Origin of the sequence: Pectobacterium versatile, from assembly GCF_003932035.1 — a bacterium.
GTDB classification, from domain to species: Bacteria; Pseudomonadota; Gammaproteobacteria; order Enterobacterales; family Enterobacteriaceae; genus Pectobacterium; species Pectobacterium versatile.
Window position 1 is genome coordinate 1 of record NZ_CP034276.1, and the last position, 57,671, is coordinate 57,671.

Genomic DNA, 57,671 nt, shown 5'->3' on the forward strand with positions numbered 1-57,671 from the left:
TTATCCACATTCAACTGCCGAATATTTCATCTTATTTGAGTAAATTAACCCACGATCCTAGCCATTCTTCTGCTGGATCTTCTGGAATTTGATGTTGGGTGATGTCGATCTCGAGGATTTCACCGATCCGTTTGGCCCCTAATTGAGCCAGTACACGATCCGCTGTTTGGATCGCGCCACAGAATGTGTCGTACTCTTTACTACCGATCCCCACTGCACCGAAACTCACCTGAGAAAGATCGGGCTTTTGCTGTTCCAGCTGTTCAAACAGTGCTTTCAGGTTGTCAGGGAATTCCCCTGCACCGTGTGTAGACGTCACCACCAGCCATACACCGCTTTCAGGCAGTGCATCAAGCGTGGGGCCATGGAGAGTTTCAGTGGAAAAATCATCCTTCTCCAGCAGTTCGGCCAAATGTTCTGCAACATATTCGGCACTGCCAAGGGTACTGCCACTGATTAAGGTAATGTCTGCCATAGCGATCCCATCCGATAAAAGACGGGACATTGTACGCTGTGATCTGGCTGGGATCTACCTGTGGATAATATGGGTATAGGAAAAAAGCATTACGGCGTGATCGTCCGCATGATGGGGTTTTGCAGGGAGATCAGCGTTTCAGTGGACTGAATTTCATCAATTGTTTGGATCTTGTTGATAAGCACATGTTGTAGTGCCTCGATCGAGCGGCACATGACCTTAATAAAGATGCTGTAATGCCCAGTGGTGTAGTAGGCCTCGACTACTTCTTCCAGATTGTTCAGCTTCTCCAGCGCGGAGGGATAATCTTTGGCGCTTTTCAGAATGATGCCGATAAAACAGCATACGTCGTAGCCCAGCTGTTTTGGATTCACATCCAGACGTGTACCGACAATGATGCCTGCCTGCTTCATTTTTTCCACCCGAACGTGGATCGTACCTGGACTGACGGAAAATTGTTTTGCCAGTTCGGCATAAGGCGTGCGTGCATTTTCCATTAAGGCGGAAAGAATGCCTCGATCGAGATTATCGATCTGATAAATTTCTGCCACTTTGAGCCCCCTATTTTATCGAATAATGATTTTATACCGCTATAAAATGACGGATTAAAAGCACAAGTGCAATTTATCCATAAGATTATTGAATGACTGGCAGTTTTTATTGCTTAATGAATAACTAAATACGATGAATAAGAGACGCGGCAATGAAAAAGCAGTACATCGAAAAACAACAGCAAATCAGCTTCGTTAAGTCTTTCTTCTCCAGCCAACTGGAGCAGCTTCTGGGATTGATTGAAGTCCAGGCACCGATTCTCAGCCGTATCGGTGATGGTACGCAGGATAACTTGTCCGGTACGGAAAAAGCGGTGCAGGTTAAGGTTAAAGCCCTACCGGATGCCACATTTGAAGTGGTTCACTCACTGGCGAAATGGAAACGTAAAACGCTGGGCGCGTATGACTTTAGCTTCGGCGAAGGTATCTATACCCACATGAAAGCACTGCGCCCGGATGAAGATCGTCTGAGCCCGATTCACTCTGTCTATGTCGATCAGTGGGACTGGGAGCGCGTGATGGGGGATGGAGAGCGCAATGCCGAGTATCTGAAATCGACAGTGACGCGTATTTATCAGGGCATTAAAGCAACGGAAGCGGCGGTACATCAGGCGTTTGGCATTCAGCCTTTCCTGCCAGAACAGATTCATTTTGTGCATACCGAAATGCTGCTGCAGCGTTATCCCGATCTGGATGCCAAAGGGCGTGAACGCGCTATCGCTAAAGAACTGGGTGCGGTATTCCTGATTGGGATTGGCGGTAAGCTGTCCAGCGGACACTCTCACGATGTGCGTGCGCCGGATTATGATGACTGGACAACGCCAGGCGAGCAGGAATTGGCGGGCTTGAACGGCGATATCGTCGTGTGGAACCCGGTCCTGAACGATGCGTTTGAGATTTCATCAATGGGCATCCGCGTTGATGCTGAAGCCTTAACACGCCAGTTAGCGCTGACGCAGGATGAAGAACGTCTGAAGCTGGAATGGCATCAGGCGCTGCTGCGCGGTGAAATGCCGCAAACGATCGGTGGGGGAATCGGTCAGTCTCGTTTGGTCATGCTGTTGCTGCAATTGCCACACATTGGTCTGGTTCAGTGCGGCGTATGGCCACAGCCGCTGCGTGAGTCAGTTTCCGGCCTGCTTTAATCAGCTTTGCCGTGTTGCCAACGGCGCATTAAGCGGCTTTTTAACCCGGTATCAAAGCGCCAGATATGGTCAAAGATGTGCATGATGCCGGGTTTGCCATGATCGGACATCGCTACAGCATGGAAACGATGCTGTAGCTGCTTCTGGCGGCTTTTCACCTTATTTACCACCTCATCCGGCAACCGCTGGGCGATAAAATCCGAAATTACCACCGCGTCGGCATCATGCCAGAGTGCATCGTCCATCTTATCCAATAATGCTGACAGGCAGGCGCTCATATCCGTGCCGCCGCGGAAGGACTGGCTGAGAAAGCGTATCGCCTGCTCTAAGCCGTCCGCAGACGTGAGTTCATATTTCACCACGCCGGTAGAAAACAGCATGATGTAGCAACGGCGGTTGTCGGCGAGCGCGATGCGCATCAGTGCCAGACAAAAGGCTTTCGCGCAGCGTTCATTAAATCCGCCCATGGATCCTGACGTATCAACGCAGACGATAAACGGGCCACGCGGCTGCTGTTCGTTTTGCTGATGGACAACGGGGCGCTCGGTGATTTTCTCGCGCCAGCTCTCCCCTTGTAAGCGATAGGTCAGCAGCCGATGCTCTAGCAGGCGACGATAGAATTCATATTCCAGTTCGCTAATGCCCAACGTGGCCAGCTCCGTCGGCATCAAACGCAAAATGTCATCGCTCTGATGAACGCCGCTGACCTGTTCGGGCACGGTGGCCGGTTCTCGAACTCTTACCCGGAAGGCTTCTTGTGGCGCCTCTTGCGTGAGGATGGATTTGGTTTCCCGGCTGCGGCCTAAGCGTTCCGCCAGTTTTTGTAATGCGGGCTGGCGTTGCAGGAAAGCACCGAAATCCAGTAACGGGCGGGGATCGGTATGAATACGCTGCGCTGCGCTGAGATCCCAGAGCCGCCCGGCCGCGTTTTCGTTTTCGGCCAGAATAGGTTCGAGTTTGCCGCTGAGGGTCAGGCGTTGTTGCAGTTCATCCAGCAGGATTTCCCGTTCCTGATCCATCAACTGCTGATGCAGTGAAACGGTTTGCAGTGTGAGGCTTAGCCGCCAGCGCTGCAGAAAGAGCGCGTGGAGCCCACTGGTGATCTTCTGCCCTAAGGTTCTCTCTGGAGAGGTAATGAGCTGTGAGGCCTGTGCCAGAAAAGGGGATTCTACGTTGTTCAGCATATCCATAATCGCAGGCAGGCGTGTCTGAAAAGCCTGGTTGTCGATCGATTGTGAACGTTGGTAGCAGCTAAATTCTTTTTCCAGCTCTGGCGGTACCTGCGTGGTGCGCAGGCGCTGCTTTAAGGTTTCTTTCCAGTGAGGAAGATCGTTGAGTAACGCGGACTTCAGGCTGGGATACTTTTCAAAGAAGAAAGCGAGCTGCGGCGTTGCCAACAGCGTGACGACAAGATCGTCCAGCAGTTCGTTTTCATCGATAGACAGCAGCATTTCCAGTGATTCCAGCGTGATCATCGGCGTTAGTCCTGTTGCTCTGATTGCTGGATTTGCTCGGCAACCTGCTGCAGGCTGGCTTCTATTTTGGCTAGCCACTCAGCGGGGACGAACAGACAAGGCTGATGCTGGCTGAATAAGCGGCGCTGTTCGCGCAACTGCATGTTCAGCTTTTCATATTCATCGGTAATGTCGGCAGGCAGCGCACAGTCGCGCTTTTCTGGCAGAGAAAGAATGGAGGATTGCAGGCTGATATCGCGAACCGTCAGATGCTGGCGATCGTCCACCAGCAGATCGAGACGTTGAGTAAAGCCGATGCCGTTGAGTTTGCCCCGGATTTCTCCCCCTTTTTGCAGCCAGCCTTGCAAAGCATTCTTTTCAATGATCAGGTGATTGACTTCAATATCGTGCAGGATCAGCGGGCGTTGCAGCACCAGATCCAGCGTTTCAGCAACGATCGTGTCAGGCAACGTGTAATGGAATTTCCGGCCAAGGAAGTGCCCCTGTTTCTCTACCGAAAATGCCTGTAATTCGCTTTGTTCACGCTGATATTGCTGACGTTTGGTATTCGCCTGTTGCAGCCGGAACAGCAGACTTTTCTGCTGGTAAGCGTGCTCGGTAATCAGTAGCTCAAGCTGGTGTTCGATGAGCGTCAACGTGCTTTGGTCATGCCAGAGACAGTCTTTCAGCAGAATGATATCAACCGGCGTAATGGTGTCCCGTCCGCAGAAAAATGCGCTGGCCTGAAGCAGGCGCAGGGCTTTTTTCCAGCGTCGATCGGAAATGTAAGGTGCCTTTTCCAGCGCATCGAGCTGCTGACGCAGTGTGTAAATCAGCTCGAAACCGAACTCCGGCAATGCGATATGTTCAATATCCTTCTGCCACTGTTGGTACTCTTCATCGCTGACGCTAAGGGCGGATGGAACGGGGTTATCGCGTTCGCTGCTGTTATTCACAAGCAGCGCACGGAAATTCTGTTTTTCCTGCACGCGATCGAGCCACAGACGGATGAGCATTCGGTCGTAGAGCGCTTCCAGACCGCCATCCGCTTCCGGCAGTTCATTCGAGGCCGCGACCAGCAGGCGCATGGGGATCGTATCTTCGCTGTTGCCATTACGGAAACGTCGTTCGTTAATGGCCGTCAGCAGGGTGTTCAAAATAGCGGGGCCCGCTTTCCAGATTTCATCCAAAAATACGATTTCGGCTTCTGGCAGATAACCGGCGGTCAGACGTTGGTAGCGCCCTTCATCTTTTAATGCCTGAATGGAAAGGGGGCCGAATACCTCTTCCGGGGTGGAAAAGCGGGTCATCAGGTACTCAAACGCATTCGCATGACGAAAAGCGAATTTAAGGCGCCGGGCAATCATACTCTTGGCTATACCTGGCGGCCCGAGGAGAAAAACACTTTCCCCGCTTAGCGCAGCCAGCAGACAGAGACGAATGGCGTGCTGTCTTTCGTAGAGCCCATGTTCTAGCGCATGGCTGAGGCGAGAAATTCTTTCAGCCAATGCCGCGGTTTGACGCATAATTAATCCGTTAGTCCCATGATGTGATGTACTGAAATCGTTTATTTTTGAATTTGGTTGCTCTACTGAAAGCGGTGTCTCAGAAAAAACCTACTTTCAGAAAGACAATAGTAATAATAAACGGCAGATCACAGATTTTTATTAGAATACTTTTACGGATTATTCACCCTAACGGGGTAAGTAAGCAATAAACCACCCTTTACAGGATGTTTCGTATACACCTGTCATACTTCAAGCTGCAGGTGTGTTGGCTGCGCTTACTCACCCGAATCACTTACTTGAGTAAGCTCATCGGGCTTCCCTCGCTTGCCGCCTTCCTGCAACCCGAATTATTTAAGGTGTAAGAAGATGGCCCGCACAATAAAAATGGGTTTTTACCCTGATTTGTGCATACTGTGCGCTTTTGGACGAGTTGCTGTGAATGACGCGCTTCGCGGACTGATTAACAACAGAAGATAGGTTTATGAGCTCAGAACATAAACGTTCGCTTCCGGCTGTCACGCTGGCGGCCATCGGGGTGGTTTATGGAGATATAGGAACCAGCCCTCTTTATACGTTAAGGGAATGTTTATCAGGGCAGTTTGGTTTTGGGGTCGAACCTGACTCGGTCTTTGGTTTTCTTTCACTGATCTTTTGGCTGTTGGTTCTTGTTGTTTCGCTGAAATATCTGACCTATGTGATGCGTGCCGATAACGCAGGCGAAGGTGGGATTCTGACATTAATGTCGCTAGCCGGGCGCAATACCTCCGATCGCATGACGTCCGTGCTGGTCATCATGGGGTTGATTGGTGGCAGCTTCTTTTATGGGGAAGTCGTCATCACGCCTGCTATCTCAGTGATGTCGGCGATGGAAGGGCTGGAAATCGCCGCGCCGTCGATGGACAGCTATATCGTTCCGCTCTCGATTGTCGTCCTGACATTACTGTTTATCATTCAAAAACACGGTACGGGTAGCGTCGGCAAGCTGTTTGCTCCCGTGATGCTGATTTGGTTTTTAACGCTTGGTATCCTGGGCGCGCGCAGCATTATCGCTAATCCCGAAGTCTTGCAGGCGTTGAACCCGATGTACGCTGTGCGCTTCTTTGTCGAGTATAAAGCGGTGTCGTTCTTCGCGTTGGGGGCGGTGGTGCTGGCGATTACTGGGGTCGAAGCGCTGTATGCCGATATGGGCCACTTTGGTAAATTCCCGATTCGTCTTGCTTGGTTTACGGTGGTGCTGCCGTCGCTGGTGTTAAATTACTTCGGCCAGGGCGCGTTGCTGTTAAAAGACCCGGAAGCCATCAAAAACCCGTTCTTCCTGCTGGCGCCAGATTGGGCGCTGATTCCACTGATGATATTGGCCACGCTGGCGACAATTATTGCCTCGCAGGCGGTGATTTCCGGCGTGTTCTCCCTGACGCGCCAAGCGGTGCGGCTGGGCTATTTACCACCGATGCGTATCGTACACACGTCAGATATGGAATCCGGTCAGATTTATATTCCTGCCATTAACTGGATGCTCTATATCGCCGTCGTCATCGTGATTGTCAGCTTTGAGCATTCGAGTAATCTGGCGGCGGCTTACGGGATTGCGGTAACGGGCACGATGGTGATTACCAGCATTCTGTTCTGTACGGTGGCAGTGAAGAACTGGCTCTGGAATCGCTATCTGGCGTGGGTTTTGCTGGCGGGCCTGCTGATTATTGACGTGCCGATGTTTTTGGCAAACGTAGTCAAGATCCTCTCTGGCGGCTGGCTGCCGCTGGCGCTGGGTATGGTGATGTTTATCATCATGACCACATGGAAAAGCGAGCGTTTCAGGCTGCTGCGCCGGTTGCATGAGCATGGTAACTCGCTGGATGCCATGATTGCGTCACTGGAGAAAACGCCGCCGACGCGTGTGCCAGGAACCGCCGTGTATTTCTCGCGTGCGACTCGCGTGATTCCGTTCGCACTGCTGCATAACCTTAAGCACAATAAAATCCTGCATGAGCGCGTGGTGCTGTTGACCATGCGAACGGAGGATGCGCCCTATGTATTGAACGCTCGCCGAGTGACGGTTGAACAGCTTTCGCCGACGTTCTGGCGCGTGATTGCCAACTATGGCTGGCGTGAGACGCCGGATGTGGAAGAGGTCTTTCAGCGCTGCTGGCAGGATGGGTTAACCTGCCAAATGATGGAAACGTCTTTCTTTATGTCCAATGAATCGCTGATTATCGGTGAGCGCCCGTGGTATCTGCGCTTGCGCGGTAAGCTATTCATGATGCTCAGCCGTAATGCGCTGCGGGCGGCGGATCAGTTTGAAATACCGCCGAACAGGCTGATTGAGCTGGGGATACAGGTTGAGATTTAAGCGTTCCCACGATTAGGGCGCTATGTTGGGATAAGATCGAGATATACGGTTGACCACGTGGCGAGGCGTCCCTGCGGGAACCTCATCCCCGTGTTTCCCTAATAACAAGCAGCGAGTTGCTGCCAGTTGGGGAAACCATATTGCTCAGTGCGTTAACGTATAGATAGAGAGAATAATCGTTACCAATTCACTGACACAATCAGCCCGCCTTCGGGCTGATTGGTGAACGTGACCCGCATGCGGTGCAGCGTGGCGATGTTATTTACGATGGAAATCCCCAGACCGCTGCCGGATTTCTCTTGCCCCGGCGGGCGATAAAAACGTTCGCCAATTCTTGCCAGCGCCTCCTCGCTAATGCCCGGTCCGTTATCGGTAACCTGAAAGCCGTGCTCTGTCAGCGTCAGGCTTACCGTTCCCCCTTCATTGCAATAGCGAATGGCATTATCCAGCAGATTGCGTACCAGCAGAGCCAGCAGCAGCGGGTGGCCCTGCCGGATGACCGGCGTATCTGGTAAATCCAGCGTCAGTTCGATACCTGCGGTTTGCGCTGTGTGGTAGTGCGCGATCACTGCCTGTTGCAGTAGTTCATTGAACTGGACGGGCTGCATCCCTTCGGGGGACGATTCGGCATCCAGCCGCGACAGCGTCAGGAGTTGATCCACCAGCCGTGTGGCCCGATCGATACCTTTGTCCAGATTGACCAGTGCATGGTGCCGCATGGCTTCATCATCATGCGCGAGCTGTGCGACTTCGGTTTGGACTTTCAACGCTGCTAACGGGCTACGCAATTCATGAGCCGCATCGGAGGTAAAACGACGTTCACGAACCAGCATGTCGCTGATGCGGGAAAACAGGTGGTTCAATGCATTGACCAACGGGCGGACTTCCTGCGGGACGTGCTGCGTTGCCAGCGGCGTACTTTCGTCCGGTGAACGCTGTTGAAGCTCGGCGGTAATGCGTTTTAGTGGTGAGAGTTCTCGCGTTACCAGCCAGAACAGCAGCGCTAGCATGATCGGCAGCGCAAACAGCCAGGGCATCAGGTTGGTTTTTACAATATCCAGCGTCATGTCCTGACGGTATTCCCATTCCTGTCCGACAGCGATCACGTAACGATCATCTGCCGTCGTTAACCAGACGATGCGCCATGCGTCGTTGTCATTGCGCAATTTGCCGTCGGTGAAGCCGTTTCGCTGGTAATCAAAAATGAAATCTTTGCCGTTCTCACCATCATTCAACACCATCTTCCCGTCGCGAGTAAAAATGGCGAAGGCTAGGGCATCGTCGTCCTGCTTGCCTCGATCCTTATGTACCAGACTTTTGGTTTTGGGCAGAGAAGTCGACTGAATTCGCAATTCATCGGGGTTCATCGTGGCAAGACGTTTAGCAAACAGCATTTGCTGGGTATCAAATAACTCATTGATGTTATGACGCGTTTGATACCACGAAAGCAAACTGGCTACGCCCCAGCAAGTCAGCGTCAGCAGCGTGAAACCCGCAATCAGGCGTAAACGCAGGCTGAGTCGGTTCATGGTGCATCTCCCAGAATGTAGCCAACGCCATGCACGGTACGGATAAACCCGCCACCCAGCTTTTTGCGCAGGTGGTGGATATGCACTTCTACCGCATTGCTGGAGACATCATCGTCCCACCCATAGAGTTTTTCTTCCAACTGCGCGCGCGTGAGTACGCGGCTCGGATTGAGCAAAAACAGTTCCAGTAACGCCAGTTCGCGAGATTTTAGTATCAGCGGTTCATTGTTAAGTGTGACGCTCCGCGATCCCGGCTCAAGGGAAACTGCGCCGTGCGTTAATGTCGGTTGTAGTTGGCCGTGACGACGGCGAATCAGTGCCTGCAGGCGAGCGGCCACTTCTGTCAGCGCAAAGGGCTTACATAAATAATCATCGGCACCCTGCTGTAGCCCTTCTACGCGCTGTTCCAACGCATCGCGGGCGGTCAGAATCAGCACCGGTTCGTCATGTCCCGCCTGACGCCACTGACGCAGAATATCCATCCCGTCCATGCCCGGCAGGCTGAGATCGAGCACCACCGCATCATAGGGGGCAGCCTTCAATGCAGCGGCACCCGCTTTACCTTCCATAAACCAGTCAATATTAAAGCCCAGTTTGTTTAACCCAGCTTTCAGGCCGTCACCAATCAAGCGATCGTCTTCGATTAACAATATTCTCATGGGGGCCTCGCAGGGAATGTACTGCTGTTGCGCTTATGTCTTTTCCGGTTTTATACGAAATAGAGAGGCGGTGTGTACAGGACAAATCGCTGAAATCGGGCGATTTCGGCAATATAAAAAAATAAGAAAGTAAACGCTGACTCCTTAAGATTCTGTTAAGAACGGTTTGCTTTAATCCTTCCCGAAGACCGATTACTCCCGCAGGCTGACTGCGAAACCGTTGACTGTGAAACAACAGAAAAAATAAGGAAGGTAAACATGAAAAAAGCAGCTGCGTTACTTGCCATTACCGCTCTGGTTTCTGCACCCGTATTTGCCGCACAAAGCGGCGGTGGTTTCGTCAACCCAGAAACGCCTGCGGTTGGCACACATAAAGGGGGATTCATTGATCAACAGAGTTCCCTCACCACGGTAGATAAAGCTAAAGATTTGCGTGATGACAGTTGGGTGACGCTGAGCGGTAATATTGAAAAACGGATCGGTGATGAAAACTACCTGTTCCGCGACGCGACAGGCACGATGGAAGTCGAAATCGATCACAAACGCTGGAATGGTCAGATGGTTTCGCCCACCGACAAAGTGGAAATTCAGGGTGAACTGGATAAAGACTTCAACTCCGTCGAGCTGGATGTGAAGCAGATTCGCAAACTCTAAATAGTTATCCTCAATTCCCTCGTGGCGGGCCGTTACCCGCCATTTCTCTATTTATCAACCTTCTATAACAGCCTCTTGTTCTCTTTATTTTTTTGTTAGCGAAACGTTTCGATAGCGATCACATTTTTTTTATCTCTTCATTGCCTTTCTTGCTTCTTTTTCTAGAATGTTATTAGCGAAACGTTTCGCTGGTGGGGTGAGAAGATGAAAAAAGCAGCATTACTGAATTCAGATATTTCTTCCGTGATTTCTCGACTGGGGCATACCGATAGCCTTGTTATTGGTGATGCCGGTTTACCGATTCCTGAAACGACGACCCGTATCGACCTGGCGTTGACGCATAACGTGCCGACGTTCTTGCAGGTTGTTAGCGTTGTTACCAGCGAAATGCAGGTCGAGGCCGCTATTCTGGCGGAAGAGATTATTGAAAAGAACCCCGCAGTCCATGACGCATTACTCGATCAATTGAAGCAACTCGAACAACACCAGGGAAACTCAATTGCATTGCACTATGTTAGCCATGAAGAATTTAAAACCCAAAGCGGAAAAAGCCGGGCGATCATTCGCAGCGGAGAGTGTTCTCCGTATGCCAATGTCATCCTTTGTGCTGGCGTAACGTTCTGAGGCATCAATGCAACCTTTACTGCAACTGCAAGGCATCACGAAATCTTTTCCCGGCGTTAAAGCGCTTTCCGGTGCGGCACTCAATGTCTATCCGGGAAAAGTGATGGCGCTGGTGGGCGAAAACGGTGCGGGCAAGTCCACCATGATGAAAGTCCTGACCGGGATCTATCGTAAAGATGCCGGCAGCATCCATTTTCTGGGACAAGAGGTGGATTTCAGCGGGCCGAAAGCGTCTCAGGAAGCAGGTATCGGTATTATCCATCAGGAACTTAACCTGATTCCCCAGCTCACGATTGCCGAGAATATCTTCCTTGGCCGTGAGTTTACCAACCGCTTCGGTCGTATCGACTGGAACAAGATGTATGCGGAAGCCGATAAGCTGCTGAAACGCCTTAATCTGCGCTACGACAGTCGTCGTATGGTCGGGGATTTATCGATTGGCGATCAGCAAATGGTAGAAATTGCCAAAGTGCTGAGCTTTGAATCGAAAGTCATCATCATGGATGAACCTACCGATGCTCTGACGGATACCGAAACCGCTTCGCTATTCAGCGTGATCAAAGAGCTGCAATCTCAGGGATGCGGCATTGTCTATATTTCCCACCGTCTGAAAGAAATCTTTGAAATCTGCGATGACATTACTGTTTTCCGCGATGGTCAGTTTATCGGCGAGCGTCCGGTCAGTGACTTAGAGGAAGATACGCTGATTGAAATGATGGTGGGTCGTAAGCTGGAAGATCAGTACCCGCGTTCAAGTAAAGTGCCGGGAGAGGTTCGCCTTAAGGTGCAGAACCTGTCAGGGCCGGGCGTAGAGCGCGTCAGCTTTACGGTGCGAAAAGGCGAAATTCTGGGCGTCGCGGGGCTGATGGGCGCGGGTCGTACCGAGCTGATGAAGATTCTCTACGGCGCACTGCCGCGTACGGGCGGCAATGTGACGCTGGATGGCCGCGACGTGGTGACCCGTAAACCGCAGGATGGCCTGGCGAACGGCATCGTTTATATATCGGAAGATCGCAAACGCGATGGTCTGGTGCTGGGCATGTCGGTAAAAGAAAACATGTCCTTAACCGCACTGCGCTATTTCAGCCATGCGGGCGGTCGCCTGAAACACGCCGAAGAGCAACTGACGGTTGCCGATTTTATTCGGCTGTTCAACGTGAAAACGCCTTCGATGGAGCAGCCTATCGGCCTGCTTTCCGGCGGTAATCAGCAGAAAGTGGCGATTGCCCGTGGCCTGATGACGCGCCCGAATGTCCTGATCCTCGATGAACCGACGCGTGGCGTCGATGTCGGGGCGAAGAAAGAGATTTATCAGTTAATCAATCAATTCAAAGAAGAAGGGCTGAGCATCATATTGGTGTCATCCGAAATGCCCGAAGTCTTGGGAATGAGCGATCGCATCATTGTGATGCATGAAGGGCGCTTGAGCGGTGATTTCCCTATTGAGCAAGCAACCCAGGAAGCACTGATGGCCGCGGCCGTTGGTAAGCAATACGGCGCAAAGCAGGAGTAAGTCAGACATGAGTTCTCAATCTATCGCGGCAAAACGCTGGTTCAGCAAAGAGTGGTTATTGGAGCAGAAATCGCTGATCGCGCTCCTGATCCTGATTGCGGTTGTGTCCGCCATGAGCCCTAACTTTTTTACCCTGAACAACCTGTTCAATATTCTCCAGCAGACGTCGGTGAACGCCATCATGGCCGTTGGCATGACGCTGGTGATACTGACCTCGGGAATCGATTTGTCGGTGGGTTCACTGCTGGCATTGACCGGTGCCGTAGCGGCTTCCATCGTCGGGCTTGAAGTCAATGCACTGGTGGCGGTGTTTGGCGCACTGGCGCTGGGTGCGCTGATTGGTGCGGGTACGGGGGTCATTGTATCCAAAGGCAAAGTGCAGGCGTTTATTGCCACGTTGGTCATGATGCTGTTACTTCGCGGTGTGACGATGGTTTATACCAACGGCAGCCCGGTGAATACCGGCTTTTCCGATGTGGCAGATGCATTTGGCTGGTTTGGTATCGGTCGTCCGCTGGGGATTCCGACGCCAATCTGGATCATGGCTATCGTGTTCGCGGCGGCCTGGTACATGCTGCACCATACGCGGTTGGGGCGTTATATCTATGCGCTGGGCGGCAATGAATCTGCAACCCGTTTGTCTGGTATCAGCGTTGATAAAATCAAGATTATTGTCTATTCCCTGTGTGGGCTGCTGTCTGCCCTGGCGGGAATTATCGAAGTCGCACGTTTGTCCTCTGCACAGCCTACGGCGGGTACAGGGTATGAACTGGATGCCATCGCGGCTGTAGTATTGGGCGGCACCAGTCTGGCTGGAGGTAAAGGGCGTATCGTTGGCACGTTGATCGGCGCACTTATCCTTGGCTTCCTCAACAACGGACTGAATTTATTAGGTGTTTCTTCTTACTACCAAATGATCGTTAAAGCAGTCGTCATTTTGCTGGCGGTCCTGGTAGATAACAAAAGCAGTAAATAACCTTCATTCACACAGGAATTGAGTTATGAATATGAAAAAGCTGGCTACTCTGGTTTCCGCTGTTGCGCTGAGCGCGACTGTCAGTGCTAATGCCTTGGCCAAAGATACGGTTGCTCTGGTGGTTTCTACGCTGAATAACCCGTTCTTTGTTTCAATGAAAGAGGGTGCACAGAAAGAAGCTGACAAACTGGGTTACGAGCTGATTGTGCTGGATTCCCAGAATAACCCAGCAAAAGAACTGGCTAACGTTCAGGATTTGACGGTGCGCGGAACCAAAGTTCTGCTGATCAACCCGACCGATTCTGATGCGGTAGGTAATGCGATTAAAATGGCCAATCAGGCCAAGATCCCTGTTATTACGCTGGACCGCGTTGCCAGCAGTGGTGAAGTTGTGAGCCACGTTGCTTCTGATAATGCCTTCGGTGGTAAAGTTGCCGGTGACTTCATTGCCAAGAAATTGGGTGAAGGTGCCAAGGTGATTCAGTTGGAAGGGATTGCCGGAACGTCTGCCGCGCGTGAGCGTGGGGCTGGCTTCATGAAATCTGCTGAGAAAAATAAATTCGCGATGCTGGCCAGCCAACCGGCTGACTTCGACCGTACTAAAGGGCTGAACGTGATGCAGAACCTGCTGACCGCGCACCCTGACGTTCAGGCCGTATTTGCCCAGAACGATGAAATGGCGTTGGGCGCACTGCGTGCATTGCAAACCGCAGGTAAAACAGATGTGCTGGTCGTTGGTTTTGACGGCACTCAGGATGGCGTGAAGGCCGTTGAGTCAGGCAAGCTGGCTGCAACCGTTGCTCAGCGTCCTGATCAGATCGGTGTAATCGGTATCGAAACGGCTGCGAAAGTGCTGAAAGGTGAAAAAACGCAGGCCATCATTCCGGTTGACCTGAAGCTGGTAGCAAAATAATTAAAGAATAAGCAGGGCTCGCGCCACCCGTTTGTGGTGGCGCATTATTAACGTAGCGGGATTCGACATAATGAAAACGGGTAAGCTGGTGGTGCTGGGCAGTATTAATGCTGACCATATTCTCAATCTTGAGCAATTTCCCCGCCCAGGCGAAACGGTGATCGGTGAGCAATATAGCGTTGCTTTCGGTGGGAAAGGTGCCAATCAGGCCGTTGCTGCTGGCCGAAGCGGTGCAGACATCGCCTTTATTGCCTGCGTTGGAGAAGATGATATCGGCACCCGTATTTGCCAGCAGCTATCCAAGGACAATATTGATGTTTCCGCCGTTGAGGCTATCTCCGGGGAAACAACCGGTGTTGCGCTGATTTTTGTTAACGCCGACGCTGAGAACATGATTGCGATTAATGCAGGCGCAAATGCTGCGGTGTCGCCTGATTACCTTCATCGTCATCAGCAACACATTATTGATTCTTCAGCGTTGCTTATGCAGCTTGAGTCGCCGTTGGAAACGGTTATTGCGGCCGCTAAACTCGCGCATGAACACCAAACAAAAGTGATTCTGAACCCCGCTCCTGCCCGCGAGCTACCCGATGAACTGTTATCGCTGGTCAATATGATCACGCCGAATGAAACCGAAGCACAGTTCCTGACGGGAATTACCGTTGAGACGGAAGACGATGCGGCTCGCGCAGCACAGGTTCTTCATGATAAAGGTATCGAAACGGTGCTCATCACATTGGGTAGCCGTGGCGTATGGTTAAGTGAAAACGGTCAGGGGCTGCGAATTCCGGGATATCGTGTAAAAGCCGTGGATACTATCGCCGCCGGAGACACGTTTAATGGCGCATTAGTGACTGCATTGCTGGAAAATAAACCCATGTCCTCCGCAGTGAAATTTGCCCATGCGGCAGCTGCGATAGCTGTTACTCGCCGAGGTGCTCAGCCCTCTGTCCCGTGGCGTGAAGAGATCGACGCATTTTTGCAAACCCAGGGGTGATCTTTGGCCACCATGAAAGATGTCGCCCGTCTTGCGGGCGTTTCTACTTCTACCGTATCTCACGTCATTAATAACAATCGCTTTGTCAGCGATACCATTCGCGAAAAAGTGATGAAGGCCGTTGAGGATCTCAACTACGCGCCGTCTGCGTTGGCCAGAAGTCTGAAAATAAACCAGACCCGCACCATCGGCATGTTGCTCACTGCCAGTAATAACCCGTTTTATGCCGAAGTGGTGCGTGGCGTAGAGCGCTGCTGTTATGAACGAGGCTATAGCCTGATTCTGTGCAACACCGAAGGCGATCGCGACAGAATGAGCCATAGTCTCGAAACGCTGCTGCAAAAGCGGGTCGACGGCGTACTGCTGATGTGCACCGAAAACCATCGCCCTTTGCCTGAAATGATGAGTCGCTATCCTTCTATACCTATGGTCATGATGGATTGGGCACCTTTTGAAGGCGTTATGGACGTCATTAAAGATAATTCCCTGCTCGGTGGAGAGATCGCGACCAATTACCTCATTTCCCGTGGTTATAAAAAGATAGCCTGCATTGCGGGTCCGAAAGATAAGACGACAGCCTACAACCGATTAGAAGGTTATCGACAGGCGATGCAGCTCGCTGGGCTATTCGTTCCCGCTGATTATGAAATTTTCGGTGATTTTGAGTTTGAAGCGGGCTACCGCGCTATGCAGCAGTTGTTAGCGCTGGAAGATAAACCTGAAGCGGTGTTCACCAGTAACGATGCGATGGCCGTTGGCGTTTACCATGCGCTTTATCAGGCTGGACTTTCTATTCCGCAAGATATGGCAGTTATTGGTTACGATGACATTGAACTGGCCCGCTATATGTCTCCACCTCTTACTACCGTTCACCAACCTAAAGATGAACTCGGTGAATTAGCGGTTGATACACTCTTGTATCGTCTAGAACATCCCAATACAGAACCTAATGCGCTGGTGTTGACGCCGGAATTGATGGTGCGTCAGTCTGTCCGGTGAGGATTTCGCCCAATTAGCGGTGAAAAATCCGGCATAACGGCGTCTTTTAATTCGCTTTGCTGAAAAAAAAATCACTCGGTAATTTTTTTGCATTTAGCGCTTGTCAGCGTGCGAGAAGTCCCTATAATGCGCATCCACTGACACGGCAACAGCGACACGCGGTTGTGGTGACAGCAAAAAGATTCAACGAAGCAGTCAGTAATGACTTGACTTCACAGCGGAAAAGCATAGTATATGCAGCCCGCGCCACCGATGAAGTGGCACTGCTCTTTAACAATTTAATCAGACAATCTGTGTGGGCACTCACAAGACCGTATCTTAACGATATAAAAAGTCTTGAAGAGTGAACAACAGTAAAATTCATTACGAATGAACAGTTACTAATTCTTTGAGCATCGCTGACGAGTTCAGCAAATCAAACAAATCTTAAATTGAAGAGTTTGATCATGGCTCAGATTGAACGCTGGCGGCAGGCCTAACACATGCAAGTCGAGCGGTAGCACAGGAGAGCTTGCTCTCTGGGTGACGAGCGGCGGACGGGTGAGTAATGTCTGGGAAACTGCCTGATGGAGGGGGATAACTACTGGAAACGGTAGCTAATACCGCATAACCTCGCAAGAGCAAAGAGGGGGACCTTAGGGCCTCTCGCCATCAGATGTGCCCAGATGGGATTAGCTAGTAGGTGAGGTAATGGCTCACCTAGGCGACGATCCCTAGCTGGTCTGAGAGGATGACCAGCCACACTGGAACTGAGACACGGTCCAGACTCCTACGGGAGGCAGCAGTGGGGAATATTGCACAATGGGCGCAAGCCTGATGCAGCCATGCCGCGTGTGTGAAGAAGGCCTTCGGGTTGTAAAGCACTTTCAGCGAGGAGGAAGGCGGTAAGGTTAATAACCTTATCGATTGACGTTACTCGCAGAAGAAGCACCGGCTAACTCCGTGCCAGCAGCCGCGGTAATACGGAGGGTGCAAGCGTTAATCGGAATGACTGGGCGTAAAGCGCACGCAGGCGGTCTGTTAAGTTGGATGTGAAATCCCCGGGCTTAACCTGGGAACTGCATTCAAAACTGACAGGCTAGAGTCTTGTAGAGGGGGGTAGAATTCCAGGTGTAGCGGTGAAATGCGTAGAGATCTGGAGGAATACCGGTGGCGAAGGCGGCCCCCTGGACAAAGACTGACGCTCAGGTGCGAAAGCGTGGGGAGCAAACAGGATTAGATACCCTGGTAGTCCACGCTGTAAACGATGTCGATTTGGAGGTTGTGCCCTTGAGGCGTGGCTTCCGGAGCTAACGCGTTAAATCGACCGCCTGGGGAGTACGGCCGCAAGGTTAAAACTCAAATGAATTGACGGGGGCCCGCACAAGCGGTGGAGCATGTGGTTTAATTCGATGCAACGCGAAGAACCTTACCTACTCTTGACATCCACAGAATTCGGTAGAGATACCTTAGTGCCTTCGGGAACTGTGAGACAGGTGCTGCATGGCTGTCGTCAGCTCGTGTTGTGAAATGTTGGGTTAAGTCCCGCAACGAGCGCAACCCTTATCCTTTGTTGCCAGCGATTCGGTCGGGAACTCAAAGGAGACTGCCGGTGATAAACCGGAGGAAGGTGGGGATGACGTCAAGTCATCATGGCCCTTACGAGTAGGGCTACACACGTGCTACAATGGCGTATACAAAGAGAAGCGACCTCGCGAGAGCAAGCGGACCTCATAAAGTACGTCGTAGTCCGGATTGGAGTCTGCAACTCGACTCCATGAAGTCGGAATCGCTAGTAATCGTAGATCAGAATGCTACGGTGAATACGTTCCCGGGCCTTGTACACACCGCCCGTCACACCATGGGAGTGGGTTGCAAAAGAAGTAGGTAGCTTAACCTTCGGGAGGGCGCTTACCACTTTGTGATTCATGACTGGGGTGAAGTCGTAACAAGGTAACCGTAGGGGAACCTGCGGTTGGATCACCTCCTTACCAAGAAGATGTGTGTTAAGTGAAGTGCTCACACAGATTGTCTGATGAAAATAACGAGCAGAAATACCTTAATAGGCTTGTAGCTCAGGTGGTTAGAGCGCACCCCTGATAAGGGTGAGGTCGGTGGTTCAAGTCCACTCAGGCCTACCAACTCTTCCATGAGTGGTATCTAAGGTATCTGTAAGCAACGATGGGGTTATAGCTCAGCTGGGAGAGCGCCTGCCTTGCACGCAGGAGGTCTGCGGTTCGATCCCGCATAGCTCCACCATCACTACTCGCTATATAGAAAACTTCAGAGTGTACCTGTTTGGGTACACTGCGAAGTTTTGCTCTTTAACAATCTGGAACAAGCTGAAAATTGAAACATGACAGCTGAACATGCATTGATACCTGCGGGTATGAATGGTGTATCAGTGCGTCAATGAGTCTCTCAAATAATCGCAGCGCGATGATGTCTTTAAGACACCTTCGGGTTGTGAGGTTAAGCGACTAAGCGTACACGGTGGATGCCTAGGCAGTCAGAGGCGATGAAGGGCGTGCTAATCTGCGATAAGCGTCGGTAAGCTGATATGAAGCGTTATACCCGACGATACCCGAATGGGGAAACCCAGTGTGTTTCGACACACTATCATTACGTGAATACATAGCGTAATGAGGCGAACCGGGGGAACTGAAACATCTCAGTACCCCGAGGAAAAGAAATCAACCGAGATTCCCCTAGTAGCGGCGAGCGAACGGGGAGGAGCCCAGAACCTGAATCAGTTTGTGTGTTAGTGGAAGCGTCTGGAAAGTCGCACAGTAAAGGGTGATAGTCCCGTACACAAAAATGCACAAATTGTGAGTTCGATGAGTAGGGCGGGACACGTGACATCCTGTCTGAATATGGGGGGACCATCCTCCAAGGCTAAATACTCCTGACTGACCGATAGTGAACCAGTACCGTGAGGGAAAGGCGAAAAGAACCCCGGCGAGGGGAGTGAAATAGAACCTGAAACCGTGTACGTACAAGCAGTGGGAGCCTTGATTAATCAGGGTGACTGCGTACCTTTTGTATAATGGGTCAGCGACTTATATTCTGTAGCAAGGTTAACCGTATAGGGGAGCCGCAGGGAAACCGAGTCTTAACTGGGCGTTAAGTTGCAGGGTATAGACCCGAAACCCGGTGATCTAGCCATGGGCAGGTTGAAGGTTGGGTAACACTAACTGGAGGACCGAACCGACTAATGTTGAAAAATTAGCGGATGACTTGTGGCTGGGGGTGAAAGGCCAATCAAACCGGGAGATAGCTGGTTCTCCCCGAAAGCTATTTAGGTAGCGCCTCGTGAATTCATCTTCGGGGGTAGAGCACTGTTTCGGCTAGGGGGTCATCCCGACTTACCAACCCGATGCAAACTACGAATACCGAAGAATGTTATCACGGGAGACACACGGCGGGTGCTAACGTTCGTCGTGAAGAGGGAAACAACCCAGACCGCCAGCTAAGGTCCCAAAGTCATGGTTAAGTGGGAAACGATGTGGGAAGGCACAGACAGCCAGGATGTTGGCTTAGAAGCAGCCATCATTTAAAGAAAGCGTAATAGCTCACTGGTCGAGTCGGCCTGCGCGGAAGATGTAACGGGGCTAAACCATGCACCGAAGCTGCGGCAGCGACACTTAGGTGTTGTTGGGTAGGGGAGCGTTCTGTAAGCCGTCGAAGGTGACCTGTGAGGGTTGCTGGAGGTATCAGAAGTGCGAATGCTGACATAAGTAACGATAATGCGGGTGAAAAACCCGCACGCCGGAAGACCAAGGGTTCCTGTCCAACGTTAATCGGGGCAGGGTGAGTCGACCCCTAAGGCGAGGCTGAAAAGCGTAGTCGATGGGAAACAGGTTAATATTCCTGTACTCGGTGTTACTGCGAAGGGGGGACGGAGAAAGCTAGGTTATCCGGGCGACGGTTGTCCCGGTTTAAGCGTGAAGGTGGATGACTTTGGTAAATCCGGGTCGTCATTAACACTGAGGCGTGATGACGAGTCACTACGGTGATGAAGTAACCAATGCTACGCTTCCAGGAAAAGCCTCTAAGCTCCAGGTAACATCAAATCGTACCCCAAACCGACACAGGTGGTCAGGTAGAGAATACTCAGGCGCTTGAGAGAACTCGGGTGAAGGAACTAGGCAAAATGGTGCCGTAACTTCGGGAGAAGGCACGCTGATGGTAGGTGAAGTGACTTGCTCATGGAGCTGAAATCAGTCGAAGATACCAGCTGGCTGCAACTGTTTAATAAAAACACAGCACTGTGCAAACACGAAAGTGGACGTATACGGTGTGACGCCTGCCCGGTGCCGGAAGGTTAATTGATGGGGTCAGCCGCAAGGCGAAGCTCTTGATCGAAGCCCCGGTAAACGGCGGCCGTAACTATAACGGTCCTAAGGTAGCGAAATTCCTTGTCGGGTAAGTTCCGACCTGCACGAATGGCGTAATGATGGCCAGGCTGTCTCCACCCGAGACTCAGTGAAATTGAACTCGCTGTGAAGATGCAGTGTACCCGCGGCAAGACGGAAAGACCCCGTGAACCTTTACTATAGCTTGACACTGAACCTTGAGCCTTGATGTGTAGGATAGGTGGGAGGCTTTGAAGCGTGGACGCCAGTCTGCGTGGAGCCAACCTTGAAATACCACCCTTTAATGTTTGATGTTCTAACGTGGGCCCGTGATCCGGGTTGCGGACAGTGTCTGGTGGGTAGTTTGACTGGGGCGGTCTCCTCCCAAAGCGTAACGGAGGAGCACGAAGGTTAGCTAATCCTGGTCGGACATCAGGAGGTTAGTGCAAAGGCATAAGCTAGCTTGACTGCGAGAGTGACAGCTCGAGCAGGTGCGAAAGCAGGTCTTAGTGATCCGGTGGTTCTGAATGGAAGGGCCATCGCTCAACGGATAAAAGGTACTCCGGGGATAACAGGCTGATACCGCCCAAGAGTTCATATCGACGGCGGTGTTTGGCACCTCGATGTCGGCTCATCACATCCTGGGGCTGAAGTAGGTCCCAAGGGTATGGCTGTTCGCCATTTAAAGTGGTACGCGAGCTGGGTTTAGAACGTCGTGAGACAGTTCGGTCCCTATCTGCCGTGGGCGTTGGAAGATTGAGAGGGGTTGCTCCTAGTACGAGAGGACCGGAGTGAACGCACCACTGGTGTTCGGGTTGTGATGCCAATTGCATTGCCCGGTAGCTAAGTGCGGAAGAGATAACCGCTGAAAGCATCTAAGCGGGAAACTTGCCTCGAGATGAGTCTTCCCTGGGCACTAGATGCCCCTGAAGGGCCGTTGAAGACTACGACGTAGATAGGCTGGGTGTGTAAGCGTAGCGATACGTTGAGCTAACCAGTACTAATGACCCGAGAGGCTTAACCTTACAACACCGAAGGTGTTTTGAGATGGACTCAGAGAGATTTTGATAATCAGCTTGTTTTAGGATTGGTTCTGATGGTTGTGCGAGAGCGAAAGCGAAGCATGACGATTGGAATGAAACAGAATTTGCCTGGCGGCGATAGCGCGGTGGTCCCACCTGACCCCATGCCGAACTCAGAAGTGAAACGCCGTAGCGCCGATGGTAGTGTGGGGTTTCCCCATGTGAGAGTAGGGAACTGCCAGGCATCAAATAAGTGGAAAGCCTCTGTCGAAAGACAGGGGCTTTTTGCTATGGGAAATTGGGTTGATTTACAAAAACCTGCAGATCACATGCTGGATATAGCGCATGGGAGGGTTTGTTTTTTTGGGTTCAGAAGCCCATTTTCTGCCAGACATTACCCAATGGTTCAGTGTTAACGGTTGTCTGTTCCGCACTACAGATTATTATTTTTGAGCCATTGGTAGATAAAAGTAGCAACCTGCTCTGGTTGATTGATATCAAGCACTGGAAGCATGGTGTCGATCTCACGATCTGCTGCAATCGCGATGACATACTCATCGATCAAATCACTTAATTCTCTACCCAACGATTGGCGAAATAAGGCTATTTTAGCGACCTTCTCATGTTTGAACCCCTCAACCAGCACCAGATCGAGAGTAGACGCATCCATTTTCCCAGCTAGGTGGTAAATATTTGGTTCTTCCTGACCAGGAGTCTCCGTCATTAGCGCCCACCTTTGGCTGCTGGCGACAATCGTTTGTGCTGCGCCTGCCTTACGGAGCTCATAGCTATCTTTACCTGGCGTATCAATATCCATCTGATGATGCGTATGTTTAATGAGTCCGACTCGAACACCATGATTAGTCAGTAGCGGGATGACGTGTTTAAGTAATGTCGTTTTACCTGTACCGCTATAAGCAACAATAGCGAGTAAGGGGACACGATTAGGATTCACGGCGTTGATCCTCCCAATTGGATAAATCTTCAGGCGAATTCATATTGCGAAAGGCTTTAGGCTGCTCGCTAAATGAAACGGCGTTTGCTCCAACCTGTTCCATAAATAGCATCAGCTTACGGTTTCCAAGATGCAGATAAGCTTCCAGCGGCTCAATAAGGTTTCTATTAATTAAGAGTAATGTGGGATGTGGACGTTCTCCATCTGTGGCATAAGCCGCATTTGCTTCCCCACGTGCTTGCCACAAGCGGTGCACCAGATCGAAGGGGAGAGCTGGGACATCGCAAGGGACAAATACGACCCATTCGGATGGGGAGGCATGCAATCCACTCAGAATACCCGCCAGCGGGCCTGGAAAGCTTGCATCAAAGTCACCAATAATGCGGCAGCCACTTTGTGCATACACAGCCTGATTGCGATTAGCGCTGATCATGACCTCATCGACCTGTGCTTTGAGCCGAGACAGAACGTGCTGGTATAGCGGCACACCGTTCAGTGCTATCAGACCTTTATCGTGTCCGCCCATGCGTGTTGCCCGTCCGCCTGCGAGAATAACGCCAGTAATCATTTTACTTTCCAAGTATCTATGCTCACTTTCTTCTGTTCTGAATGTTTTGAGGGATAAACTATGCGTTATTCTCTAAAAACTTTCGCTGAAGACCAAGTTCTTTCCTCATATGCGCAAGGCTGTTATTTTTATCACTATATGCTCAATATCATTCAAGCGACTTCCGGCATCTTGAAATTTATTGAGCACAAATCGTTTTTAAGGAGAAAAAAATGAAATGTCATCGCGTTAATGAGCTTATTGAACTGTTGCACCCAGCCTGGCAAAAAGAACCCGATTTAAATCTGGTGCAATTTTTACAAAACCTTGCACAGGAGGCGGGGTTCGAGGGGCAGTTAAATGAACTGACTGATGATATCCTTATTTACCATCTAAAAATGCGTGATGCAGATAAAGAACAAGTCATCCCCGGTTTGAAGAAAGACTACGAAGAAGATTTTAAGACAGCGTTGCTTCGTGCCCGGGGAGTTATTAAAGACTAGTGGAAAGGAATAACACGTTCATGATGCTAACTATTGCACGCATATCGCTTACGTCATCTCTAACCATTTGTGACCGTGATGAATAGTTCGATATTTAATTTCCAGACGCTATTCCCCGATCTGATCATGGATGCCTTGCTGGATGTTGGGCTGCGCGTTGATTCTGGTTTGACAGCATTAAACAGTTATGAGAATCGGGTGTACCAGTTTGCGGATGAAGATCGTAAACGATTCGTGGTGAAATTTTACCGCCCGGAACGGTGGAGCACGGCACAGATTCAGGAAGAGCATATTTTTGCCCAGCAATTGGCAGAAGATGAAGTCCCTATTGTTGCCCCCATCTCGCTTAATGGGCAGACGCTGAATGTCTATGAAGGATTTCATTTTGCCGTATTCCCCAGCGTGGGCGGGCGGCAGTATGAAATGGATAATGAAGACCAGCTAGAGTGGGTCGGTCGTTTTCTCGGTCGGATTCACCAGACGGGTCAGAAATCGTTATTCACCGAGCGTCCTACGATTGGGGTAAATGAATATCTGCATGAACCTTATCGGCTGTTGGAGACATGTCCGCTAATACCGAAAATACATCGATATGATTTTTTACAGGCGACCCGTCAACTGATTGATACAGTTGACATTTATTGGCATAACGACTGGCGGCCACTGCGTCTGCATGGGGATTGTCATCCAGGCAATATTTTGTGGCGTGATGGTCCGCTATTTGTGGATTTGGATGATGCCCGCAATGGTCCAGCAATTCAGGATTTATGGATGCTGTTGCATGGTGACCGTCGTGAACAACGTATTCAACTGGATATCTTGTTAGAAGCCTATAGCGAATTTGCGGAATTTCAGGAGAAAGAGCTCGCGCTGATTGAGCCTCTTCGTGCGATGCGGCAGGTTTATTATCTAGCCTGGGTTGCTCGTCGCTGGGAAGATCCTGCTTTTCCAAAAAATTTCCCCTGGATGACGGATGCTGATTTTTGGTTGAAGCAAACGGCAATATTTATTGGGCAAACTCAGCTGTTGCAGGAACCTCCTCTACAGCTAATGCCAATGTACTGAAATTAAATGGAGAGAGTGAAATTTATGAAAAGATTATGGCTTGCGCTGATTGGTGTCGTTCTGGCATTTAGTGCTTCTGCTGCAGAGTTTTCTGATGGCAAGCAATATGTAGAATTAGATAAACCTGCAACCCAAGAGCCTCAGGTTCTTGAGTTCTTCTCATTCTATTGCCCGCACTGCTATCAATTTGAACAGGTTTACCACGTTCCAGATGCAGTAAAAAAAGCGTTGCCAGAGGGTACGAAGATGACACGTTATCACGTGGATTTCTTGGGCCCGTTGGGTAAAAACCTGACGCAGGCATGGGCTGTTGCTATGGCGCTGGGTGTCGAAGATAAAATTACCCCGCTGATGTTTGATGCCGTTCAGAAAACACAGACCGTACAAAAACCGGAAGATATTCGCGAAGTCTTTGTGAAAGCTGGTGTGAGTGCGGAAGAATTTGATGGTGCTCTGAATAGCTTTGTTGTGAAATCTTTGGTTGCCCAGCAGGAAAAAGCGGCGGCAGATTTACAATTACGCGGCGTTCCTGCCATGTTCGTTAACGGTAAATATATGATCAAGAATGATGGTCTTGATACCAGTTCAATGGATGGATATGTAAAACAGTACGCTGACGTGGTGAAGTTCCTTATTGCCAAGAAGTAATTATTTAATAAGTCATGCGGGTAAAACCGCATGACTTTATACCTTCCTGCTGTTCATCTTCTTATCTTTTATATCTCATCAGCCCGTAATATCTATTTATCTGTTTGTTTATATCCACAAATTGAATGACGGTTTCTTATGCCTTAAAAACAAACAGCTTATATTATAACTTCATGAAATTAATGAACATAAAAAAAAATCTTAAGATAATAGGAGAAATTAGCAATTAAGCGGATAAAACTATTCACAAAGTTATCCACAGGAAGATCTTGCGAGGATCCATGCAAAATCAGCCAATATCTCACGTTAAGGATCGTCTCTTTCCCTGACCTATGGCATGCTTAGCGCTATGACAGACAACAACGATCACGGCAGGCTATGGCTCAGATTGCAGAAAACCCTTTAATACTGGTAGACGGTTCATCCTATTTGTATCGTGCTTATCACGCTTTCCCTCCGTTAACAAACAGCGCGGGAGAAGCAACCGGTGCAATGTATGGCGTACTGAATATGCTACGCAGTTTGCTGTTGCAATATCAGCCCAGCCACGTTGCCGTTGTTTTTGATGCGAAAGGGAAAACGTTTCGCGATGAACTGTTCGAAAATTATAAGGCTCATCGTCCACCTATGCCGGAGGATCTACGCGAACAGATAGAGCCTCTGCATCAGATGGTGAAAGCGATGGGGTTGCCGCTTCTGGCGGTTTCCGGCGTAGAAGCGGACGATGTGATCGGTACGCTCGCAGTGCAGGCGGAAAAAGTGGGTAAGTCGGTGCTGATTAGTACCGGCGATAAAGATATGGCGCAGCTAGTGACACCAAGCGTGACGCTCATTAATACCATGAATAACTCGATTCTTGGCCCACAGGAAGTGTGTGATAAGTACGGTATCCCTCCTGAGCTGATTATCGATTTCCTTGCGCTGATGGGAGATGCATCGGATAACATTCCCGGTGTACCTGGCGTGGGTGAAAAAACGGCTCAAGCGCTATTGCAAGGGCTCGGCGGGCTGGATTCGCTATATGCCAATCTTGATAAAATTGCCGGGCTTTCCTTCCGTGGTGCGAAAACTATGGCGCCGAAGCTGGAACAGCACAAAGACGTGGCCTACCTCTCTTATCAGCTTGCCACCATTAAAACGGATGTTGAGCTGGAACTTAGCTGCGATCAGCTCACCGTTAACGAGCTGGATGTGGATGAGTTGCATCGTCTTTTTTCCCGTTATGAATTTAAGCGCTGGTTATCAGATATTGAATCAGGCACTTGGATGCAGGGTAAAAAGAGTAGCCAGCCTGTTCAGGCGGCGAGTAACGCGGTGGTTGAGCAAGTTGCTGAAGAAAACAACGCACCTACGCTTTCTGCTGACGGTTATGTCACGATTCTTGGTGAGAAAACGCTGCTCGATTGGGTTGAGCGTTTAAAACAGGCTGAGGTTTTCGCTTTTGATACGGAAACCGACGGGCTGGATACACTCACAGCTAATCTAATTGGCTTGTCATTTGCGATTAAGCCGGGTGAAGCGGCTTATTTGCCATTGGCACATGACTATCTGGATGCACCGGAACAGTTGGATCGCACCAAGGTATTGGCCTTGTTCAAACCGCTGCTGGAAGATGAGAAGCTGCTTAAGATTGGCCAGAATCTCAAATTTGATAAAGGCGTGATGCAGCGGTATGACATCGATTTACGCGGCATCGCGTTTGATACCATGCTGGAATCTTATGTGCTCGACAGCGTGGCGGGCCGCCATGATATGGATAGCCTGGCCGAACGCTATTTGAAGCATAAAACCATTACCTTTGAAGAGATCGCGGGTAAGGGTAAAAATCAGCTGACGTTTAATCAGATTGCGCTGGAACAGGCTGGGCCTTATGCCGCCGAGGATGCGGACGTTACGCTGCATCTGCACCAGAAGCTCTGGGGGAAACTCCAGCCGCATGCCGATCTGTGTCAGGTCTTCCAGACTATCGATATGCCGCTGGTGCCGGTTTTATCCCGCATCGAGCGTACAGGCGTGCTGATCGATCCCGTCATTCTGGCAGAACATTCAAAAGAGCTCACAGCACGCTTGGCGGAGCTAGAAATCCAAGCGTATGAGCTGGCGGGTGAAGAATTCAATCTCTCATCGACCAAGCAGCTACAGGGCATTCTGTATGAAAAACAAAAGCTGCCGATTCTGAAGAAAACGCCAAAAGGCGCGCCATCAACCAATGAGGAAGTGCTGGCTGAGCTGGCGCTGGATTACCCTCTGCCGAAGCTGATCCTGGAATATCGTGGCTTAGCCAAGCTGAAATCTACTTACACCGATAAGCTGCCGCTGATGATCAATCCGGCGACGAAGCGTGTGCATACCTCTTATCATCAGGCTGTTACTGCGACCGGGCGTTTGTCTTCCAGCGATCCGAACCTGCAAAACATCCCGGTGCGTAATGATGAAGGGCGCCGTATTCGTCAGGCATTCATTGCGCCTAAGGGCTACAGCATTGTTGCGGCTGACTACTCGCAGATCGAACTGCGCATCATGGCGCACTTATCGGGTGATAAAGGGCTGTTGAACGCATTCGCGAACGGGCTGGATATCCACCGGGCAACGGCGTCAGAAGTGTTTGGCATCGCGCTGGATAAGGTGACATCCGAACAGCGTCGCAGTGCTAAAGCGATCAACTTCGGCCTGATCTACGGCATGAGCGCGTTTGGCCTGTCGCGTCAGTTGAATATTCCGCGTAGCGAATCGCAGAAATACATGAACCTGTATTTTGAGCGTTACCCTGGTGTGCAGGATTACATGGAGCGGACGCGCCAACAGGCTGCTGAGCATGGCTATGTGTCCACTTTGGATGGCCGCCGTCTCTACCTGCCAGATATTCATTCTCGTAATGCGATGGCGCGTAAAGGCGCAGAACGTGCGGCGATTAACGCCCCAATGCAGGGCACGGCTGCTGATATTATTAAGAAAGCGATGATCGCGATTGACGATTGGCTACAGAAAGACACGCCGAAGGTGAAGATGATCATGCAGGTTCACGATGAATTGGTTTTCGAGATTCATGATTCGGTTATTGAAGAATCCATTAGTAAAATCAAAGCATTAATGGAAGGTTGTATGCAATTGAATGTTCCGTTACAGGTAGACATCGGTACGGGCATGAACTGGGATGAAGCACATTAATGGCCGATTTTTATGCTATTTCTGTAATTAAATAACAGTATTGTGTGACCTGGTTTAACTTTGTGTAATCGATAACCATTTTCTATGAAAGTAAACAACAAAAAAGCCTTTGTTCCCGTGAAAAAATAGGGTAGAGTTAAAGACGTAGGGTACAGAGGTAAGATGTTCTATCTTTCAGACCTTTTACTTCACGTAATCGGATTTGGCTGAATATTAGCCGCCCCGCTCAGTTTTGAGCGGGGCGTTTTTTATGGGCTTTATCCAGGATTTTTACCCTCAAAATGTCAGTAACTGCCTGATAGATAGCAGTGGGTCAGCACGGTTTCGAGTGTGAAGAACATCTCTGGTGGGCGATCATTGCGGGAAAGTGGGGGCGTGATGCGAGTGATGATACACTGCACCACGTGAAAGGATTATTCTGCTTCTTGTTCTTCTTCAGCGTGTGGCAGCGTGCTGAACCAGTTGTCCAATTTCTGCTGTAGTTTATCGACGCCGAGTTTTTTCAGTGACGAAAATGCTTCGACCTGAATATCACCCATAAATGGCAAGACAGCCTCGCGCACCATATTCAACTGTGTCTTACGTGCGCCTGAAGCCAACTTATCGGCTTTGGTCAGCAGCACTAAGACTGGAAGTTCAACATCGACAGCCCACTGAATCATTTGCTGATCGAGATCTTTCAGCGGATGGCGAATATCCATCAGCACAACAAGACCCTTAAGACTGTTACGCTTTTGCAGGTATTCACCGAGCGCACGTTGCCATTTGATCTTCGTTTGCTCCGGTACTTCGGCGTAGCCATAGCCGGGAAGGTCGACCAAACGCACGCCGTCTACCACCTGGAACAGGTTAATCAACTGAGTACGGCCCGGCGTTTTACTGGTTCGTGCCAGGTTTTTCTGGTTGGTCAGCGTGTTCAGTGCGCTGGATTTTCCGGCATTAGAGCGCCCAGCAAAGGCCACTTCAATACCGCTATCTGTTGCCAGATGGCGAATATCCGGGGCGCTGATGATAAAACGCGTCATGTGGTAGTTATATTGCTGGGTCACGGTGGTTATCTCTATCTGGATCTCTGTCTGGTTGGGGATTATACCTGTAACTGACAATAAAGGCGGCTTTATCTGTCTCGAAATGCAGCAGACTGATGCGAAAAGAAAAGCCCAGCTGTCTGATGTGGACGCTTTTTTATTCGCGGGCTTTCTGCTAGATTCCGCCGCACTTCCCTTATATCTGTGTACCTGAGAACAATATTATGAACCGACCTGTCAAAGGGGCTGCCGATCAGGCAGGGAAACCCAAAGTAAAAAGAAAGACCCGTGAAGAGCTGGAGCGTGAAGCGCGCGAACGGAAAAAAGATAAAAAGCACCGTGGTCACGCGTCGGGCAGCCGAACTCAGGAAAAAGCATCCGCCGATCAGCGCTCTGGTCAGCGTAAAGTCGCCGATCCGCGTATCGGCAGCAAAAAGCCTGTACAGCTTGGCGTGTTGGATAGCGATATCGCTAAACCGAAGCCTAAGTCGAAGCCTTCTGAACCTGTGGAGAAAGTCGTTGTTACCAAGCCGACGATGTCACCGGAAGAAGAGCTGGAAATGTTAGAAAACGATACGCGTCTGGATGCCTTGTTGGATCGTCTGGATAGCGGCGAGACGCTGAGCGCCAAAGAACAATCATGGGTTGATGAAACGCTGGATCGTATCGACATCCTGATGGAAGAGCTTGGAATCGAGCTGGGTGATGATGACGAAGAAGAGCAGCAGGAAGATATGCTGCAGCTTTTGAAACGTAATAACCCGAAAGACACGTTCTAATCAATGAAATGGCTGTTTCTGTTCCTGATATTGCTGGTTGCGTTTTATCTGCTCTGTCTGTTCAGTAAACTATGGCTATTGTCTAAGCGTAAGCACCGGTTGCATCGCGCCCTGTTTAACGGGCGCGTGAATCAGGTTCGACGTCTACGCCCAAGACAAAAACGCCGGGAGCGTTTTTGAACGTCACAAGGTGACGGCCCTTTAGGGCGAGTCTCAGGGATGAGACGAGTAGCAAAACGCCGGGAGCGTTTTTGAACGCCATTTTTTGGTGATCTGAAGGAGGGGAAGGATAACCCACCGAGTAAAAACTGGAAGGAGTGAGCGAATATGTCGATACCGTCCGTTGACTGGGATCTGGCCCTGATTCAAAAATATAACTATTCTGGGCCGCGTTATACGTCTTATCCCACAGCGTTAGAATTCAGTGAAGCTTACGATGAGCCTGCGTTTCAGCATGCCATCGCCCGTTATCCACAGCGACCGCTGTCGCTGTATATCCATATCCCTTTTTGCCATCGGCTGTGCTATTTCTGCGGCTGTAATAAGCTGGTTACGCGTCAGCAGCATAAAGCGGATGAATACCTTGATGTGTTGGAGCTGGAAATTCGCCAGCGTGCGCCGCTATTCGTCGGACGAACAGTGACGCAATTGCATTGGGGTGGCGGTACACCAACCTACCTGAATAAAGTACAAATTAGTCGGCTGATGTCGCTGCTGCGCGAGCTGTTCTCTTTTTCCGATCAGGCTGAGCTGTCGCTTGAAGTCGATCCGCGAGAAATTGAGCTGGACGTCCTCGATCATCTGCGGGCTGAAGGGTTCAATCGCCTTAGCATGGGCGTGCAGGATTTTAATAAAGATGTTCAGAAACTGGTTAATCGTGAGCAGGATGAAGACTTTATTTTTGCTCTTATTGAGCGGGCAAAAGCGCTAGGCTTCACCTCAACCAACATTGATTTGATTTACGGCCTGCCGAAACAAACGCCGGAAAGCTTCGCCTTTACGCTACAGCGCGTTGCGGAATTAAACCCTCACCGGCTTAGCGTCTTTAACTATGCGCATTTACCCAGCCTGTTCGCGGCACAGCGCAAGATTAAAGAAGCGGATTTACCGAGCGCGGAACAAAAGCTGGATATTCTGCAACAGACGATTGGATCACTGACGCAGTCGGGCTATCAGTTTATCGGTATGGATCACTTTGCTCGGCCGGACGATGAGCTGGCAGTGGCACAGCGAGAAGGGAAGCTGCATCGCAATTTCCAAGGCTATACGACGCAGGGCGATAGCGATCTTCTCGGTATGGGTGTGTCGGCGATTAGTATGATCGGTGATAGCTATGCTCAGAACCAGAAAGAGCTGAAGCAGTATTACGCGCAGGTTAAAGACCAGGGAAATGGCCTGTGGCGTGGGTTACAGCTGACGCGTGATGACTGTCTTCGCCGCGATGTGATTAAGACGCTCATTTGTAATTTCCAGCTCAGCTATGCGCCCATTGAAGCGGAATACGCTATCGATTTTAAAACCTACTTTGAGCAGGATTTAGCATTGCTGGCACCGCTGGTGGCCGATGGGCTGGTCGATAGTCAGGAAGACGGGCTGGTGGTTACGCCGAAAGGGCGTTTGCTGATCCGCAATATCTGTATGTGCTTTGATGTCTATCTACGTAACAAGCTCAGAACACAGCAATTTTCCCGAGTGATTTAACTGCTCGGAGAGGGGGGCTATCCTGAGTGGAGAAAAGGTTTTAATGACAAGGAGAGCGCATGTTTTCAGATAAAGAGATTGCCAGAGAATATCGGGATAAGGCACTTAACCTCGCGAACCTCATGTACAACGAGGTAAAAACATTACAGGGGAAAGTGCCTGAAGACGAACATAAGAAATTTCGCGGCATTGTTGGGAATGGCATTGTGGACGTATTCGATAAGCTGATTAAAGAGATTGAAGCGATGCATCCTGACCTGAAAGTGGCTGACATGCCAGCCTATACGGACGCTGAAAAACGTAAATAGAAAAACAGCCAGTCGATGTTAGCACCGACTGGCTGTTCTTGAGCGTTTATAGGATTAACTAAAGAAGTTAATCAGTGCGGCACACAAAACGGCGGCAATAGCAGCCTGCGGCGAATGGCTTGCCGCGGAGCCAATTTCAGCGCCATGTGTTGCAACAGAAAGTGTTGCAACGGAAATCAATGAATCCAGCATGGTGTTCCTCCCGAATCAGCGACACGATCATACTGCTGACTCGAGGCAAGTAAAGTACAAATTAATGACAATTTCGTGCGCCAGATTGTATTTTTTATCACCAAATCACTTGTTAACAATTGAGCAATAAAAAAGCAATTTCGCTACTCCATCCCCAGCTCTTTTAATTTACGCGTCAGAGTATTTCTGCCCCATCCCAACAATCTTGCCGCTTCCTGTTTATGCCCCTGCGTGTGCCGCAGTGCCGTTGTCAGCAACGTCCTTTCCATTTCTGGCTGTGCTTCTGCCAACAGGTTTTGATGACCGGAACGCAGTGCGCGATCGGCCCATTGTGCCAACAGCGTGGCCCAACTGTCTGGCAGAATATGCACGGTGGAATCAGGTGCGGTGGTCTCGAACAGTTCAGGAGGCAGGTCCTGAATGAGTACTTCCTGACCGGCGGCCATGACAGTCAACCAGCGACAGGTGTTTTCCAATTGGCGCACGTTGCCAGGCCACGGTAAACGAGTTAGCGCTGTTTCCGCTTCTGGATGCAGATTCTTCGGTTCGACGCCCAGTTCTTTGGCCGTAGCCTGCAAGAAATAACGTGCCAGGCGGGGGATATCTTCCCGACGTTCACGTAGCGGTGGCAGATGAACGCGGATCACATTCAGGCGATGAAACAGGTCATCGCGGAATTTGCCTTCCTGCACGCGTTGTTCAAGATTTTGGTGCGTTGCCGCGATAATACGAACATCCACTTTTACCGCAGCATAACCGCCAACGCGATAAAACTGCCCGTCTGCCAATACGCGTAACAGACGTGTTTGTACGTCTAGCGGCATATCGCCGATTTCATCCAGAAACAGTGTACCGCCATCGGCTTGCTCAAAGCGGCCCTGACGAATCTGGTTTGCGCCCGTAAACGCGCCTTTTTCATGGCCGAACAGTTCTGATTCGATCAAATCCTTGGGAATGGCCGCCATATTCAGCGCGATAAAAGGGGCTTTGGTACGCGGGCTGTGGCGATGCAGGGCGTGTGCTACCAGCTCTTTACCGGTTCCCGATTCGCCATTAATCAGTACGCTGATCGACGAGCGAGACAGGCGGCCGATGATGCGAAAGACATCCTGCATCGCGGGGGCTTCGCCGATAATGTCCGTTGTCGGACCGTTGATCGGTTGGTTACGTACCGGCTGCTGCTGTTCCAGATAATGGCTGATCGCGCGCTCAACCAGCGCAACGGCTTCATCAATATCGAATGGCTTCGGCAAATAGTCGAACGCACCCTGTTGATAAGCGCTAACCGCGGCATCCAAATCGGAATGTGCCGTCATAATGATGACCGGGAGCATTGGGTGGCGCTGTTTGATTTGCTGTAAGAGCGCTAATCCATCCATTCCTGGCATACGGATGTCGGACAGCAGAACGTCAGGCGTTTGTGTCGCCAGCGCATGCAGTACCTGATTTCCGTTCTCAAACGTTGCACAGGTTAAACCCGCACCAGCAAGCGCGCGCTCAAGCACCCAACGGATGGAGCTATCGTCATCGACAATCCAGACTATCCCTCGTTGCATTGTAACCTCACTGGCGAATAGGCAGATAAACCGAGAATTCGGTGTGTCCTGGCCAACTGTTAAATTCAATTTTACCGGAGTGCTGGTCGATAAGACTGCGGGCGATGGAAAGCCCTAAACCGGTTCCCCCTTCGCGTCCGCTCACCATCGGGTAAAACAGTGTGTCCTGTAGTTGAGCAGGTACGCCGGGGCCGTCATCTTCCACGTCAATACGAGCGGCGAGACGATAGCGCACACCGTGTAACGTGAGCTGAAAAGCCGTGCGGGTACGTATCGTAATCGTTCCGCCTTCCTCGCCCAGCGCCTGTAGCGCGTTGCGGGTAATATTCAGCAGTACCTGTTCAATCTGATCGGGGTCATGCGTCAGCTCTGGCAGGCTGGGATCATAGTCTTTCACCAGCGTCACGTTATCTGGCTTTTCCAGTGAGACAAGCTGGCAAACGCGTTCGGCAACCTGATGGATGCTTTGGGTGACGTGCAGGCCGGGCTGCTGTGGCCCGAGCAGGCGATCAACCAGATTACGCAGGCGATCAGCCTGTTCGATAATGACCTTGGTGTATTCCGTCAACGCTGGGTCAGGCAGTGCTTTAGCAAGCAACTGCGCGGCACCGCGCAATCCGCCAAGCGGATTTTTTATCTCATGCGCCAGGCCTCGGACCAAATCACGGGCGGCCTGCTGTTGTGCATGTTGAAGCTGTTCCTGACTGAGACGACGCTGGTTATCCATCGGCGCCATTTCCAGTAGGATAAAATCGTTCTGTACCCGCTGAGCGGTGAGCGACATGATGTGCGCTTTGCCATCTACGACGATGGTGACTTCGTTATCCGTAAAACCTTGTCCTGAATCCAGACTTTCACGCAGTAAACCGATATTCAGAGAAAAGTATCCCAGCAAATCGGGCAGCGGCGTGCCGGATAATTTACGCGAACTTTGTGCCAGTAATTGCTGTGCTGCCGGGTTGGAATAGTGAATCGCCAGATCGTTATCCAGCAATAAGATGCTGTTTATCAGGGAATTTAGGATCTGCCCAGCATCGGGCAGCGTGCCTGTTGCCATAACGCAGACTCCCGCACCGTCGTGGTGCATTGTAGTGTGGATGATGGATGTTACGTCGCAACGGCCAATGCCGGTGGTGAAAAAAGCCCATCCGAAGATGGGCTGAAGCGTTTCCACGGCAACAAAAACAAACTTCTTAGTATTCTGTTGTTTATCGGTCATGGTCGGGTATCAGCACCCCCAACCACGCCGAGGTAGAAATTAGACGCTTAGTTATTAGACGCTGTAGTACAGTTCGAACTCAACTGGGTGCGGCGTCATACGAACGCGGTCAATCTCAGATTTACGCAGTTCGATGTACGCGTCGATAGCATCGTCGGTGAACACGCCACCACGAGTCAGGAACTCGCGGTCTTCGTTCAGTGCAGCCAGGGCCTCGTCCAGAGAACCTGCAACTTTTGGAATCTCTGCTTCTTCTTCTGGCGGCAGGTCGTACAGGTTTTTGTCCATCGCATCGCCAGGGTGGATTTTGTTGATGATGCCGTCGAGGCCAGCCATCAGCAGTGCAGCGAAGCACAGGTATGGGTTAGCTGCTGGATCCGGGAAGCGTGCTTCGATACGACGTGCTTTAGGGCTAGCAACCACTGGGATACGGATTGAAGCAGAACGGTTACGGGCAGAGTAAGCCAGCATAACAGGTGCTTCGTAGCCTGGGACCAGACGCTTGTAGGAGTTAGTGGTCGGGTTCGCCAGGGCGTTGATGGCTTTAGCGTGCTTGATAACACCGCCGATGTAGAACAGCGCCATTTCAGACAGGCCGCCGTATTTGTCGCCAGCGAACAGGTTAGTGCCGTCTTTAGACAGAGACATGTGGCAGTGCATACCTGAACCGTTATCACCGAACATTGGTTTTGGCATGAAGGTCGCGGTTTTACCGTAAGCGTGAGCCACGTTATGCACGACATATTTGTAGATCTGAATTTCGTCAGCTTTTTTGGTCATGGTGTTGAAGCGGGTAGCCACTTCGTTCTGACCAGCGGTAGCCACTTCGTGGTGGTGAGCTTCAACAACCAGACCCATTTGCTCCATGGTCAGACACATTGCAGAACGGATGTCCTGTGATGAATCGACTGGTGGAACTGGGAAGTAGCCGCCTTTCAGACCTGGACGGTGACCTTTGTTACCGCCTTCGTATGCTTTACCGGAGTTCCAGTAAGCTTCGATGTCGTCGATAGCAACGTGAGAACCGGACGTGCTGCTGCCGAAACGAATGTCATCGAACAGGAAGAATTCTGGTTCAGGCCCGAACAGGACGGTATCGGCAATGCCGGAAGAACGCAGGAAATCTTCCGCACGTTTCGCGATAGAACGCGGGTCGCGGTCATAGCCTTGCATTGTGCCTGGCTCGAGGATGTCACAACGAATGATCAGTGTAGAATCTTCGAAGAACGGATCGATCATTGCGGTGCTGGCATCGGGCATCAGAACCATGTCTGACTCGTTAATACCTTTCCAGCCGCCAATCGAGGAACCATCAAACATTTTACCTTCTTCGAAGAAGTCGGCATTGACTTGATGAGCCGGAATGGTGACGTGCTGCTCTTTACCTTTAGTATCAGTGAAGCGTAAATCAACAAACTTCACTTCGTGCTCATTCAGCATCGTCAAAACATGTTCTGCGGACATACTTGGTTCTCCCGATTGGTCATTTATCGTCGTGGAACGAATATCGTTGTGGATTGATGTTGTTGCCGTGAGTAGACTAAAGCTAAAAGTGTGCCAACTTTTTAAATGTGTGCAATGTGTTGCTCCTTGGGGCTTTCTCACGTAAACCCACTGCACCATTATAGTTTAAAGCACCAAAATGGTGCTCCATATGTGAATTATTGCACTAATTTAGTGCATTCATGTTCGCTTGTAGCGCTTTTGCACCGTGAAAGGGATCACAAAGCAGGCAGCTCTAGGTTGTTTATCATAGATGCTTGTGATCTTGTTTAGTCCCTCGATTAATACGTGTACAATAGCGCGCTATTTCTAAATGCCTGAGGCAAAGCTGTGATCGAAAATTTGCGTAACATCGCCATTATTGCGCACGTTGACCATGGGAAAACCACCCTGGTTGACAAGCTGTTGCAACAATCCGGAACGTTCGGTGAACGTGTCGAAGCAACCGAGCGTGTAATGGACTCCAACGATTTGGAGAAAGAGCGTGGAATTACCATCCTCGCAAAAAATACCGCCATTAATTGGAAAGACTACCGTATTAACATCGTAGATACCCCGGGACACGCCGACTTCGGCGGCGAGGTTGAACGTGTAATGTCGATGGTTGACTCGGTACTGCTGGTTGTTGATGCGATGGATGGCCCGATGCCGCAAACGCGTTTCGTGACCAAAAAAGCATTTGCCAACGGTCTGAAGCCAATTGTGGTTATCAACAAAGTTGACCGTCCTGGTGCGCGTCCTGACTGGGTTGTCGATCAGGTATTCGACCTGTTCGTGAACCTGGATGCGACTGACGAGCAACTGGATTTCCCGATCATTTATGCTTCTGCGCTGAATGGTATCGCGGGTCTCGACCATACCGACATGGCGGAAGATATGACTCCGCTGTATCAGGCGATTGTCGATCACGTTTCTCCGCCTCAGGTTGAGATGGATGCGCCGTTCCAGATGCAGATCTCTCAGCTGGACTACAACAACTATGTTGGCGTTATCGGTATCGGCCGTATCAAGCGCGGTAAAGTTAAGCCTAACCAACAAGTCACTATTGTTGATAGCGAAGGCAAAACCCGTAACGGTAAAGTAGGTAAAGTTCTGACTCACCTGGGTCTGGAGCGTATCGACGCGACTGAAGCGGAAGCAGGCGATATCATCGCGATCACCGGTCTGGGCGAGCTGAACATTTCCGACACCATCTGCGATCCGCAGAATGTCGAAGCGCTGCCAGCACTGAGCGTCGATGAACCTACCGTTACCATGTTCTTCAACGTTAATACTTCACCATTCTGCGGTAAAGAAGGTAAGTATGTAACGTCGCGCCAGATTCTGGAGCGTCTGAACAAAGAGCTGGTGCACAACGTTGCTCTGCGCGTTGACGAAACCGAAGACGCTGATGCGTTCCGCGTTTCTGGCCGTGGTGAATTGCACCTGTCAGTTCTGATCGAAAACATGCGTCGTGAAGGCTTTGAACTGGCCGTATCACGTCCGAAAGTTATCAACCGCGTTATCGACGGTCGTAACCAAGAGCCGTTTGAAAACGTGACGCTGGACATCGAAGAACAGCACCAAGGTTCAGTCATGCAAGCCATGGGTGAGCGTAAAGGTGATGTGAAAGACATGATCCCAGATGGCAAGGGTCGTATCCGTCTGGATTACCTGATCCCAGCTCGCGGTCTGATCGGTTTCCGTACCGAATTCATGACCATGACGTCTGGTACCGGTCTGCTGTACTCCACGTTCAGCCACTACGATGACGTGCGTCCCGGTGAAATCGGTCAGCGTCAGAACGGCGTGCTGGTTTCCAACGGTCAAGGTAAAGCGGTCGCGTTTGCACTGTTCAGCCTGCAAGATCGCGGTAAGCTGTTCCTCGGACACGGTGCAGAAGTGTATGAAGGCCAGATCATCGGTATTCACTCACGTTCTAACGATCTGACAGTAAACTGTCTGACCGGTAAGAAACTGACCAACATGCGTGCATCGGGTACCGATGAAGCAACCACACTGGTTCCGGCTATCAAAATGTCTCTGGAACAAGCGCTGGAATTCATTGATGACGACGAACTGGTTGAAGTTACGCCACAGTCTGTCCGTATTCGTAAGCGTCACCTGACCGAAAACGATCGTAAACGCGCTAGCCGCGGCAGCAAAGACGTCTAATTTCAGACGGATTTGTCTTGTTACGCAACAGGGCACCTTCGGGTGCCCTGAATTTTATGCGCTTTCTTCCACTTTAACCTTTCCTTTATATTTCCTCCCTGTTCAGTTTCTCCATTTCCCGCTACAGTGAAAATCCTACGATTACTTCAGGAGGTCACTGCCATGCTGTATATCTTTGATTTAGGCAATGTCGTCATAGATATTGATTTCAATAGAGTATTGGGTGTCTGGAGTAATCTGAGCAGCGCGCCGCTCGCGACGTTGCAAGAGCGTTTTGTCATGGGCGAGGCGTTTGAACAGCATGAGCGGGGTGAGATCAGCGACGAGGAATTTGCCACCAGACTGTGCCAGGAAATGGGCATCGCCCTGAGCTTCGAACAATTCACCGCTGGCTGGCAGGCTATTTTTGTCGCGTTGCGTCCTGAGGTTATCGACATCATGCAGCGCCTGCGTCAGGAAGGGCACCGCGTGGTGATTCTGTCGAATACTAATCGTCTCCACTGTTCACACTGGCCTGCGCTATTCCCAGAAGTGGCGACGGCGGCCGACAAGCTCTACCTGTCGCAAGATATTGGATTACGTAAGCCGGAATTGGCGATTTATCAATATGTCCTGACAGAGGAAGGCGTTCCGCCTGCGCAAGCCGTCTTTTTTGACGATAATGCCGCGAACGTCGATGCGGCACAAAGCCTGGGCATTCACAGCATTCTGGTGACCGATCGTCAGGTGGTGCCGGATTTTTTCGCCATGCAGGCGACGACGGCTAAAGCATGATTTATATCGCAGGGGCGGACACAGCCCCTATTGGGAATGATAACATCAGGAGTAGTTGGGTTTTATGATTGCGCTAATTCAACGAGTATCCAGCGCCAGCGTTACGGTAGAAGGCAGTGTGGTTGGGGAAATCGATAAAGGTTTACTGATCTTGCTGGGCGTTGAGCAGGGCGATGACGAACAAAAAGCCACGCGACTTTGCGAACGTGTATTGGGTTACCGCATATTCGGCGACGATGACGGGAAAATGAATCTCAATGTTCGTCAGGCTGGCGGCAATGTGCTGGTGGTTTCGCAGTTTACGCTAGTTGCCGATACGCAGCGTGGCATGCGGCCTGGTTTTTCTCGCGGTGCGCATCCCTCAGAGGCCGATCGCCTCTATCAATATTTTGTCGGACAGTGTCGTGAGCAAGGCGTTCACACGGAAACGGGGCAGTTTGCGGCAGATATGAAAGTGGCATTGGTGAATGACGGCCCGGTGACGTTCTGGCTACAGACATAGCATTGTCGCGTCATCGGTCTGTAATGTCATGGTGTTGTAACGTGCTATTACCATTGCCGTTCTGCGTATAAATTTGCTTCAACAGTCTGATTTCATGAACCCTGATGCAATGAGGCATCTCGGTATAGAGGAAGGGTTATGTATCATTTGAGAGTACCTGAAAGCGCGGAAGAACTGGATGCGTACTATCAATTTCGCTGGGAAATGCTGCGTAAACCTCTGCATCAGCCTCTGGGCTCCGAGCGTGATGCCTATGATGCTCTGGCACATCACCAAACTGTGGTGGATGAACAGGGAAGGCTGGTTGCGATTGGGCGTCTTTCTATCAATGCGGATAATGAAGCGGCAATCCGTTTTTTAGCTGTTCACCCCGACGTCCGAGGGAAAGGGTTAGGTACGCTGCTTGCGATTACTCTGGAGTCAGTCGCGCGTCAGGAAAGCGTCAAGCGCGTGGTCTGTAGCGCCCGAGAAGACGCAATGGATTTCTTCTCCAAGCTGGGCTTTGTTAATCAGGGAGAGATCACCGCGCCACAAACCACACCCGTGCGGCACTTCTTGATGATTAAACCGGTGGCGACACTGGATGACATTTTGCATCGCCCTGACTGGTGCGGACAGTTGCAGCAGGCGTGGTATGAGCACATTCCCCTGAGTGAAAAAATGGGTGTGCGGATAAGCCAGTACACCGGAAAGCAATTTATTACCACTATGCCTGAAACAGGCAACCAGAATCCACATCACACGCTTTTTGCCGGCAGCATGTTTTCTCTCGCTACGCTCACCGGGTGGGGATTAATCTGGCTGTTGCTGCGTGAACGACACCTCGGTGGAACGATCATTCTGGCGGATGCGCACATTCGTTACAGTGCGCCAGTAAGTGGCCGACCGAACGCTATTGCTGATTTAGGGTCGCTGAGTGGCGATCTGGATCGTCTCGCGCGTGGGCGTAAGGCACGCGTGCAGCTTAATGTTGAACTCTTCGGTGATGACAATAAAGGGGCGTTGTTCGAAGGGGTTTATATCGTGCTGCCTGCTCAACCGGATGCACCGCTGGAAGAGGGCGGGTCAGTAGTGGATTAGCCCGAAGCTAGTCAAGCATGATAACGTTCTTCCCATCAATACATCACGTTACAAGTTAGTCAGCAGCACTTCGCCATAATAATACCCGTGATTCTCACTGGGTGATGTTGCTGACAAAGTCCATCGAGCGGGAGTAACGGATAGATCGTAAAGACGCTGCGAGTACGTCCATGTAAGCTCGGATTGCGCCATCCATGGCGCAAACGCTTTACTCTTCTATTCCGTTACTCCCGTTTCCATCCGGTAAATTGGTTTGTCAGCGGTCTGGCCCTGTGTTTTGAAAACGTAATAATTACGGCGTTTCTGTCACGGTTCCCTGATGCATTTGCTGTCTGATTGGGTGGTCGTTGCTATCCACACCTTGCAGCGTACCGCTTAGCGTCGGCTTAAGCGGTGTATCAGCGGCAAGTCGCCCATTTAACTGCAATTGCAGATTCGTGTTGCCTGTTGGTGCGGTTGCCGGTTCTGGCCATCCCCAACGCGTCAGAACATCCAGCGGTACGGCGCGTCCTGTCAGCGACAGGGAGAAATTGCGTGCCGGTTGCTGGTGGATCGTTGCCTTGGCATCCAGCATGCCATTTTGCGTAAATGCGCTAAGTTCGTTAATGGCGATCTGATTATCGTCGGCTACCAGTGCCATTGAAGGACGGCGCACATCGACTTTATTAAACGTCGCGTCGCTGGCATTAAGATTCAACGATCCTGTCCACATTCCCCACTGGTGGTTGCGAGCCAGCAGCAAATCGCTGCCGTAGCCATCCAATGCGGTTAGCTGAAAAGGGAAATCCGGGTTGATATCGATCAGCAGATTGCGGTTCGCCGTGAATTTTCGCACATTCACTTCTGCCAGCCATGATGGCAGGGGCGCTTGCCAGCGTTGACGCCAATCGCCAGGGAGCGTGTACTCCATCCCTGCGACAACAAATTCATTCAGCTGTAAACGGTGGTTACTACGCTGCCAACTGCCGTTGGTTCGCAGCAAGCCGCCTTCCCAGCGCGTAGAAAACTGCTTGATGTTAACGCCCGCCGGTGACAAATCCAGATTTACGATAGGGTCGATAAGGTGCATGTTGCCGTTCACAATGTCAGTCGCATTGAATGACAGCGTTCCCCCTTCGCTCTGCCAGTCATTCTGCTTAAACGTGACATTTTGTAGGGCAACATCAAGGTCAATAAACGCCCAACCCGGCCCTTCGATACGGGCATCAATCAGATCAAAGCGGTCAACCGTAACAGAAGGTAGTTCGGTAACGGGTTGCCAGAAGGCCTCCGGGGTTCTCTGCGTTTGCAAACGGACATTGCTGAGTCGCAGGCTACCGATCTGCCAGCTGCCATCTTCTGCGCGGCTGGCGCTGCCTGTTAGTTGCCCTTGAGCGACATCCGCGCCGAAATTGCTCAGAATCAGCTGGTTGTGGTTGATTTCGCCCTGAACCAAGACCTGACTGGCGGGAATATCGTTGAGTTCGAGTGAGCGGGCGCTGAGCTGGAACTGTCCCTGCTTACCCAGAAGATAGCCAGCCTCTGGCTGCCACGGCATTATTCCGCCGTTAATCTGTTGACCATTCAGACGCCAATCGCCGTCCTTTGCCTGCAGCGCCATGGTACGCAGCTGTAGCACATCGGCTTCGATAGGGAGTGTGGCGGCCTGTGAGGAAAGGTTTAGCGTGCCGCCTTCCAGCTCCAGGCTAGCGAAATGGCGCGGCTCGGTAATCTGGCGGGCGCTAAACCCGGCTGAAATCTGCTTTGCAGTGAGTGTCGGCGGCTGATTTTTCTGGCCAAAACTGACATCGGTGAGTTGGATATGATCGGCTGTTGACCAGTCATGATTAATTTTGCCCAGTGACAACTGGTAGTCGGTATTCTGGTTTACCCAATTACTTACCCAGCCTGCAGCCCAACTGGTTTGCAATAATACGTATACGACTACTAGCGCTAAAAAGGCCAGCAGCAGTAGGGTCAGCAATAATTTCCCGATAAATTTCATCGTGTCAGTCCATGCCAATCGTCAGGGAGAACTGTTCTTATGCCGTAATTTCCCTGAAGGCTCAATAGGTAATGCTGTTACAGACAGTAAAAAGCGAGCAGTGTTGCATCACCGCTCGCTTTTACATGAACTGAACTGAAATTATTGCGGGCTGGCGCTATTTTTCTTCGTGTGGGAAGACGATATTCAGCACGATTGCTGTAATCCCGCCAGCGGCGATACCGGAAGACAGTAATGTTTTAATCCAATCCGGTGCGAATTGCAGAATCAGCGGCTGCTGCGATACGCCAAGACCAACAGCCAGCGACAGCGCAATAATCATGATCGCACGACGATTCAGAGGCTCACGAGAGACAATGCGCACACCAGAAGCGGCGATCGTACCAAACATCACGATAGTGGCACCGCCCAGAACGGGCTCTGGAATATGCTGCACAAATCCGCTAACGGCAGGGAACAGCCCCAGCGCGATCAGCATCAGTGAAACCACGAAGCCCACATAGCGGCTGGCAACACCGGTAAGCTGGATGACGCCGTTATTCTGGCCGAAGCAAGAGTTAGGGAAGGTATTGAATACGGCAGAAAGGCAAGAGTTCAAGCCGTTTGCCAGCACGCCGCCTTTTAAGCGTTTCATGTACAGCGGGCCTCTGACCGGCTGCTCTGAAACGTCGGAGGTCGCGGTGATGTCACCGATGGTTTCTAACGATGTCACCATGAAGACCAGCATCAGCGGAATCAACAGGTTCCAGTCAAAGCCTAGACCGTAATGCAGAGGCGTAGGCACCATAATAATCGTGTCATTTTGAGCAGGGGCGCTTTCCGGCAGCATTCCCATCAACCAAGCACCCAGGTAACCCACCGCCATGGCAATCACCAGTGAGGCGACGCGCAGGTAAGGGTTACGTTGGCGGTTAAGCAGAATAATAACCAGCAGTACCGCCCCCGCTAATAGTAAGTTCTTGGGCGCGCCGAAGGTGTTATTACCCATTGCGGCATAGCCGCCGCCGATGGAGGTCAGGCCGACCTGAATCAGCGACAGACCAATGATCATCACCACAATGCCGGAAACCAGCGGGGTAATAATGCGGCGGGTTAAATGCAGGAAGCGTGAAAGAATGATTTCGGTGAAGGAAGCGACCATCAGCGTACCGAACAGGGCTGCCATCATCGTAGGAACATCAGCGCCGCCGTTTTTCAGCGCGAGTCCACCCATAATCAGCGGCGTCACGAAGTTAAAGCTGGTGCCCTGAATCGACAACAGACCAGAACCGACAGGGCCCCAGGTTTTAATTTGGAGAATAGAAGCCAAACCGGAAGCGAAAAGCGACATGCTGATGATGCGCTGCGTATCCTCAGCGGGTAGACCTAATGCCTGACAGATCAGTAGCGCGGGGGTAATCACCGCAACAAACATGGCAAGCAAGTGCTGGCTGGCAGCGAACAGCGTTTGCGGCAGCGGCGGTCTGTCTTCAAGATGATAGATGAGTTCACTGCGCTGAGGTGCGGCAGCGGCTTCTGTTTGGGACGTTTCCGTGGTGGTAGTCATGATGTAAGTTGGCGTTCCTGAAACGACAAAGAGCGCATTTTAATGATCTCTTTGCTGAAAGCAAACGTTTGCTAACTCATCTTTTTGATATGAATTTTGTCTGGCAAGCAAGACCTTATTATTTAAGGTGATACTTTTAAGAAAAATACAGAATGCGCTGCTGTGGTTAGGCGTTAGTGTAGCGTGCGCGCTCTGGTAGCCAGCGCTCGATTAGCGCAATGGCATGCTCGGGATAGTGCTCATGAAGATGGCGCGCAACGCGCTGTACCTGTGGAATGAGCTCCTGATCGCGCAGGAGGTCAGCGACTTTAAACTCGGCATTGCCTGTCTGGCGCGTGCCTAATAATTCACCCGGCCCGCGAATTTCCAGATCGCGCTGAGCGATGACAAAGCCATCGTTGCTGTCGCGTAGAACCTGAAGCCGCTTTTGTGCGGTCTTGCTCATCGGCGTTTTATAGAGCAGCACGCAGTGAGACGCCACTGCGCCGCGTCCCACGCGCCCGCGCAACTGATGCAGCTGCGCCAGACCCAGACGCTCCGGGTTCTCAATAATCATCAGGCTGGCATTGGGTACATCCACACCCACCTCGATGACGGTGGTCGCCACCAGCAGTTGCAGTTCGCCCTGTTTGAAGGCCTGCATTACTGCCTGCTTTTCCTGCGCTTTCATGCGACCGTGGACCAATCCGACCTTGAGATTCGGCAGGGCTGCCTTCAGTTCTTCGCTGGTGGCTTCTGCGGCCTGTGCTTCCAGGAGGTCGGATTCTTCGATCAGCGTACACACCCAATAGGCCTGTCGCCCTTCCTGCTGGCAAGCATTACTCACGCGTTCGATAATGTCGCTGCGGCGTGAATCCGGTATGGCAACCGTGGTGACGGGCGTTCTGCCCGGCGGCAGTTCATCAATGACGGATGTATCCAGATCGGCATAGGCCGTCATCGCCAGCGTACGGGGAATCGGTGTTGCGGTCATAATCAATTGATGGGCATGAAATCCCTGTTCTTCGCCTTTTTCCCACAGCGCAAGGCGTTGATGCACGCCAAAGCGGTGCTGTTCGTCAATGATGACCAATGCCAGCCCGTTGAATTTCACCTGCTGCTGAAAAATAGCGTGCGTCCCGACAACCATGGAAACCTGACCGTTGGCGATGGCATCCTGCTGCGCCTGACGCGCTTTCCCTTTTTGTTTGCCAGCCAGCCAGCCCACTTCAAGCCCTAGCGGTTCAAACCACTGACGGAAATTATGGGCGTGCTGTTCGGCCAATAGCTCTGTTGGTGCCATCAACGCAACCTGTTTGCCGTTGGCAATGGCGCGTAATGCTGCCAGTGCGGCGACCAGCGTTTTCCCTGAACCGACATCGCCCTGCACCAGACGCATCATCGGGAAGTCTTTCGCCATATCCGTTTCAATTTCGGCTACGACACGTTCTTGCGCCTGTGTGGGTTTGAACGGCAGGGCAGCGAGCAGCCGTTGCTTCAAACCGTCTTGCGCCTGTAGCGGCGAAGCTTTATGCCGCTGCTCCCCCGCTCGTACCGCGAGCATGCTCAAATTATGCGCCAGCAGTTCTTCCATAATCAGCCGCTGCTGTGCTGGGTGTTTCCCGTGCTCAAGCTCGCTGAGCTGCATATTCGGCGGAGGACGATGTAACGTGCGTAGTGCGTCCGGCAGGCTAATGAGCGATCGGCTTAGAGATTCAGGCAGCAGCTCATCGATGGGGTTTGCATCGAGCAACGCCAGCGCCTGATCGGTAAGTTTGCGGAGCGTCGCCTGACGAACGCCCTCTGTGGAGGGGTAAACCGGCGTGAGTGATTCCTGTAGCTCGACCTGCGTACTATCCCCCTGAACACGATATTCAGGATGGATGATTTCCGCGCCGATTTTGCCACGCTTGATTTCGCCATAAGCGGTAACGCGCTGTCCCGGTGCGAGGCTGTTTTTCATCGCAGCGCTGAAATTGAAGAAGCGCATGGTCAGCATGCCGCTGCCGTCGCTGATTTGGCAGGTCAACATGCGACGGCTGCCAAAGGTGATGTCATTGCGTAGGATTTCACCTTCCACGGTGGCATACATACCGGGGAGGAGGTCGCCAATAGGATAAAGATGCGTGCGGTCTTCGTAGCGCAGAGGTAAGTGCAGCAGGAGGTCCTGCACGGTTTCCAGCCCAAGTCGTGCGAGCTTCGCTGCCTGACTTGCACCCACGCCGGCAAGTGTACTCAGCGGTTGGGTGTTCAGCAGGCGGCCTTTCATCAGCACTCCGACGATTGCATCGCGGCCCACCACGGGGTATCCGCTACAATCTGACCCTGATGGTCAATATAAGGGCGAGGCAGTCCTTTACGTTTTGCGACGCGTGCCAGTACTGGATAGCCCCCTTCAAAAAGCAGGCGCTGCTGCTCTTCTTCATCAAGCGGGCTGTCTTCACGCTGGTACATACCGGCGATTTGGCGCTGGCGCTGGGCTTCATACAGGATTAACGCCGAGGCTACAGACACATTCAGCGACTGCACCATGCCAGTCATCGGAATGATGATATCTCGATCGGCCAGTTTGAGCGCTTCGGCTGTAATACCGGTTTTTTCTTGTCCAAGCAGAATACAGGTCGGGCGGGTGTAATCAATTTCCCGAAAATCGACCGCATGTTCAGACAAATTGGTCGCCAGAACCTGCATGCCTTCAGCCTTCAGGTGACCAACCGCATCACCTATGTTGCGATGGGTTTTAACCTGCACCCAGCTATTGCTACCTGCTGCGGAGGAGACCAGCGTTTTCATCCGGCTAGTGGGCCAAATCGCATGGACTTCATGCACACCGACGGCATCCGCCGTACGGATAACTGCAGAAACGTTATGAGGCTTATGCACCTGCTCCATGCAAATCGTCAGATCGGGCTGACGACAGTTGAGCATTTCTTTTATGCGTGCATAACGTTGAGGAGTCATGACGGTTAATTTCGGTTACGGTTAACTTTGATGACATCCGGCATCACGCGAATTTTACGCATAATATTGGCTAGATGAACGCGATCGAGGGTAGTGAGGCGGATGAAGACGCTGTATACGCGGCCGTCTCTCTCTTCCGTGTTGATGCTCTGAATATTGGAGTTTGCAGCGTTGATCGCGGCCGTCAGATTCGCCAGTGCGCCCTGATGGTTGAACATATCCACTTTTATTTCGGCGATGAACTCTTGTTCTGTCACCTTATCCCACTCTACCGCCATGAATTTTTCAGGTTCTTTCTGATAGCCGCGAATGTTGCGGCAGGATTCATGGTGAATAACCAGCCCTTTACCGGGGCTGACGTGGGCAATAATCGGGTCGCCAGGGATGGGGCGGCAGCATTTGGCAAATGAGATCATGACGCCATCTGCGCCCTTGATCGGCAACTTGCGCAGCCCGGTTGTGCCCAGTTCAGATTGTTCGTTCAGCAGATTTTTTGCTACAACGACGCTCATGGCATTACCCATACCAATTTCCGCCATCAGATCGTCCAGCGTGGCGAGCTTCATGCGCTCAAGCTCAAGCTGAATCGACTTTTCAGGGATGTCGGAGAGTTTGCGGCCATTGCCTAATGCATGGTTCAGCAAGCGGCGGCCGAGACTCACGGAATCATCACGCTTGAGGTTTTTCAGCATCTGGCGAATTTTGGAGCGCGCTCTGGAGCTAACCACAAAGTTAAGCCATGCGGCATTCGGTCTGGCGCCGGGTGCGGTAATAATTTCAACGGTTTGACCGCTGGTGAGCGACTGTGACAGCGGGTAAGGCTGGCGGTCGACGCGTGCGCCGACGCAGGCGTGGCCAATATCGGTGTGTACTGCGTAGGCGAAGTCGACGGGCGTCGCGCCTGCGGGGAGTTCCACAATACGGCCTTCTGGCGTAAAGACGTACATCTCATCAGGGAAGAGATCGGACTTAACACTTTCGATAAATTCAAACGAGCTACCGGCACTTTGCTGGAGTTCTAGCAGGCTTTGCATCCAGCGTTGGGCGCGTACCTGTGCGGTGGTGCTGCTTTCACCTTCTTTATAGGCCCAGTGCGCGGCGACACCCATTTCCGCCATTTGATCCATATCATCGGTGCGAATCTGCACTTCGACTGGCACGCCGTGCGGGCCAATTAGAGAAGTATGCAGTGACTGGTAGCCGTTGGCTTTGGGAATAGCAATATAGTCTTTTACTCGGCCTGGGCGGGGTTTATACAGGCTGTGAACCTGGCCTAGCACGCGATAACAGGTGTCCTGCTCTTTCACGATGACCCGAAACGCGTAAATATCCATGATGGAATGAAAACGCTGTTCTTTCAGGTGCATTTTGCAGTAGATGGAGTACAGGTGTTTTTCGCGACCGCTGACGCGGCAGGCAATCCCAGCTTCAGTCAAACGTCCTTCGATTTCCGACAGGATTTTCTGAATCATTTCCTTGCGGTTACCGCGTGCGGCCTTGACGACCTCTTTAATGACGCGATAACGGTTCGGATACAGCGCCTCAAAACCCAACTCTTCCAGCTCGGTTTTGAGGTGATGGATACCCAACCGGTGTGCCAGCGGACTGTATATTTCCAGCGTTTCGCGTGCAATACGGCGTCGCTTGTCCGGGCGCAATGAGCCCAGTGTGCGCATGTTATGGGTACGGTCTGCGAGCTTGATCAGGATGACGCGAATATCCTGCACCATTGCCATGATCATTTTGCGAAAGTTTTCAGCCTGCGCTTCTTTCTTATCGCGGAACTTCAGCTTGTCCAGCTTGGACACGCCCTCTACCAGTTCAGCAACGCTTTTACCGAAAAGCTGTTCCATGTCCTGATAGGTGGCGGGGGTGTCTTCTATGACATCATGCAGCAGTGCTGCCATCAGCGTTTCGTAATCGAGACGCATCTCCGCCAAAATACAGGCGACGGCAACTGGGTGCGTGATATAGGGTTCACCGCTGGAGCGAGTCTGCCCCTCGTGAGCATCACGTGCAACTAAGTAAGCCTGCTGTAAACGTTTGATCTGATCTTCTGGCAGATAACGTTGAATCAGCAGATTAAGGCTTTCGAAAATGTACAAGGGCGACTCGTGGTGTGATTAACGACGGCCTTCAGCAATCGCGGTAACCGCCTGAATCTCTGCGGCTTCCTGCTCTTGCTGTTCCTGACGGTCACGAACATCCAGAATCTGGTTGTTGATCAGACCTTCTTCGATTTCACGCAGTGCGATCACGGTGTACTTATCGTTTTCTTCAGGAACCAGCGGATCTTTGCCGCCAGTCTGGAGTTGACGGGCGCGACGAGCAGCGACCAACACCAGATCAAAACGGTTACCAATTTTCTCTACAGCGTCTTGAACAGTTACGCGTGCCATAATGTGCTACTCCACAGGAAATAAAATGACTGGGCATCATACTGAAAGAGGCGTCAGTCTGCCAATAGTTTGGTGATTAATGCATCATGCCGAACCTTTTGTCTGCTCAAACGCAGACGTTCGGCGCGAATAATGGTTTTTAGATCGAGCAGTGCCAGATCAAAATCATCATTCACAATCAGGTAATCATACTCGCCGTAGTGCGTCATTTCAGCCACAGCCTGAGACATACGACGGGCAATGACTTCATCGCTGTCTTGTCCACGGCCACGCAGGCGGCGAGCTAGCTCTTCTTTTGACGGCGGCAGAATGAAAATACTGCGCGCGTGCGGCATTTGAGCGCGGATTTGCTTGGCACCTTGCCAGTCGATATCCAGAAAAACATCAACGCCAGTCGCTAATACCTGCTCAATTGCTGGCCGAGATGTACCGTAGTAATTACCGAAGACCTCAGCGTGTTCCAGAAATTCACTGTTCTGAATCATACGCTTGAATTCATCGACTTCGACGAAGAAATAGTGTTCGCCGTGGTTTTCTCCCGGTCGTTTAGCTCGCGTGGTATGCGAAATCGATACCTGAGTGTCGTAAAGCGGCTGAGTTTTTAATAACGCCTGAATCAGGCTGGATTTCCCAGCTCCACTGGGAGCAGAAACGATATATAACGTGCCTTGAGCCATAATGAAGTTTTATTAACGGTTACGATGGTGAATGGTGATATGCAGCAGAAAAATGCGCATTTCCCCGCATTATACACGCCTATATGTCATCAGTCGCGCTGCGATAAATTCTCCGCTGACTGTTTTTTCGTTATGCCATCGGGAAAACGTTTTTCCAACGTTTCTTTTTTAGATTGCGAAGCACGTTCCCGTCTTTTTTATCGGTGCTGCAAACGATGAATCATCTTGCGGCGCGTTTGGCATTTCTCCTTTTTTCGCCTCGTATTTTCCTCTGCGTTGCTATGTACTGCGGCCATTCGCTAATGGATGGCCGGAGGTTCTATGTGGCTCAGGATCCGCACATTTTTGATCATCATCGTCATGGTGGGCATCGGCAATTTCCCTGCTGTGGCTGCAGTGTGTCCCAATTGGGATAGCACGCGTTCCGGCAAAGAAATTGATGCATTGCGTCACCAGTTAGAACAGTGGGATGGCGTGTATTACATCGAAGGTAAAAGCCCGATAGAAGATGACGTTTATGATCAGCTGCGGCAACAGTTAAACGAGTGGTTAGGATGTTTTCAGCCCCAAAACGCGATTCCTGCTCGGTTACCCGATAATGGCAAGCAGCCTCACCCTATTGCCCATACGGGACTGAAAAAATTGTCCGATCGTCGGCAACTGGTGCAATGGATCGCACAGCGTGAGGATTTATGGATTCAGCCAAAAGTTGATGGCGTGGCTGTCACGCTCGTCTATCAGCACGGCAAGCTCGTGTCCGCGGTTAGCCGAGGTAACGGCCTGCAAGGTGAAGACTGGACGGAAAAAGTGCGCCTGATTCCGGAAATTCCTCATCTATTAACCGATACGCCCTCCTCATTGGTATTACAAGGGGAGCTTTTCCTGAAGATGACCGATCATCGACAGCGTACTCAGGGCGGTGTTAATGCCCGCTCGGTCGTGGCCGGTGAAATGCGTCGTCATCAGCCATCTCCTGTGTTGTCGCAGATTGGTCTATTCGTCTGGGAATGGCCGGATGGCCCAAAGACGATGCCCGAGCGTCTGGATAAATTGAAGGAAATGGGGTTTGCGATGACGGCGGACTATACCCATGCTATTGGGTCATTCACCGACGCGGAGAAATGGCGTCATGACTGGTATCACGGTCCGCTGCCTTTTGTGACGGATGGCGTTGTTATCCGACAGACGAAAGAGCCGCAGGGGCGCTATTGGCGTAATACATCGGCCGACTGGGCGATCGCATGGAAATACCCGCCTGTTCATCAGGTTGCGGAAGTGGCTGATGTGGCGTTTTCTGTCGGACGGACGGGTAAGATCGCCGTGGTGTTAAAACTCAATCCTCTTAAATTGGATGACAAATCGGTCAGCCGAGTGAATGTGGGCTCGCTGTCGCGTTGGAAACAGTGGGACGTGTTGCCCGGCGATCGGGTGAGCGTCAGCCTGGCGGGGCAGGGAATTCCACGTCTGGATAATGTGGTATGGCGTGGCGCTGAGCGGCCAGCCATTGTTTTTCCTAGTGAACATGATTTCCATGCTTTTAGCTGTTTTCGGTATAGCGCGGTTTGCCAGCCGCAATTTCTGGCGCGCTTAGTCTGGCTGAGTGGAGAACAGGGATTAAATCTGGCGGGAGTGCGTGAAGGGATGTGGCTGCGCCTGATACAACATGATTTACTGGAGGATGTGCTGTCATGGCTATCTCTGACGGAGGCACAGCTTAATGCGGTCAATGGCATGGGCGATAAGCGGGCGCGAGATATCTATGATAGCTTACAGTCGGCACGGCAGATGCCGTTATCCCGCTGGCTACTTGCGCTGGGTATTCCTGTTCCTCGCTCCGCCATTAGCGCATTGGATGATGTGGATTGGCTGGCTTTACAGCAGTGGACGGCGCAGCAGTGGCGACAGTTCTCCGGTATTGGAGAGCGACGTGCAGAAGAGATTATGGCGTTCCTGAAGCACCCTATCGTGGTGGAATTAATTACCCGATTAGATCGTGAAGGCATACATAGATAAGCGGTGATGATTTTTCAGAACATGTTGGGATCGTATCTTTTATTTTTTTCGTGGATTCATTCACATAAAAGGACAATTTTTATCTGTTCTCTCTACTTAATCATAAGTAAGATTTACGCGTTAAAGATCTAAGCCTATTTGCTGTTTTGCGATATAGAAATGCCTGATAGCCTGATTATTTCCGTTGAACTCAGGCATACGGATGTTGTCGTATAGCTTCAGATAATAAGAAAGGTTTGTTGGAGCACTTGTCATAATGAAGTTTGTAGCATCTTTTTCGCAACCCAGATTATCGTTTGTCCTGGCAGTTTATATTGGTCTTTTTCTCAATATCTCAGTGTATTATCGCCGGTTTGATTATTTTTCACTCTCTGCTGGTAGCCAGGTTCCAACGTTTGTTCCCGCTCTTGTCGAATTGACTGCGAGTATCTTATTTACCTTTTTCCTGATGAGGATTATTTCACTCGGGGGACGTCATTTTTATCGGATAGTCGCTTCTCTCTTGGTGCTGATTTCCGTTGCCGCCAGCTATTACATGACGTTTTTTAATGTTGTGATTGGTTATGGCATTATTGCTGCGGTCATGACTACGGATATTGATCTTTCTAAAGAAGTCATTGGTTTTCGTTTTTTCCTGTGGATGCTGGCAGTGGGTGCGCTGCCGCTATTTTTGATCTGGAAAAATTCGCTGCGTCATACGTTGCTCGAACAGCTTAAATCACCGGGAAAGCGTTTGGTTCCTCTTGTGGTTCTTGCCGCTGTTGTTGCGCTGGTTTGGATGCCGCTTCGCTATATGGACAACGTTCAGTCAGTGTCCGAGCTAGAATCCAATGTGGATTTACCCAGCTATGGCGGCGTAGTGGCTCACTCGTATCTGCCTTCTAACTGGTTGTCTGCATTAGGATTATTTGCGTATACCAAGTATGACGAGAACCAGGATTCCTCCAATCTTTTCGATCCGGCTCAGCATTTTACCTATATCCCGCCGAAAGGCATTGACGATACCTACGTGGTTTTCATTATCGGTGAAACAACCCGCTGGGATCATATGGGGCTGTTAGGCTACGAGCGAGACACGACGCCAAAGCTATCAAAAGAAAAAAACCTGGTCGCATTCCGTGGTCAGTCGTGTGATACCTCAACCAAGCTTTCCATGCGCTGTATGTTTGTGCGAGAAGGCGGTACAGAAGACAACCCGCAGCGAACGCTGAAAGAGCGGAATATCTTTGCTGTAATGAAGGAGTTGGGCTTTACCTCTGAGCTGTTTGCTATGCAAAGTGAGGTGTGGTTTTACAATAGCATTGAGGCGAACAACTATTCTTTCCGCGAAATGATTGCGTCAGAGAAACACAATGATGGTAAATCGGTGCAGGATATGTTGCTGGTCGATGAGGTCAAAGAGTCGCTGGCACGCTACCCCAAAGGTAAGCATCTGATTGTGCTGCATACCAAAGGCTCCCACTACCTGTATTCCATGCGATATCCCCGCAGCTATGCGCGCTATCAGCCAGAGTGCATGGGCGTTGATGCCTCCTGTACCCGTGAGCAGTTGATTAATGCGTTTGATAATAGCGTGCTCTATACCGATAGCTTTATCGATAGCGTGATCGATCAGGTTCGGGATAAGAAAGCGATTGTGTTTTATGCCTCCGATCACGGTGAATCCATCGATGATAACTACCATTTGCACGGCACGCCGCGTGAGATGGCACCACCCGAGCAGTTCCGTTCACCGATGATGGTCTGGACATCAGATAAATTTTTGGCTGACACCGATAATCAGCATGCGTTCGAGCAGTTGAAGGCTCAGCAGCGTGTTGGCAAAACACATCGCCATGAAGAGCTGTTTGATACGATTCTTGGATGTGTGGGATACACATCGCCTGACGGTGGTATTAACCCTAAAAATAACTGGTGCCAGAAACCAGCTAATTGACATGAATCACGGACAAGGACGTCGGTTTCAGGCTGTAAATACAAGAGATGGACACTTTAACGGCAGCTGAAATCCTTTTGCTAAAAAGGTATTGACGCTCTAATAAGGTAGCAGTAATATGCGCCCGCATTCGGCGAGTAGCGCAGCTTGGTAGCGCAACTGGTTTGGGACCAGTGGGTCGGAGGTTCGAATCCTCTCTCGCCGACCAACACCCTTCTTCAGTAAATCATTCTCAGTTTTTCTCCTGTTTCAATCATCGTCTGCTTACACTACCTGTTTAAAGATAGTCTCGTTTAAAAAACACTTTTGTTTAAAAAATAGTCGTTTGTAAAAATATACCTCATAAATCTAGGGTTTATCTCGGTATTCTCTGGCGTCGAAAATTTCCATATTCCCTCTATATTCAGTTCAGAATGTTCCCAAAAATAGCGTGAAAAATCGCGCGTTAATTATCATAAATAATACCTATCTTTTTGTTTTTTAATGGTTTAAATAAAAACAATTCCGGTTGTTTAAGAATAATTCTGACTTTACCTCTCCGTATTTAAATGTAAGTTTATGTTCGGACAACATTCGCGATACTTATATATTCGCTTTGTTGAAGCCGTCTTTTTATTCAAATATGGAAGATGTTTCGATCATGAAAAAAACAACACTGCTACTCTCCACTTTGATTGCTTGTGCCATGGGAATGTCTGCTGCTCAGGCGACACAAACGGTGTCTTTGGGTTATGCTCAGGCGAAAGTCGATGACTTTAAAGATCCAAAAGGGATTACGGCCAAATACCATTATCAGGGTGATTCTGCGCTTGGTATTATCGGTTCTTTCACTTATGTGAGCGCAGAACAAACTGAGTATTATCAGAATTCAAGCAGTGATGTTTATAAGCTGAAATACTATTCACTCATGGCTGGTCCATCTTACCGTTTTAATGAATATGTCAGTGTTTATGGTTTGGCGGGTATTGGCCGTGGTAAATCCAGTTGGGAAGAAGGGGATGCGTTCCGCCAATCTGGTAGCGAAAGCAAATCCAGCTTTGCTTACGGTGCCGGTATTCAAATCACGCCAGTAGCAAACTGGGCGATTGATATTGGTTACGAAGGCACGAAGATTTATGAAACGCGTGTAGATAGCTTTAATATTGGCGTCGGTTACCGTTTCTGATTTACCGATTATTGAATACCGGCGGACAAGCTTCTGCCGGTTATTACTGTTTTTCCCCTTCTTTGTTTTTATTCATAAAACTCTCAATCGATTTATTGCCATTATAGTGAAGCCAGACCAGCAACGATTCATTGTCCATCGGCTTAGCATAAAGGAATCCCTGTATATATTTTACGCCGCGCCGTTGTAAATATAGGAGCTGTTGCTCGGTTTCCACGCCTTCTGCTACGGATTGAAGCTTGATGCGATGGCTCAAATTAATAATGGCATCAAGAATAGGGGCCTCCTCATCCGGAGATGAGATCGCACTGACGAATCCCTGATCTATTTTCAGGCAATCCAACGGAAAGTTTTGCAGATAAGAGAGGGAGCAGTGGCCAGTGCCGAAGTCATCAATGGCAATCATAAAGCCATCTTCACGCAACTGATGCAGGCGCTGTATGATTTCAGGGCCGTTGCTGATGAGGTTACGCTCCGTCAGTTCCAGTGTAATGCTCAATGAATGAGAGGCGACTTTCTCTGCGAAGCGGTGTACGTCTGAGACGAAACTTGGGTGATGCAAATGCTCTGCTGCAACGTTGAGCCCCAGATGGAACCCCGGTTTTACCTGCCAACTGGCGATATCTGACGCCACCAGATCAAATAAATGCCGGGTGATGGGAATGATCATGCTTTCTGCTTCGGCGGCCGAGATAAATATATCGGGTCTAATCCACAGACCATTGCTGCGTCGCCAGCGCAGTAACGTCTCTACTCCGGTGCAGGCTTGCGATTCCGCGTCATAGATGGGTTGGTAATAGACGGAAAATTCTCCGTTAGCGATGCCCTTACGGATTTCTTCGCGGAAGAATAACTTACGTTTTTGCCAGTACCACATCGCCGTAGTGAAAAGCAGAGAGAGAATAATGGCCAGTGGCAGAAACGTGAAAAATGCCTGCTTCCAGTTGGTGATTTCTTGAGACGCCGGGGCGGTAACATTGAGGGTAATCGGAAAGTGGCTCGATTTGATTTCAAGCGCAGAGGTAGAAAATAGGCTCCTGTGGGGCGTAATGATTGGGCCCGTTTGAATCGGGTGACCGTTATCCATTTGCAGGATAAGTTGATAGCCGCGAATCTTGCTAATCGCAGTCATAAGATCAATGAGGTATTGCGCATCGACCATCGCGTAAGCGCCGTAACCTGTGAGGGGCATTTGGACGAAGATCAGCGCCGGGCGTCCTTTTACGTTGTCTGAACCTGCAATCGACAGGCTCCAGCGTTCAGAATAGGTCTCCGGTAGCGGTTGTTGAATGACGCGGCTTAGTGGCGTCATCGTGCGACCAAACGTTGAAGAGCAATAGACGTCAGTATTATGGGTAACGCCGATAGCGCGGAAGTAAGAAAAGACCGAACCAAGGCGTTGCAGTTCATCGCCGATGATGTCGCAGGGCTGACCATGAAAGCGCTGGAGGCGATCCACCATCTGCCATGCCTGCGTCGAAATATTCTCTGCATGATTCATTGCGATTTGCGCGGTGGATTCCAAATCGCGCTTTACCATTAATCTGGACTCAACAAACGTGAACAATAATCCAAGCAGCAGTGGCAGCATGCCTGCAACCAATAACTGCAATATGCTGATTTTAT

General features: G+C 50.7%; 46 protein-coding genes, 3 tRNA genes and 3 rRNA genes (1 of these 52 running past the window's edge). 31 read left to right on the top strand and 21 right to left on the bottom strand.

Going from position 1 to position 57,671, the window contains the following annotated elements:
• Positions 1 to 31: 31 nt before the first annotated feature.
• The gene (mioC, locus tag EIP93_RS00005) at positions 32 to 475 is read right to left on the bottom strand and encodes an FMN-binding protein MioC (RefSeq protein ID WP_039275940.1); all 444 of its coding nucleotides are present in this window, start codon (positions 473 to 475) and stop codon (positions 32 to 34) included.
• An 89-nt stretch (positions 476 to 564) separates the two neighbouring features.
• Complete coding sequence (gene asnC, locus EIP93_RS00010; protein ID WP_039363775.1) at positions 565 to 1,026, bottom strand: transcriptional regulator AsnC; 462 nt, start codon at positions 1,024 to 1,026, stop codon at positions 565 to 567.
• Positions 1,027 to 1,178: 152 nt separating this feature from the next.
• Here asnC and asnA point away from each other — a divergent pair, with 152 nt between their 5' ends.
• Positions 1,179 to 2,171: an aspartate--ammonia ligase gene (asnA, locus tag EIP93_RS00015; protein WP_125232088.1), complete on the top strand. Its 993-nt coding sequence runs from the start codon at positions 1,179 to 1,181 to the stop codon at positions 2,169 to 2,171.
• On the opposite strand, the gene viaA is transcribed toward asnA, so the two are convergent.
• Together viaA and ravA are read right to left on the bottom strand one after the other, a co-directional pair.
• The gene (gene viaA, locus EIP93_RS00020) at positions 2,168 to 3,646 is read right to left on the bottom strand and encodes an ATPase RavA stimulator ViaA (protein WP_125232089.1); all 1,479 of its coding nucleotides are present in this window, start codon (positions 3,644 to 3,646) and stop codon (positions 2,168 to 2,170) included. The two genes, asnA and viaA, sit on opposite strands and share 4 nt — an antisense overlap.
• Positions 3,647 to 3,651: 5 nt before the next feature.
• A complete protein-coding gene (gene ravA, locus EIP93_RS00025) occupies positions 3,652 to 5,151 on the bottom strand; it encodes an ATPase RavA (RefSeq protein WP_125232090.1) in 1,500 nt (499 codons plus the stop codon).
• A gap of 463 nt (positions 5,152 to 5,614) precedes the next feature.
• Between ravA and kup the strand changes: the two genes are divergently transcribed.
• Positions 5,615 to 7,483, top strand: coding sequence for a low affinity potassium transporter Kup (gene kup, locus EIP93_RS00030; RefSeq protein ID WP_039533588.1), 1,869 nt, complete (start codon positions 5,615 to 5,617; stop codon positions 7,481 to 7,483).
• A 179-nt stretch (positions 7,484 to 7,662) separates the two neighbouring features.
• Here the strand turns inward: kup and qseC are convergent, their stop codons facing one another.
• A complete protein-coding gene (gene qseC / locus EIP93_RS00035) occupies positions 7,663 to 9,012 on the bottom strand; it encodes a quorum sensing histidine kinase QseC (protein WP_125232091.1) in 1,350 nt (449 codons plus the stop codon).
• Positions 9,009 to 9,671 carry a quorum sensing response regulator transcription factor QseB gene (gene qseB / locus EIP93_RS00040; RefSeq protein ID WP_125232092.1) on the bottom strand — a complete coding sequence of 221 codons (663 nt, stop codon included), beginning with the start codon at positions 9,669 to 9,671 and terminating at the stop codon, positions 9,009 to 9,011. Before qseB ends, qseC begins: the two co-directional genes overlap by 4 nt.
• A 258-nt stretch (positions 9,672 to 9,929) precedes the next feature.
• Between qseB and EIP93_RS00045 the strand changes: the two genes are divergently transcribed.
• From EIP93_RS00045 to rrf, 12 genes are all read left to right on the top strand, one after another.
• Entirely contained in the window at positions 9,930 to 10,325 is a 396-nt protein-coding gene (locus EIP93_RS00045) for a YgiW/YdeI family stress tolerance OB fold protein (protein ID WP_039475183.1), read from the top strand.
• A gap of 204 nt (positions 10,326 to 10,529) precedes the next feature.
• The gene (rbsD, locus tag EIP93_RS00050) at positions 10,530 to 10,949 is read left to right on the top strand and encodes a D-ribose pyranase (RefSeq protein WP_010300118.1); all 420 of its coding nucleotides are present in this window, start codon (positions 10,530 to 10,532) and stop codon (positions 10,947 to 10,949) included.
• 7 nt (positions 10,950 to 10,956) lie between these two features.
• On the top strand, positions 10,957 to 12,462 hold the full coding sequence (rbsA, locus tag EIP93_RS00055) for a ribose ABC transporter ATP-binding protein RbsA (protein WP_010300119.1): 1,506 nt from the start codon (positions 10,957 to 10,959) through the stop codon (positions 12,460 to 12,462).
• 7 nt (positions 12,463 to 12,469) lie between these two features.
• Positions 12,470 to 13,438 carry a ribose ABC transporter permease gene (rbsC, locus tag EIP93_RS00060; RefSeq protein WP_010681479.1) on the top strand — a complete coding sequence of 323 codons (969 nt, stop codon included), beginning with the start codon at positions 12,470 to 12,472 and terminating at the stop codon, positions 13,436 to 13,438.
• A 25-nt stretch (positions 13,439 to 13,463) separates the two neighbouring features.
• Positions 13,464 to 14,351 carry a ribose ABC transporter substrate-binding protein RbsB gene (gene rbsB / locus EIP93_RS00065; RefSeq protein ID WP_005976509.1) on the top strand — a complete coding sequence of 296 codons (888 nt, stop codon included), beginning with the start codon at positions 13,464 to 13,466 and terminating at the stop codon, positions 14,349 to 14,351.
• Between the two features lie 70 nt (positions 14,352 to 14,421).
• Complete coding sequence (gene rbsK, locus EIP93_RS00070) at positions 14,422 to 15,348, top strand: ribokinase (RefSeq protein WP_103862431.1); 927 nt, start codon at positions 14,422 to 14,424, stop codon at positions 15,346 to 15,348.
• Between the two features lie 3 nt (positions 15,349 to 15,351).
• Positions 15,352 to 16,347, top strand: a complete 996-nt coding sequence (rbsR, locus tag EIP93_RS00075; protein WP_164496821.1) for a ribose operon transcriptional repressor RbsR — start codon at positions 15,352 to 15,354, stop codon at positions 16,345 to 16,347.
• A gap of 428 nt (positions 16,348 to 16,775) precedes the next feature.
• Positions 16,776 to 18,317, top strand: a 16S ribosomal RNA gene (locus EIP93_RS00080).
• A 73-nt stretch (positions 18,318 to 18,390) separates the two neighbouring features.
• Positions 18,391 to 18,467 (top strand) — tRNA-Ile (locus tag EIP93_RS00085).
• Positions 18,468 to 18,509: 42 nt separating this feature from the next.
• Positions 18,510 to 18,585 (top strand) — tRNA-Ala (locus EIP93_RS00090).
• Between the two features lie 211 nt (positions 18,586 to 18,796).
• Positions 18,797 to 21,706, top strand: a 23S ribosomal RNA gene (locus EIP93_RS00095).
• Between the two features lie 125 nt (positions 21,707 to 21,831).
• Positions 21,832 to 21,947: ribosomal RNA gene (gene rrf / locus EIP93_RS00100) — 5S ribosomal RNA — on the top strand.
• Together the 16S, 23S and 5S rRNA genes with 2 tRNA genes alongside form the textbook arrangement of a ribosomal RNA operon.
• A gap of 189 nt (positions 21,948 to 22,136) precedes the next feature.
• Here rrf and mobB read toward each other — a convergent pair.
• Together mobB and mobA are read right to left on the bottom strand one after the other, a co-directional pair.
• Positions 22,137 to 22,658: a molybdopterin-guanine dinucleotide biosynthesis protein MobB gene (gene mobB, locus EIP93_RS00105; RefSeq protein ID WP_107332076.1), complete on the bottom strand. Its 522-nt coding sequence runs from the start codon at positions 22,656 to 22,658 to the stop codon at positions 22,137 to 22,139.
• Complete coding sequence (mobA, locus tag EIP93_RS00110) at positions 22,648 to 23,226, bottom strand: molybdenum cofactor guanylyltransferase MobA (protein WP_103971633.1); 579 nt, start codon at positions 23,224 to 23,226, stop codon at positions 22,648 to 22,650. The genes mobB and mobA overlap by 11 nt, the downstream gene beginning before the upstream one ends.
• A 212-nt stretch (positions 23,227 to 23,438) precedes the next feature.
• Between mobA and EIP93_RS00115 the strand changes: the two genes are divergently transcribed.
• From EIP93_RS00115 to spfP, 5 genes are all read left to right on the top strand, one after another.
• Positions 23,439 to 23,708: a YihD family protein gene (locus EIP93_RS00115; RefSeq protein ID WP_005968263.1), complete on the top strand. Its 270-nt coding sequence runs from the start codon at positions 23,439 to 23,441 to the stop codon at positions 23,706 to 23,708.
• A gap of 78 nt (positions 23,709 to 23,786) precedes the next feature.
• On the top strand, positions 23,787 to 24,773 hold the full coding sequence (locus tag EIP93_RS00120) for a serine/threonine protein kinase (protein WP_125232093.1): 987 nt from the start codon (positions 23,787 to 23,789) through the stop codon (positions 24,771 to 24,773).
• Positions 24,774 to 24,797: 24 nt separating this feature from the next.
• Positions 24,798 to 25,421, top strand: coding sequence for a thiol:disulfide interchange protein DsbA (gene dsbA, locus EIP93_RS00125; RefSeq protein ID WP_103862865.1), 624 nt, complete (start codon positions 24,798 to 24,800; stop codon positions 25,419 to 25,421).
• 378 nt (positions 25,422 to 25,799) lie between these two features.
• Complete coding sequence (gene polA, locus EIP93_RS00130; RefSeq protein ID WP_125232094.1) at positions 25,800 to 28,589, top strand: DNA polymerase I; 2,790 nt, start codon at positions 25,800 to 25,802, stop codon at positions 28,587 to 28,589.
• A gap of 162 nt (positions 28,590 to 28,751) precedes the next feature.
• Positions 28,752 to 28,799, top strand: a complete 48-nt coding sequence (spfP, locus tag EIP93_RS23140; RefSeq protein ID WP_071892919.1) for a small protein SpfP — start codon at positions 28,752 to 28,754, stop codon at positions 28,797 to 28,799.
• 203 nt (positions 28,800 to 29,002) lie between these two features.
• Here spfP and yihA read toward each other — a convergent pair whose 3' ends face one another.
• Positions 29,003 to 29,638 (bottom strand): ribosome biogenesis GTP-binding protein YihA/YsxC, encoded by a 636-nt coding sequence (yihA, locus tag EIP93_RS00135; protein ID WP_103862863.1) that lies wholly within the window; start codon positions 29,636 to 29,638, stop codon positions 29,003 to 29,005.
• Positions 29,639 to 29,841: 203 nt separating this feature from the next.
• Between yihA and yihI the strand changes: the two genes are divergently transcribed.
• The 4 genes from yihI (at position 29,842) to EIP93_RS00155 (ending at position 32,405) form a co-directional block, all read left to right on the top strand.
• A complete protein-coding gene (yihI, locus tag EIP93_RS00145; RefSeq protein WP_103862862.1) occupies positions 29,842 to 30,396 on the top strand; it encodes a Der GTPase-activating protein YihI in 555 nt (184 codons plus the stop codon).
• Between the two features lie 3 nt (positions 30,397 to 30,399).
• The gene (locus EIP93_RS22695) at positions 30,400 to 30,576 is read left to right on the top strand and encodes a hypothetical protein (protein ID WP_162847971.1); all 177 of its coding nucleotides are present in this window, start codon (positions 30,400 to 30,402) and stop codon (positions 30,574 to 30,576) included.
• A 147-nt stretch (positions 30,577 to 30,723) separates the two neighbouring features.
• Entirely contained in the window at positions 30,724 to 32,097 is a 1,374-nt protein-coding gene (hemN, locus tag EIP93_RS00150) for an oxygen-independent coproporphyrinogen III oxidase (protein ID WP_125232095.1), read from the top strand.
• 59 nt (positions 32,098 to 32,156) lie between these two features.
• Complete coding sequence (locus tag EIP93_RS00155; protein WP_125232096.1) at positions 32,157 to 32,405, top strand: hypothetical protein; 249 nt, start codon at positions 32,157 to 32,159, stop codon at positions 32,403 to 32,405.
• 54 nt (positions 32,406 to 32,459) lie between these two features.
• Here EIP93_RS00155 and EIP93_RS22700 read toward each other — a convergent pair whose 3' ends face one another.
• The 4 genes from EIP93_RS22700 to glnA all read right to left on the bottom strand — a co-directional run bounded on the left by EIP93_RS22700 (position 32,460) and on the right by glnA (position 36,836).
• Complete coding sequence (locus EIP93_RS22700) at positions 32,460 to 32,597, bottom strand: YshB family small membrane protein (protein ID WP_145962345.1); 138 nt, start codon at positions 32,595 to 32,597, stop codon at positions 32,460 to 32,462.
• Positions 32,598 to 32,740: 143 nt separating this feature from the next.
• A complete protein-coding gene (glnG, locus tag EIP93_RS00160) occupies positions 32,741 to 34,153 on the bottom strand; it encodes a nitrogen regulation protein NR(I) (protein WP_039349760.1) in 1,413 nt (470 codons plus the stop codon).
• 7 nt (positions 34,154 to 34,160) lie between these two features.
• Complete coding sequence (gene glnL, locus EIP93_RS00165) at positions 34,161 to 35,210, bottom strand: nitrogen regulation protein NR(II) (protein WP_103862873.1); 1,050 nt, start codon at positions 35,208 to 35,210, stop codon at positions 34,161 to 34,163.
• A 216-nt stretch (positions 35,211 to 35,426) separates the two neighbouring features.
• Positions 35,427 to 36,836, bottom strand: coding sequence for a glutamate--ammonia ligase (glnA, locus tag EIP93_RS00170; RefSeq protein WP_125232097.1), 1,410 nt, complete (start codon positions 36,834 to 36,836; stop codon positions 35,427 to 35,429).
• A 369-nt stretch (positions 36,837 to 37,205) separates the two neighbouring features.
• On the opposite strand from glnA, the gene typA reads away from it, so the two are divergent.
• The 4 genes from typA to fabY all read left to right on the top strand — a co-directional run bounded on the left by typA (position 37,206) and on the right by fabY (position 41,385).
• Complete coding sequence (gene typA / locus EIP93_RS00175; RefSeq protein ID WP_125232098.1) at positions 37,206 to 39,029, top strand: ribosome-dependent GTPase TypA; 1,824 nt, start codon at positions 37,206 to 37,208, stop codon at positions 39,027 to 39,029.
• A 162-nt stretch (positions 39,030 to 39,191) separates the two neighbouring features.
• Complete coding sequence (yihX, locus tag EIP93_RS00180) at positions 39,192 to 39,803, top strand: glucose-1-phosphatase (protein ID WP_039487454.1); 612 nt, start codon at positions 39,192 to 39,194, stop codon at positions 39,801 to 39,803.
• Between the two features lie 64 nt (positions 39,804 to 39,867).
• Positions 39,868 to 40,305 (top strand): D-aminoacyl-tRNA deacylase, encoded by a 438-nt coding sequence (dtd, locus tag EIP93_RS00185; protein WP_010281657.1) that lies wholly within the window; start codon positions 39,868 to 39,870, stop codon positions 40,303 to 40,305.
• Positions 40,306 to 40,443: 138 nt separating this feature from the next.
• Positions 40,444 to 41,385 (top strand): fatty acid biosynthesis protein FabY, encoded by a 942-nt coding sequence (gene fabY, locus EIP93_RS00190; RefSeq protein ID WP_010298160.1) that lies wholly within the window; start codon positions 40,444 to 40,446, stop codon positions 41,383 to 41,385.
• A gap of 292 nt (positions 41,386 to 41,677) precedes the next feature.
• Here the strand turns inward: fabY and EIP93_RS00195 are convergent, their stop codons facing one another.
• The 7 genes from EIP93_RS00195 to gmk form a co-directional block, all read right to left on the bottom strand.
• A complete protein-coding gene (locus tag EIP93_RS00195; RefSeq protein WP_125232099.1) occupies positions 41,678 to 43,369 on the bottom strand; it encodes an AsmA family protein in 1,692 nt (563 codons plus the stop codon).
• A 157-nt stretch (positions 43,370 to 43,526) separates the two neighbouring features.
• Positions 43,527 to 44,915, bottom strand: a complete 1,389-nt coding sequence (locus EIP93_RS00200; protein ID WP_039513320.1) for a nucleobase:cation symporter-2 family protein — start codon at positions 44,913 to 44,915, stop codon at positions 43,527 to 43,529.
• 166 nt (positions 44,916 to 45,081) lie between these two features.
• On the bottom strand, positions 45,082 to 47,163 hold the full coding sequence (gene recG / locus EIP93_RS00205; RefSeq protein WP_125232100.1) for an ATP-dependent DNA helicase RecG: 2,082 nt from the start codon (positions 47,161 to 47,163) through the stop codon (positions 45,082 to 45,084).
• Positions 47,163 to 47,855, bottom strand: coding sequence for a tRNA (guanosine(18)-2'-O)-methyltransferase TrmH (gene trmH, locus EIP93_RS00210; protein WP_095993239.1), 693 nt, complete (start codon positions 47,853 to 47,855; stop codon positions 47,163 to 47,165). Before trmH ends, recG begins: the two co-directional genes overlap by 1 nt.
• 5 nt (positions 47,856 to 47,860) lie before the next feature.
• The gene (spoT, locus tag EIP93_RS00215; protein WP_095701104.1) at positions 47,861 to 49,960 is read right to left on the bottom strand and encodes a bifunctional GTP diphosphokinase/guanosine-3',5'-bis pyrophosphate 3'-pyrophosphohydrolase; all 2,100 of its coding nucleotides are present in this window, start codon (positions 49,958 to 49,960) and stop codon (positions 47,861 to 47,863) included.
• Positions 49,961 to 49,978: 18 nt separating this feature from the next.
• A complete protein-coding gene (gene rpoZ, locus EIP93_RS00220; RefSeq protein WP_103862855.1) occupies positions 49,979 to 50,254 on the bottom strand; it encodes a DNA-directed RNA polymerase subunit omega in 276 nt (91 codons plus the stop codon).
• A 53-nt stretch (positions 50,255 to 50,307) separates the two neighbouring features.
• On the bottom strand, positions 50,308 to 50,931 hold the full coding sequence (gene gmk, locus EIP93_RS00225; protein WP_095701105.1) for a guanylate kinase: 624 nt from the start codon (positions 50,929 to 50,931) through the stop codon (positions 50,308 to 50,310).
• A gap of 321 nt (positions 50,932 to 51,252) precedes the next feature.
• On the opposite strand from gmk, the gene ligB reads away from it, so the two are divergent.
• The 4 genes from ligB (at position 51,253) to EIP93_RS00245 (ending at position 56,045) form a co-directional block, all read left to right on the top strand.
• Entirely contained in the window at positions 51,253 to 52,944 is a 1,692-nt protein-coding gene (ligB, locus tag EIP93_RS00230) for an NAD-dependent DNA ligase LigB (protein ID WP_125232101.1), read from the top strand.
• Positions 52,945 to 53,200: 256 nt separating this feature from the next.
• Positions 53,201 to 54,880, top strand: coding sequence for a kdo(2)-lipid A phosphoethanolamine 7''-transferase (gene eptB, locus EIP93_RS00235; protein ID WP_125232102.1), 1,680 nt, complete (start codon positions 53,201 to 53,203; stop codon positions 54,878 to 54,880).
• Positions 54,881 to 55,011: 131 nt separating this feature from the next.
• Positions 55,012 to 55,088 (top strand) — tRNA-Pro (locus tag EIP93_RS00240).
• Positions 55,089 to 55,520: 432 nt separating this feature from the next.
• The gene (locus EIP93_RS00245; RefSeq protein ID WP_107332084.1) at positions 55,521 to 56,045 is read left to right on the top strand and encodes an Ail/Lom family outer membrane beta-barrel protein; all 525 of its coding nucleotides are present in this window, start codon (positions 55,521 to 55,523) and stop codon (positions 56,043 to 56,045) included.
• Positions 56,046 to 56,088: 43 nt separating this feature from the next.
• Here EIP93_RS00245 and EIP93_RS00250 read toward each other — a convergent pair whose 3' ends face one another.
• On the bottom strand, positions 56,089 to 57,671 hold the 3' portion of the coding sequence (locus EIP93_RS00250; RefSeq protein ID WP_107332085.1) for an EAL domain-containing protein. The gene runs 22 nt beyond the window's last position; 1,583 of the gene's 1,605 nt are visible here — the last part of the coding sequence; the start codon falls outside the window, past its right edge — the gene reads right to left on this strand; the stop codon is at positions 56,089 to 56,091.

Bases quoted from the DNA above. Each gene is read 5' to 3' on its own strand.
- mioC (WP_039275940.1), bottom strand. From the start codon at position 475: ATGGCAGACATTACCTTAATCAGTGGCAGTACCCTTGGCAGTGCCGAA.
- asnA (WP_125232088.1), top strand. From the start codon at position 1,179: ATGAAAAAGCAGTACATCGAAAAACAACAGCAAATCAGCTTCGTTAAG.
- viaA (WP_125232089.1), bottom strand. From the start codon at position 3,646: ATGATCACGCTGGAATCACTGGAAATGCTGCTGTCTATCGATGAAAAC.
- ravA (WP_125232090.1), bottom strand. From the start codon at position 5,151: ATGCGTCAAACCGCGGCATTGGCTGAAAGAATTTCTCGCCTCAGCCAT.
- kup (WP_039533588.1), top strand. From the start codon at position 5,615: ATGAGCTCAGAACATAAACGTTCGCTTCCGGCTGTCACGCTGGCGGCC.
- qseC (WP_125232091.1), bottom strand. From the start codon at position 9,012: ATGAACCGACTCAGCCTGCGTTTACGCCTGATTGCGGGTTTCACGCTG.
- qseB (WP_125232092.1), bottom strand. From the start codon at position 9,671: ATGAGAATATTGTTAATCGAAGACGATCGCTTGATTGGTGACGGCCTG.
- EIP93_RS00045 (WP_039475183.1), top strand. From the start codon at position 9,930: ATGAAAAAAGCAGCTGCGTTACTTGCCATTACCGCTCTGGTTTCTGCA.
- rbsD (WP_010300118.1), top strand. From the start codon at position 10,530: ATGAAAAAAGCAGCATTACTGAATTCAGATATTTCTTCCGTGATTTCT.
- rbsA (WP_010300119.1), top strand. From the start codon at position 10,957: ATGCAACCTTTACTGCAACTGCAAGGCATCACGAAATCTTTTCCCGGC.
- rbsC (WP_010681479.1), top strand. From the start codon at position 12,470: ATGAGTTCTCAATCTATCGCGGCAAAACGCTGGTTCAGCAAAGAGTGG.
- rbsB (WP_005976509.1), top strand. From the start codon at position 13,464: ATGAATATGAAAAAGCTGGCTACTCTGGTTTCCGCTGTTGCGCTGAGC.
- rbsK (WP_103862431.1), top strand. From the start codon at position 14,422: ATGAAAACGGGTAAGCTGGTGGTGCTGGGCAGTATTAATGCTGACCAT.
- mobA (WP_103971633.1), bottom strand. From the start codon at position 23,226: ATGATTACTGGCGTTATTCTCGCAGGCGGACGGGCAACACGCATGGGC.
- EIP93_RS00115 (WP_005968263.1), top strand. From the start codon at position 23,439: ATGAAATGTCATCGCGTTAATGAGCTTATTGAACTGTTGCACCCAGCC.
- EIP93_RS00120 (WP_125232093.1), top strand. From the start codon at position 23,787: ATGAATAGTTCGATATTTAATTTCCAGACGCTATTCCCCGATCTGATC.
- dsbA (WP_103862865.1), top strand. From the start codon at position 24,798: ATGAAAAGATTATGGCTTGCGCTGATTGGTGTCGTTCTGGCATTTAGT.
- polA (WP_125232094.1), top strand. From the start codon at position 25,800: ATGGCTCAGATTGCAGAAAACCCTTTAATACTGGTAGACGGTTCATCC.
- yihI (WP_103862862.1), top strand. From the start codon at position 29,842: ATGAACCGACCTGTCAAAGGGGCTGCCGATCAGGCAGGGAAACCCAAA.
- EIP93_RS22695 (WP_162847971.1), top strand. From the start codon at position 30,400: ATGAAATGGCTGTTTCTGTTCCTGATATTGCTGGTTGCGTTTTATCTG.
- hemN (WP_125232095.1), top strand. From the start codon at position 30,724: ATGTCGATACCGTCCGTTGACTGGGATCTGGCCCTGATTCAAAAATAT.
- EIP93_RS00155 (WP_125232096.1), top strand. From the start codon at position 32,157: ATGTTTTCAGATAAAGAGATTGCCAGAGAATATCGGGATAAGGCACTT.
- EIP93_RS22700 (WP_145962345.1), bottom strand. From the start codon at position 32,597: ATGCTGGATTCATTGATTTCCGTTGCAACACTTTCTGTTGCAACACAT.
- glnG (WP_039349760.1), bottom strand. From the start codon at position 34,153: ATGCAACGAGGGATAGTCTGGATTGTCGATGACGATAGCTCCATCCGT.
- glnL (WP_103862873.1), bottom strand. From the start codon at position 35,210: ATGGCAACAGGCACGCTGCCCGATGCTGGGCAGATCCTAAATTCCCTG.
- glnA (WP_125232097.1), bottom strand. From the start codon at position 36,836: ATGTCCGCAGAACATGTTTTGACGATGCTGAATGAGCACGAAGTGAAG.
- yihX (WP_039487454.1), top strand. From the start codon at position 39,192: ATGCTGTATATCTTTGATTTAGGCAATGTCGTCATAGATATTGATTTC.
- dtd (WP_010281657.1), top strand. From the start codon at position 39,868: ATGATTGCGCTAATTCAACGAGTATCCAGCGCCAGCGTTACGGTAGAA.
- fabY (WP_010298160.1), top strand. From the start codon at position 40,444: ATGTATCATTTGAGAGTACCTGAAAGCGCGGAAGAACTGGATGCGTAC.
- EIP93_RS00195 (WP_125232099.1), bottom strand. From the start codon at position 43,369: ATGAAATTTATCGGGAAATTATTGCTGACCCTACTGCTGCTGGCCTTT.
- EIP93_RS00200 (WP_039513320.1), bottom strand. From the start codon at position 44,915: ATGACTACCACCACGGAAACGTCCCAAACAGAAGCCGCTGCCGCACCT.
- recG (WP_125232100.1), bottom strand. From the start codon at position 47,163: ATGAAAGGCCGCCTGCTGAACACCCAACCGCTGAGTACACTTGCCGGC.
- trmH (WP_095993239.1), bottom strand. From the start codon at position 47,855: ATGACTCCTCAACGTTATGCACGCATAAAAGAAATGCTCAACTGTCGT.
- rpoZ (WP_103862855.1), bottom strand. From the start codon at position 50,254: ATGGCACGCGTAACTGTTCAAGACGCTGTAGAGAAAATTGGTAACCGT.
- gmk (WP_095701105.1), bottom strand. From the start codon at position 50,931: ATGGCTCAAGGCACGTTATATATCGTTTCTGCTCCCAGTGGAGCTGGG.
- ligB (WP_125232101.1), top strand. From the start codon at position 51,253: ATGTGGCTCAGGATCCGCACATTTTTGATCATCATCGTCATGGTGGGC.
- eptB (WP_125232102.1), top strand. From the start codon at position 53,201: ATGAAGTTTGTAGCATCTTTTTCGCAACCCAGATTATCGTTTGTCCTG.
- EIP93_RS00245 (WP_107332084.1), top strand. From the start codon at position 55,521: ATGAAAAAAACAACACTGCTACTCTCCACTTTGATTGCTTGTGCCATG.